General features: G+C 32.6%; 57 protein-coding genes and 1 pseudogene (1 of these 58 only partly in view). 31 read left to right on the top strand and 27 right to left on the bottom strand.

Annotated elements, in window-relative coordinates:
* Positions 1 to 59: 59 nt before the first annotated feature.
* Positions 60 to 197 (bottom strand): hypothetical protein, encoded by a 138-nt coding sequence (locus tag HWV59_RS26935; RefSeq protein WP_019380831.1) that lies wholly within the window; start codon positions 195 to 197, stop codon positions 60 to 62.
* A 492-nt stretch (positions 198 to 689) separates the two neighbouring features.
* Here HWV59_RS26935 and HWV59_RS27200 point away from each other — a divergent pair.
* The 7 genes and pseudogenes from HWV59_RS27200 to HWV59_RS26275 all read left to right on the top strand — a co-directional run.
* A pseudogene (locus HWV59_RS27200) lies at positions 690 to 836 on the top strand (restriction endonuclease); the annotation flags it as partial.
* Between the two features lie 244 nt (positions 837 to 1080).
* On the top strand, positions 1081 to 1353 hold the full coding sequence (locus tag HWV59_RS26250; RefSeq protein WP_102232670.1) for a DUF2187 family protein: 273 nt from the start codon (positions 1081 to 1083) through the stop codon (positions 1351 to 1353).
* Positions 1354 to 1378: 25 nt separating this feature from the next.
* Positions 1379 to 1525, top strand: coding sequence for an aspartyl-phosphate phosphatase Spo0E family protein (locus HWV59_RS26255; RefSeq protein WP_235991915.1), 147 nt, complete (start codon positions 1379 to 1381; stop codon positions 1523 to 1525).
* A gap of 27 nt (positions 1526 to 1552) precedes the next feature.
* The gene (locus HWV59_RS26260) at positions 1553 to 1915 is read left to right on the top strand and encodes a hypothetical protein (protein WP_102232671.1); all 363 of its coding nucleotides are present in this window, start codon (positions 1553 to 1555) and stop codon (positions 1913 to 1915) included.
* Positions 1916 to 1923: 8 nt separating this feature from the next.
* Positions 1924 to 2445 (top strand): hypothetical protein, encoded by a 522-nt coding sequence (locus HWV59_RS26265; RefSeq protein WP_102232672.1) that lies wholly within the window; start codon positions 1924 to 1926, stop codon positions 2443 to 2445.
* 19 nt (positions 2446 to 2464) lie between these two features.
* The gene (locus tag HWV59_RS26270) at positions 2465 to 2602 is read left to right on the top strand and encodes a hypothetical protein (protein ID WP_175640773.1); all 138 of its coding nucleotides are present in this window, start codon (positions 2465 to 2467) and stop codon (positions 2600 to 2602) included.
* A gap of 43 nt (positions 2603 to 2645) precedes the next feature.
* On the top strand, positions 2646 to 2792 hold the full coding sequence (locus HWV59_RS26275) for a hypothetical protein (protein ID WP_175640774.1): 147 nt from the start codon (positions 2646 to 2648) through the stop codon (positions 2790 to 2792).
* 42 nt (positions 2793 to 2834) lie between these two features.
* Here HWV59_RS26275 and HWV59_RS26280 read toward each other — a convergent pair whose 3' ends face one another.
* Entirely contained in the window at positions 2835 to 3002 is a 168-nt protein-coding gene (locus tag HWV59_RS26280; protein ID WP_102232734.1) for a hypothetical protein, read from the bottom strand.
* A gap of 120 nt (positions 3003 to 3122) precedes the next feature.
* Between HWV59_RS26280 and HWV59_RS26285 the strand changes: the two genes are divergently transcribed.
* The 13 genes from HWV59_RS26285 to xerS all read left to right on the top strand — a co-directional run bounded on the left by HWV59_RS26285 (position 3123) and on the right by xerS (position 13970).
* The gene (locus HWV59_RS26285; protein WP_102232673.1) at positions 3123 to 3599 is read left to right on the top strand and encodes a hypothetical protein; all 477 of its coding nucleotides are present in this window, start codon (positions 3123 to 3125) and stop codon (positions 3597 to 3599) included.
* A 104-nt stretch (positions 3600 to 3703) separates the two neighbouring features.
* Positions 3704 to 4678 (top strand): hypothetical protein, encoded by a 975-nt coding sequence (locus HWV59_RS26290; protein ID WP_102232674.1) that lies wholly within the window; start codon positions 3704 to 3706, stop codon positions 4676 to 4678.
* A 6-nt stretch (positions 4679 to 4684) separates the two neighbouring features.
* Positions 4685 to 4816: a DNA-directed RNA polymerase subunit alpha C-terminal domain-containing protein gene (locus HWV59_RS27590; RefSeq protein ID WP_102232735.1), complete on the top strand. Its 132-nt coding sequence runs from the start codon at positions 4685 to 4687 to the stop codon at positions 4814 to 4816.
* A 465-nt stretch (positions 4817 to 5281) separates the two neighbouring features.
* A complete protein-coding gene (locus HWV59_RS26300; RefSeq protein WP_102232675.1) occupies positions 5282 to 6883 on the top strand; it encodes a PDDEXK family nuclease in 1602 nt (533 codons plus the stop codon).
* 54 nt (positions 6884 to 6937) lie between these two features.
* Positions 6938 to 7678: an abortive infection family protein gene (locus tag HWV59_RS26305; RefSeq protein WP_102232676.1), complete on the top strand. Its 741-nt coding sequence runs from the start codon at positions 6938 to 6940 to the stop codon at positions 7676 to 7678.
* 52 nt (positions 7679 to 7730) lie between these two features.
* Positions 7731 to 8255 (top strand): restriction endonuclease, encoded by a 525-nt coding sequence (locus HWV59_RS26310; RefSeq protein WP_235991916.1) that lies wholly within the window; start codon positions 7731 to 7733, stop codon positions 8253 to 8255.
* Between the two features lie 21 nt (positions 8256 to 8276).
* Complete coding sequence (locus HWV59_RS26315; RefSeq protein WP_102232677.1) at positions 8277 to 8738, top strand: site-specific integrase; 462 nt, start codon at positions 8277 to 8279, stop codon at positions 8736 to 8738.
* Between the two features lie 87 nt (positions 8739 to 8825).
* Positions 8826 to 9338: a tyrosine-type recombinase/integrase gene (locus HWV59_RS26320; protein ID WP_235991922.1), complete on the top strand. Its 513-nt coding sequence runs from the start codon at positions 8826 to 8828 to the stop codon at positions 9336 to 9338.
* 95 nt (positions 9339 to 9433) lie between these two features.
* The gene (locus HWV59_RS26325; protein WP_102232679.1) at positions 9434 to 10315 is read left to right on the top strand and encodes a hypothetical protein; all 882 of its coding nucleotides are present in this window, start codon (positions 9434 to 9436) and stop codon (positions 10313 to 10315) included.
* Positions 10316 to 10900: 585 nt separating this feature from the next.
* Positions 10901 to 11785 carry a DUF3800 domain-containing protein gene (locus HWV59_RS26330; protein ID WP_102232680.1) on the top strand — a complete coding sequence of 295 codons (885 nt, stop codon included), beginning with the start codon at positions 10901 to 10903 and terminating at the stop codon, positions 11783 to 11785.
* Positions 11786 to 11806: 21 nt separating this feature from the next.
* On the top strand, positions 11807 to 12109 hold the full coding sequence (locus tag HWV59_RS26335) for a DUF3895 domain-containing protein (protein WP_102232681.1): 303 nt from the start codon (positions 11807 to 11809) through the stop codon (positions 12107 to 12109).
* Between the two features lie 27 nt (positions 12110 to 12136).
* Positions 12137 to 12760 (top strand): hypothetical protein, encoded by a 624-nt coding sequence (locus tag HWV59_RS26340; protein ID WP_102232682.1) that lies wholly within the window; start codon positions 12137 to 12139, stop codon positions 12758 to 12760.
* A gap of 82 nt (positions 12761 to 12842) precedes the next feature.
* The gene (xerS, locus tag HWV59_RS26345) at positions 12843 to 13970 is read left to right on the top strand and encodes a tyrosine recombinase XerS (RefSeq protein WP_175640776.1); all 1128 of its coding nucleotides are present in this window, start codon (positions 12843 to 12845) and stop codon (positions 13968 to 13970) included.
* A gap of 58 nt (positions 13971 to 14028) precedes the next feature.
* Here xerS and HWV59_RS26350 read toward each other — a convergent pair whose 3' ends face one another.
* From HWV59_RS26350 to HWV59_RS26370, 5 genes are all read right to left on the bottom strand, one after another.
* On the bottom strand, positions 14029 to 14562 hold the full coding sequence (locus HWV59_RS26350; protein WP_102232684.1) for a hypothetical protein: 534 nt from the start codon (positions 14560 to 14562) through the stop codon (positions 14029 to 14031).
* 49 nt (positions 14563 to 14611) lie between these two features.
* A complete protein-coding gene (locus tag HWV59_RS26355) occupies positions 14612 to 15010 on the bottom strand; it encodes a hypothetical protein (RefSeq protein WP_102232685.1) in 399 nt (132 codons plus the stop codon).
* Between the two features lie 29 nt (positions 15011 to 15039).
* Entirely contained in the window at positions 15040 to 15768 is a 729-nt protein-coding gene (locus HWV59_RS26360) for a hypothetical protein (RefSeq protein ID WP_102232686.1), read from the bottom strand.
* An 89-nt stretch (positions 15769 to 15857) separates the two neighbouring features.
* Positions 15858 to 16187 (bottom strand): hypothetical protein, encoded by a 330-nt coding sequence (locus tag HWV59_RS26365; protein ID WP_102232687.1) that lies wholly within the window; start codon positions 16185 to 16187, stop codon positions 15858 to 15860.
* Between the two features lie 110 nt (positions 16188 to 16297).
* The gene (locus tag HWV59_RS26370) at positions 16298 to 17641 is read right to left on the bottom strand and encodes a putative bifunctional diguanylate cyclase/phosphodiesterase (protein ID WP_102232688.1); all 1344 of its coding nucleotides are present in this window, start codon (positions 17639 to 17641) and stop codon (positions 16298 to 16300) included.
* Positions 17642 to 17966: 325 nt separating this feature from the next.
* On the opposite strand from HWV59_RS26370, the gene HWV59_RS26375 reads away from it, so the two are divergent.
* Together HWV59_RS26375 and HWV59_RS26380 are read left to right on the top strand one after the other, a co-directional pair.
* A complete protein-coding gene (locus HWV59_RS26375) occupies positions 17967 to 19148 on the top strand; it encodes a hypothetical protein (protein ID WP_102232689.1) in 1182 nt (393 codons plus the stop codon).
* On the top strand, positions 19129 to 19836 hold the full coding sequence (locus HWV59_RS26380; RefSeq protein ID WP_102232690.1) for a hypothetical protein: 708 nt from the start codon (positions 19129 to 19131) through the stop codon (positions 19834 to 19836). The genes HWV59_RS26375 and HWV59_RS26380 overlap by 20 nt, the downstream gene beginning before the upstream one ends.
* 27 nt (positions 19837 to 19863) lie before the next feature.
* On the opposite strand, the gene HWV59_RS26385 is transcribed toward HWV59_RS26380, so the two are convergent.
* From HWV59_RS26385 to HWV59_RS26440, 12 genes are all read right to left on the bottom strand, one after another.
* The gene (locus HWV59_RS26385; protein WP_102232691.1) at positions 19864 to 20511 is read right to left on the bottom strand and encodes a hypothetical protein; all 648 of its coding nucleotides are present in this window, start codon (positions 20509 to 20511) and stop codon (positions 19864 to 19866) included.
* Positions 20512 to 20571: 60 nt separating this feature from the next.
* Positions 20572 to 21228, bottom strand: coding sequence for a M23 family metallopeptidase (locus tag HWV59_RS26390; protein WP_102232692.1), 657 nt, complete (start codon positions 21226 to 21228; stop codon positions 20572 to 20574).
* A 693-nt stretch (positions 21229 to 21921) separates the two neighbouring features.
* Positions 21922 to 23388, bottom strand: a complete 1467-nt coding sequence (locus HWV59_RS26395; RefSeq protein ID WP_102232693.1) for a lysozyme family protein — start codon at positions 23386 to 23388, stop codon at positions 21922 to 21924.
* On the bottom strand, positions 23388 to 27596 hold the full coding sequence (locus HWV59_RS26400) for a type IV secretion system protein (RefSeq protein WP_175640777.1): 4209 nt from the start codon (positions 27594 to 27596) through the stop codon (positions 23388 to 23390). The genes HWV59_RS26395 and HWV59_RS26400 overlap by 1 nt, the downstream gene beginning before the upstream one ends.
* Before the next feature lie 11 nt (positions 27597 to 27607).
* Entirely contained in the window at positions 27608 to 29695 is a 2088-nt protein-coding gene (locus tag HWV59_RS26405; protein WP_372496338.1) for a VirB4 family type IV secretion system protein, read from the bottom strand.
* On the bottom strand, positions 29631 to 30536 hold the full coding sequence (locus tag HWV59_RS26410; RefSeq protein ID WP_102232695.1) for a hypothetical protein: 906 nt from the start codon (positions 30534 to 30536) through the stop codon (positions 29631 to 29633). The genes HWV59_RS26405 and HWV59_RS26410 overlap by 65 nt, the downstream gene beginning before the upstream one ends.
* A 16-nt stretch (positions 30537 to 30552) precedes the next feature.
* Complete coding sequence (locus HWV59_RS26415; RefSeq protein WP_102232696.1) at positions 30553 to 30861, bottom strand: PrgI family protein; 309 nt, start codon at positions 30859 to 30861, stop codon at positions 30553 to 30555.
* A gap of 181 nt (positions 30862 to 31042) precedes the next feature.
* Positions 31043 to 31420 (bottom strand): hypothetical protein, encoded by a 378-nt coding sequence (locus HWV59_RS26420; protein ID WP_102232697.1) that lies wholly within the window; start codon positions 31418 to 31420, stop codon positions 31043 to 31045.
* 381 nt (positions 31421 to 31801) lie between these two features.
* Positions 31802 to 33103, bottom strand: a complete 1302-nt coding sequence (locus HWV59_RS26425; protein ID WP_142385663.1) for a DUF3854 domain-containing protein — start codon at positions 33101 to 33103, stop codon at positions 31802 to 31804.
* Between the two features lie 31 nt (positions 33104 to 33134).
* A complete protein-coding gene (locus tag HWV59_RS26430) occupies positions 33135 to 33473 on the bottom strand; it encodes a DUF4258 domain-containing protein (RefSeq protein WP_102232699.1) in 339 nt (112 codons plus the stop codon).
* Between the two features lie 178 nt (positions 33474 to 33651).
* Positions 33652 to 35202 (bottom strand): hypothetical protein, encoded by a 1551-nt coding sequence (locus HWV59_RS26435; RefSeq protein WP_102232700.1) that lies wholly within the window; start codon positions 35200 to 35202, stop codon positions 33652 to 33654.
* Positions 35168 to 35428, bottom strand: a complete 261-nt coding sequence (locus tag HWV59_RS26440; protein WP_102232701.1) for a helix-turn-helix domain-containing protein — start codon at positions 35426 to 35428, stop codon at positions 35168 to 35170. Before HWV59_RS26440 ends, HWV59_RS26435 begins: the two co-directional genes overlap by 35 nt.
* Positions 35429 to 35911: 483 nt before the next feature.
* Here HWV59_RS26440 and HWV59_RS26445 point away from each other — a divergent pair, with 483 nt between their 5' ends.
* From HWV59_RS26445 to HWV59_RS26475, 7 genes are all read left to right on the top strand, one after another.
* A complete protein-coding gene (locus tag HWV59_RS26445; protein ID WP_217708545.1) occupies positions 35912 to 36946 on the top strand; it encodes a Rad52/Rad22 family DNA repair protein in 1035 nt (344 codons plus the stop codon).
* 83 nt (positions 36947 to 37029) lie between these two features.
* Positions 37030 to 38154 (top strand): DNA polymerase III subunit beta, encoded by a 1125-nt coding sequence (dnaN, locus tag HWV59_RS26450; protein WP_175640778.1) that lies wholly within the window; start codon positions 37030 to 37032, stop codon positions 38152 to 38154.
* 28 nt (positions 38155 to 38182) lie between these two features.
* Positions 38183 to 38527 (top strand): hypothetical protein, encoded by a 345-nt coding sequence (locus HWV59_RS26455; RefSeq protein ID WP_102232703.1) that lies wholly within the window; start codon positions 38183 to 38185, stop codon positions 38525 to 38527.
* 17 nt (positions 38528 to 38544) lie between these two features.
* On the top strand, positions 38545 to 39117 hold the full coding sequence (locus tag HWV59_RS26460) for a hypothetical protein (protein WP_102232704.1): 573 nt from the start codon (positions 38545 to 38547) through the stop codon (positions 39115 to 39117).
* Entirely contained in the window at positions 39080 to 39748 is a 669-nt protein-coding gene (locus HWV59_RS26465) for a hypothetical protein (RefSeq protein ID WP_102232705.1), read from the top strand. The genes HWV59_RS26460 and HWV59_RS26465 overlap by 38 nt, the downstream gene beginning before the upstream one ends.
* A 48-nt stretch (positions 39749 to 39796) precedes the next feature.
* A complete protein-coding gene (locus HWV59_RS26470) occupies positions 39797 to 40771 on the top strand; it encodes a hypothetical protein (RefSeq protein ID WP_102232706.1) in 975 nt (324 codons plus the stop codon).
* Positions 40768 to 41610: a ThiF family adenylyltransferase gene (locus HWV59_RS26475; protein ID WP_102232707.1), complete on the top strand. Its 843-nt coding sequence runs from the start codon at positions 40768 to 40770 to the stop codon at positions 41608 to 41610. The genes HWV59_RS26470 and HWV59_RS26475 overlap by 4 nt, the downstream gene beginning before the upstream one ends.
* A gap of 78 nt (positions 41611 to 41688) precedes the next feature.
* On the opposite strand, the gene HWV59_RS26480 is transcribed toward HWV59_RS26475, so the two are convergent.
* From HWV59_RS26480 to HWV59_RS26515, 8 genes are all read right to left on the bottom strand, one after another.
* Positions 41689 to 42549: a hypothetical protein gene (locus tag HWV59_RS26480; RefSeq protein ID WP_175640779.1), complete on the bottom strand. Its 861-nt coding sequence runs from the start codon at positions 42547 to 42549 to the stop codon at positions 41689 to 41691.
* The gene (locus tag HWV59_RS26485) at positions 42521 to 43216 is read right to left on the bottom strand and encodes a hypothetical protein (protein ID WP_102232709.1); all 696 of its coding nucleotides are present in this window, start codon (positions 43214 to 43216) and stop codon (positions 42521 to 42523) included. The genes HWV59_RS26480 and HWV59_RS26485 overlap by 29 nt, the downstream gene beginning before the upstream one ends.
* Complete coding sequence (locus HWV59_RS26490; RefSeq protein WP_102232710.1) at positions 43200 to 43817, bottom strand: hypothetical protein; 618 nt, start codon at positions 43815 to 43817, stop codon at positions 43200 to 43202. The genes HWV59_RS26485 and HWV59_RS26490 overlap by 17 nt, the downstream gene beginning before the upstream one ends.
* 129 nt (positions 43818 to 43946) lie before the next feature.
* Positions 43947 to 44807 (bottom strand): tyrosine-type recombinase/integrase, encoded by an 861-nt coding sequence (locus tag HWV59_RS26495; protein ID WP_102232711.1) that lies wholly within the window; start codon positions 44805 to 44807, stop codon positions 43947 to 43949.
* A gap of 569 nt (positions 44808 to 45376) precedes the next feature.
* The gene (locus tag HWV59_RS26500; RefSeq protein ID WP_102232712.1) at positions 45377 to 47044 is read right to left on the bottom strand and encodes a hypothetical protein; all 1668 of its coding nucleotides are present in this window, start codon (positions 47042 to 47044) and stop codon (positions 45377 to 45379) included.
* Positions 47045 to 48244: 1200 nt separating this feature from the next.
* The gene (locus tag HWV59_RS26505; RefSeq protein WP_102232713.1) at positions 48245 to 49441 is read right to left on the bottom strand and encodes a hypothetical protein; all 1197 of its coding nucleotides are present in this window, start codon (positions 49439 to 49441) and stop codon (positions 48245 to 48247) included.
* A 1236-nt stretch (positions 49442 to 50677) separates the two neighbouring features.
* Positions 50678 to 52132, bottom strand: a complete 1455-nt coding sequence (locus HWV59_RS26510) for an FtsZ/tubulin family protein (RefSeq protein ID WP_102232714.1) — start codon at positions 52130 to 52132, stop codon at positions 50678 to 50680.
* Positions 52133 to 52185: 53 nt separating this feature from the next.
* Positions 52186 to 52617 carry a hypothetical protein gene (locus HWV59_RS26515; protein WP_102232715.1) on the bottom strand — a complete coding sequence of 144 codons (432 nt, stop codon included), beginning with the start codon at positions 52615 to 52617 and terminating at the stop codon, positions 52186 to 52188.
* A gap of 1227 nt (positions 52618 to 53844) precedes the next feature.
* Here HWV59_RS26515 and HWV59_RS26520 point away from each other — a divergent pair.
* Both HWV59_RS26520 and HWV59_RS26525 read left to right on the top strand, forming a co-directional pair.
* Positions 53845 to 55146, top strand: a complete 1302-nt coding sequence (locus HWV59_RS26520) for a replication-relaxation family protein (RefSeq protein ID WP_102232716.1) — start codon at positions 53845 to 53847, stop codon at positions 55144 to 55146.
* Positions 55130 to 57671: the 5' portion of a type IV secretory system conjugative DNA transfer family protein gene (locus HWV59_RS26525; protein ID WP_175640780.1), read on the top strand. Its footprint extends 272 nt past the window's final position; only the first 2542 of its 2814 coding nucleotides appear in the window; it begins with the start codon at positions 55130 to 55132; the stop codon falls past the right edge of the window. The genes HWV59_RS26520 and HWV59_RS26525 overlap by 17 nt, the downstream gene beginning before the upstream one ends.

A 57671-nucleotide genomic window follows, 5' to 3' on the forward strand; every position in this document is an offset into this window, starting at 1 on the left:
GAATCTCGTTTTTTTAATTAGAAGTTCGTTAAATTATGTTAAGTCCAATTTCTATTTCCTTAATCTCCATAAACATCTACTTTTTCTACACTAGTTTGTAGTAATGGTTCAGCGCCTTGGGGTGGAATTGAATCAATAGTATCCCTAATGTTTTGAATCGACTTCTCAGGTTTTTGCTTCTGTATTAACATCGGCAATAATTTTTTCCATTCAGTCCTTTCCTTTTCTTCGTTAAGGTCTTCTATTTCGATTAATCCAGCAGTATATGCTTCTTTTTATGGGCGAAGTTTTACTCCAAGAGGGGGAGCTTCATAATGGATTGTTTCACGTCATTAAATTCGTAGGGCAAAAAAGAGTATCGGTAAAAAAGAATGTATTATTGATCGAGACAAATGCAGATTAGAGACAAGCAATTTTTTCCCATGATATGGTGAATATAGTATAAAGAGGGAAAGCTCTAAATAAAAAAAGTAAAGAAAGGTCCTTTAATTATACATAGAATTTCTTTACTGCACAGTACAAAAATACTGTTCAACAAGAAAATTATATTCTACAATCAGGCGCTTTAATTGAGAAATGAAAAAAGCCTAGTTTCTTCACAGTTAATTGAGAAATTAGGCTTTTTGATATTGAAATTTCCTTAACGTTGTAAATCCGCATTTTCCTGACGCTACCCCTATTACAAGGCAGATGAAGCTTGGGTTGTTTCTAATAATTACTTTACTTCTCAAGCAATGAAACTAGCACAATCAACCAATACGAGATTAATTGACCGTAATAGACTAGCTGATTTAATCTTAACCGCCAAAGATTCCGCAATTAATAATGTGAATTAATTATTTATTATTATCAGACTATTAGCCTGTCAAACATAATAATTGGTGGATAGGGACTAGTTAAAATGGGTTTACCTCCCAACACAAAAATGGTAAAATAACTCTAGTATCTTTGTGTATAATTCAAAAACTAACTTAATATATTCAAATACAATGGGAAAAACCCACGAATAATGAATAGACTTTTTTCTAGAAAGGTCCGTTCTTAATCGTGGGTTTTTTGTGTTATTAGGAGGACTAGAAGATGAAACAACAGAAAAACTACTCAAAAAAGAACGCATTAATTGGTGACACTGTTCAATTCGAGAGAAAAACAATGACATTTTCATGTAAGGTAATTGCTCTAAGAGAGAACTCAGTTATCGTGGAATTGTCTGAACTAGATGCAAAAAGATTAGAAGTGGAAAGTACAAGAACAGTTGTGAATCATAAGAATTATAAGATTAAGAAGCGAAATTCTATACCTGCAGCTCCAACATTTTCTTATGTAGATTCCTATTGGAGTGTTTCAAAATAAATTAACCGGTGAGGAGTGACTTCTATTGAGAGTTAATAATGACCTACTATCGTTAATTGAATATAAAAGACAACTAATGATTCAAGTAGCGGTTAAAAATGGACTTTCACACCACAGAACCATCAAAATAAGCCAGGAGTTAGACTATTTGATGAACAGGTTAATAATGTAGACAAAAAATAAGGAAGGGACACTTTTTATGTTCTGGAAACTTTACTTCTGGTCAATGGTTTCAATCATTTTCATTACAAATCTTCACACTTTAGGTGATCAATCATTGTACCAATTATTCGAACTTGTTGTTTCACTTTTGGCTTTAATAGGGTTATACGGCAATTCCCATAAAAAGCGTATATTCAATCAAAAAATGAGGTACGGAATATTCTTATTATTCGTCTTAACTACATTAGTAACAGATAAGATTCTTATTAATCAATTACAGCTTAAGATATTTCATATTGTCTCTGCTGTTGCCCTACAAACAATATTAATTGCCCCTTTAGTAATAGGATTATATAGATATTCATTTTCAGATAAAAGATATAGTGAAAAAGCTACTTAGGAGGAAACATGAAACGTATATTTATAATTCTTAGCCTTATATGTGTCGTATCAATAATAGCTGGATGTTCATCAAAAAAAGAAGCGCCTTCATCAAATTCACCTTTTCAAAAAAGTTCGAATCAAGGAGTAGTTATGGATGAAGCTACGATTAAAGAGTTCGAAAAATATTCAGGAAAGTTCGAAGAAACGTTAAAGCAATCCAACGACTTGTTAAGAACATTTAATAGATCGTTAGATGGTTTATATACAGGAGACAACTCGGATAAACAATTCGCAGAAATTATGAAAAAGAATATTGAGAGTTCTAGAGAGTTAATTGCTACTGTAGAAGAATATGAAGTTAGTTCAGCAGTAACAAAATACAATCAAAGTCTTATCACGTACCTTAATCAACAACACCAATTATTCTTAGAAGCTGTTGATATGGCCATTAATGAAGATATTGATAAAGATCAATTGAGAAGTGAATATTTAGAAATAAAAACGATACAAACAGAAATTGAGACTGCATTTTTATCAGGAGAATAGGAAAGGGGAGTTTAATCATATGAAAAGTAGTACATGGTTAACGCCGGAAGAAATAACTCAAAAGAAGTTGAGACAGAAGCGGTTACTTGTAGTTGCAATTCCATTTATTGCTATTGTTCTTGGATTTGTATCTTCTTTTATTGCAAATGAATTATAAGGACTATTATAATAGGTATATATACTTATTTTAAGGAGATCCAATGGTAACTAAGGATGAAATGATCTTATTCATAGAAGAAATCTATATGCTAATAAAAGAGTATAAAAGATGTACCGATGAACAGATGAAAAAGCAGATTTATCGAGATATCTTACAGTTAAGTGAAGTAATTAGTGAAGAAGTATAGAAAAGCCTATTTCCGTTACAAAGGATATAGGCTTTTTTCATTTTAAATGCTCTTCTTCATTCCACACTTTCTACATTCTCTTAGAAAAACAAAGTTCTTCACAGAGCTTTTAAACAATGAGTTATTACAATTATCGCATCTTCCACTTTTCAAATCGGGATATTCTCGGTAATCATAAACTATATTAAGGTCATATTGCTTTTCAATTATCTGTTCCTCGTTTGTATGACTTATAGACAAAACATATCACCCTTTATGAAATAATTAACTCACCTATCATACCATATCGTTTAGAATAGAATTAGATGATTTTTATATAGGGGAGATCAAATGAAAACAGATGTAGGGGAATATATTGTTGGTGCTTACTTAAAGTCTATGAAAAAATGCGATTTTATTGATTACAATGTTCGAATTCCTGGTGGTGGATTAAGAGGGCTTTCCGAACTAGATGTGGTAGGTCTTGATTTCAAAACAAATACTGCATACCTATGTGAGGTAACTACCCATATTAGAGGACTATTATACAGTGATAATAAGACCACTGTACAAAAAATCAGACAAAAACATGAAGTACAAAAAGAATATGCTGATTTAATTTTAAAAGACATTCCTAATAGAGTTTATATGTTTTGGTCTCCATATGTACCTACAGGTTACATAACAGAAAATTTAATGTGCATAGAAACATTGGAATTGGTTATTAATCAAGATTATACCAGTTGCATAGAAGAAATGCGTACTAGCACGAATGATTTAGGAAATCCTTTTCTACGGACATTACAAATTTTAGAGCATCTAAGATAAAATATAAAAAACCACTTATTCTTGACGTAAGTCTTAATTGATAAATTTATTATCAATAATATAAAGTCATCGAAGTCTTAAAAAGAAAGGGGTTAGAGCCATAAATGCCAATTTACAGTAAAGACCTTAAATCATTTAGAAAGAAACATAATATCAAATTAAAAGATATTGAACGAAATGTTTTTTTAAATAGTAAAAGATTATACGAAATTGAAGATTCTGTCGAAATACAAGACCAAGATAAAGCCGATACTCTTATTCGCTATTACTTAAAAAATATAAGGGATAAGGCTATACGTGAAAACGCTAATGTATCCTTACGTACTTCTCTGCTCTTTTTAGAAAAGGAGCAAAAAGTTGTACTTAAAGAAATTAATGAATTAGAAAATAGAATAAATGAATTAAATGCAAGATATAATGAGATTCATAACGAAATTTCACAACTAAATAAAAGTATTGGTGAGGACCGACTATCTTCACCAATAAAGGTACAGGACGATTTAAAGCAAGATGGTTATCCTATTAAAGGTGTCGGGACATCTATTACAACTTCTTACACATTCGAACCTGGATTCTATACTTTTCATATTGATTCAATCAAAGACGGGGCTTCATTTGAGATATATTCAGAACAGGTAGACGATATTAAAGAAAAGGATCATTGGCGCTGTTTTGAACATATAAAAAACTTCCATTTTTATGTGAAAGAAAGATCTGTTTTGTGTTTTTACATTTTTACTGCCGAGGATATGGAATGGGAAGTGAAATTATTAAAACTAAATGGTGATCTTCTATGTCAAGTACAGGAGAATTTAGAAATAGACTTATCTGAACTAGAGGAGTTAGAGGAGGATATTGTTTATCAATTAAAACGTAACTTTATTAAAACAATAGGTGATTTAACTAGTCAGACTCCAAAATCTATAGAATTGTCATTTGGCAATGACTATAAAATACAGATTGAAAATGCTTTAAATACAAGCGGGTTATCCTTAAAACAGATTCAAGATGAAGAATATGATGATTACTCAATTGATATATTGAATCTGTCTAAAAGAGCCAGTAATTTATTAGAGTGAGCTAATATATTCACTATCGGAAGATTAATAAATCTTGATAAAGAGGGTTTAGAACAAATAAGACATCTAGGTGAAGGTTCATTAAGAGAGATTAAATATAGCCTAAATAAACTTGGTTTAACCCCTAAATTTACGTAATAAATGTTTTTTGTTATGAGAGTTGATTGGCTTATATATGGTATAATATAGAAAGTTACAATGCAGGGTATGGGCAACGGTGGTTACTCCGAGGCAGATCGGTGGTGATTGCCGTGTTTGTCACAAGAGATGAATTAGATACCATGATTGCGTTTGCTGCTTTAGTCGTTTCAATTATTGTCGCAACGAGGAATAGCGGAAATAAAAACGACTAGCCCACCCTAGCATTGGCGTGCGGGTAATGGACTAGTCATATGTCTACTTGCCTCAGCCACCGCAACTTTACACTGCGGAGTAACTGAAATGTGAAGGCGGTTGGTGTATCAGCACCAATCGTCTTTTTAGTATATGTTGTTAATTTCATAATATACGAATAATAAACTCTTATCAAGTTATTGATTTTAATTCATATAATAATACATTAATTACTAGAAGGAATTATTATAATCCTGGGGGAAACTTACGATGTTGGAATGGGAATATGTCGATAAAGATATTGTAGCTCAACATGAAGATCATGTTTTTCGTCTTAGAAAAGAGACGAAAATAATAAAAATTACACAACCATACCATGACAAAATAACGTGTGAAATATTTAAAATACAACTTAGAAAAAAACAAAATATAAAATTTGAGGATTTAGGATATGAATTTCTTTTAGAAGAGGGAGATTACATTTATATAAACAAGAGAGATTTTGTCGATTGTGATGTATGGAGTAATCATAATGAAATTGTAGATCGTTTAGAGCAAATATTATTAGCACTCGGGTTTATTCAAACAACCGCTCCTAAAATAAAAAATACAAGTTCACCAGACATTCTAAGAGCAGCTTCATATGGAATAATTAGGGCGTTAAAAGAAAATCAATTCTTAGAAACGATACCTGAATACAATATGTATTTTTTAGAGGATATGTTTTTAAGACTGTTGAGCTATTGGGAAATATCTCACAATCCCAATGAATATATGGCAAAAGACAAATCGGAAAGCGAAATAAAATTAAAAGAATTAGAAATTGAAATTAAATTTCTAATGAGTAAACCTGATCTTTACTTTAATTCTAACTGGAAAGAGGTATGGGACTCACAAAAACATCTGCATGACGAAGACTGGATTATAATGGAAAAGGAGGTAGAGAAAGAAGAAGATCTTTTCTTAGAAATCGAAAAAAATGAGCGAAAGGGCACTTGGACAGAAAGTAAAATTTCTCGAAGAATTGAAGAAGGACATGGACAAGGAGAGAAAGATGGTTATAAATCATGGTTGACTTCAGACGGCCTACCGGAGAACTTCAAAGAATCTTCACTTTTTGGTAGAGGTTGGACCTTAAATCGAGGTATAAGACGCTTGGGTGAATTAGATCAAGGGTATTTTAATGTAATTGATTGGGAATCAAATTATATAGATTTAAGAGAGTATTTTCCTTTAAATAGAGAACGTACCCTGCAAATAGCGAAAGAATTAAAAATTACCCATATCAAAGATAAATCGACCAAAACACCAATTGTCATGACCGTAAATTTTCTAATTACATATCTTGAAAATGGAGTAGAAAAACAGAAAGCTATCATTACTGGATGGAGTGACAAAGTCAACTCCAAAAGGTTTAAAAACCAAATGAAGATACAAGAAATTTATTGGAACGAAAAGGGAGTTGAAGTTCAATTAATTACTGAAAAAGATATCAATTGGACTTTAGCAAAAAATTACTACAGATTATCTCATGACAAGTATGCAAGTCATTACATTATTTCAGAGGAAAGCTGCAAGAATACGATAAATACACTTGAGAAGTATAAACAAACCTATCCAAATGTATCCCTTACGGAATTTGCTAAACTTGCTAGTGTGGAAGAAGCGGAAGAAAATCCTGGTACTATACTTTTTTATCTTCAGTTTCTCATTACTAATAATGTAATTGAATTTCCAATAGAAGATATTCCATTTGAATATCATAACCCTATATCCCTGTTAGATATTAAGACTAAATGCTTTACAATAGAAGTAATCCATGAAGTACCATCAGTTTTTCCTGATAACGTGTTAACAATCACTAACTACTAGTTACTAAAGTAAGATCTTAAAGCTTATAAAAAGTGTGAATTTATAGGAGGTACTATGAATAATAAAGAATTACATAATGATGTACAGCTTTTAAAGACAATCTTAACGTCAAGAGCAACAGGTGGAGTATCCTCTGATTTTGACTATGTAAACCTTAGAGCAAGGTTGATCAAGTCTCCTCTTAAAGATAAACTTCCTGATTTTATTAATTATTGCCGAACTTTAGATGAATTTTGGGGACATATTAAACAAGAATTTGGAACGTATCAAGAAAGAAGAAATTACCTTAGAGATCAATTCCATAATATATTATTCTTTCTAGAGAACCAATCCGATACTGTAATGGACGAAACAAACACCTTCTTTGAGGAAGAGGTAACCTTTGAATATATTCAAAATACATGGAAAAAAGCTTTATCACGGAAAGAAGAAGATCCCGAAGGAGCCATTACTACAGCGCGTTCTTTACTTGAGTCAGTTTGTAAGCATATTCTTGAAGAATCAGGAGTAACAGTTGATGAAAAATGGGAAATGCCTAAACTATATAAGGAAACACAATTAATTCTGAATCTTTCACCTGATGGCTATACGGAACAGATATTTAAACAAATCCTATCTGGCTGCTCTAGTATTGTAAATGGTGTAGCATCACTTAGAAATAAACTAAGTGATGCGCATGGAAGAGGTACAAATGTTATTGTCCCTGATAAGAAACATGCGAAAATGACAGTGAATTTATCAGGAACAATTGCAGAATTTCTTCTTACGACGTGGGAAGAACAAAATAAAAAGTAAGAACCCTTGATGATATTCTATAAGGAAGAAAATTTAAATAAGAGGTAGGAAAATGGACTTTTTAGAAGGATTCAAAATGAGCTGGGAGTTACTATGGGCAATGTTAACTGCTGACCCTAAATTCACTTTAACATTAGGTGGAGTGATAATTGGTTTAACAGCAATTCTAATATTAATTGAATTTTTAAAGAACCTAAAGTTAAAGAGATCTGGAATGTTAGAAGTTGATAAAATGAGAGGGCGAAGATTTGAAGAATACCTTAGACTTTTACTCGTTCATAGAGGTTATAAAGTTAGACTTACACCTGCTACAGGTGATTATGGAGCGGATCTAATATTAACGTTGAACGACAAAACAATCATTGTTCAAGCAAAGCGATATAAAAAGAAAGTAGGGTTAAAGGCTGTACAAGAAATAGCAACGGCCAAAAGTCATTATAAAGCTAATGAATGTTGGGTAATTACTAATAATTATTTTACTAAGCCAGCTGTCGAATTAGCTTCATCGAATAAGGTAAGGTTAATTGATAGAAACCAACTAATGAAATGGATGCTTGAAAGAAATAAGAGCGCATAGATTTCGGGAGTATATATATGGTTGGGCAGAATACGAATTACAAGATTAATCTTGTTAAAAGCACTTTCTGAAAATGAGGGATACAAGAATAGTGTGGAAGAAGGAAGTATTCTTGATCTAATAACCTCTAAAGAATTTTTACTCCAAGTAAGTGATATAGGTATAGAAATGATCATCAATACTCTAAATATTGAAACTCAGAAAGATTCAAAAGAATTTCCAGTAGAAGAAGACACTATTAATTCTGTTTCCTCTATTATACAAAGATTCGAAAATGAATTATATCAAAATGAAAAGTCAGATAACACGATAAAGAGCTATATTAATAGTATAAATAAGTTTAAGGAATATTTAGATGGTACTGATGAAAACTTACTAACCTTCACTCAAGAAGATGCTATAAGGTACCTACAAGAAGAATCTAGGAGGCTAACTCAACCAACCATAACTAAGAAAATGTCAGCTATTAATGCATTTTCTTAATACCTTATGAAGCCTTTAAACATTAAAGCGAAGAATTTAGAATTTGCCAATAACAAGGAAGTGGATATAGAAGATCGCCCATTGATAATGTTAAGTGAAAACGTTCAGCACCAAATTTATGAATATGCTCGTAGAACTTGGAAGAAAAGGAGTATTTCAATAGTTTTATTAACTCTTGAAACAGGGATTAAGATATCTGAATTAACCGCGTTGAATAAATCGAACCTTGAAACTATAAATGGAAATACATATATATACGTATCATCCGGTTTCGGTGTAAAACGAAAGTTGCCAATCTCAGATGAACTTTACCAAATGAATAGGGCGAGCATAAAACAGAACCCTGAACATCCAGATGCTTTATTCGTATCAAATCATGGTGTAAGAATTGGTATAAGGGCCGTTCATTCAAGTTTGAGAAACTTTGGAATTAGTTCACAAGTATTAAGAGATACCTATATATTTAATTTAATTGAAGAAGATGTTGACACGTATGAAATTGCGCAATTAGCAGGACTTCATATAACAGATGGCTTAATTAAAAAGTTTTATTCAGAATCACTTATACTTCAAGATGAGTTTATCGAAATAGCAAATTAAAGGTTAATGGTGACAGTAGTTTTCGTAGTTATCACTTCTTATCATTAATTGTATGATTCTAGATTGTCATTTTTTGAAAATTGGGGGCAAGATAAATGGAATTAATTTTAGATAGCAGAGAAGATAAGAGTTTAGCTCAATTATGCAAGTATTTGAATAGTCCTATTCGAAGAGTAATTTATAGAAACGGTAATGGTTGGTTGGAGCAGGTTCTAAGTTGTATAGGACTTTCTTCTCTTGCAGAAGAATATGGAAATTATTTCGACCCAAAAACTTATTTTAGAGGCTTTACAAATGATAATGATTTTTTCAATCCCGAATTGGGAATGATGAAACTCTGCAATAAAATTAAATCTGAGAAAGAGCTTTTAAATGAGTTACTCAATGAAATTTTTAAGAGATTGGATGAAATTGAGGATTCTTCTCATTTAAACCAAATTCAGAATTGTCTTGAGTTATTGGGGTATGCTTTGCAGATTAAAAATACGGATATGGGGGACAGCTACTCGCTACAATATTTCTCTTCGGGTGAGGTTGAAAGACAAAGTGATATGTCTGTTATGAGGCTGGAACTTAATTTAGGCTATGCAGAAGTCCTTAGACATTATAATGAGGGGTTAGAAACGTATAGTAATGGCAATTTCAAAAGCTGTATAGATAATTGTAGAACAGCATTTGAAAAAATATTCTCGAAAATTGATACTGATAATGGTGATTATTTAAGAGGTATTCTGTATGCTACGGATGAAAAAATCATTCATGAGGGTGCGGAGCTTAAAAGTAAAAATAAGATTTTTAAATATTGGTTAGATAAGAACAAAGGTGCTAATAGATACCGAATGATGGCAACTTTATATAGTGCTATGTCTGGATTGGGGGCACATGGAGAAGATAATCCTTCACAGGAAGATGCGTTAATGATCTTGAGAATGACTGAGGATGTATTCTTATGGTTGATACAAAAGAATCGTATCTAGTTTACTAGAAGTGTTATGAACATAAAGTTTTGTTTGTTGAAAACTAAGTTATATCCTGAAATCACTCTTGAACCCTATACCCAAAAATAGATATACGCCGAATTTTAAAAGTAAGTTGTATTCCGATTCATAAGAACATCGATTACGCTATTTAAAAGTTAGTTGTACTCTAGGAATAACGGACCGATTAATGGAGTGCCACGAATGCTTTAGATTATAAATTACTTTCAAAGGGAACACCTTACTTTTAATAGAGTGCAACTTAGTTTCAATAATACAGAGGGAGGAAACTCCCTAATATTTTTGAAGTTTAACTTTGCGTTAAATAATAATTTAACGAACAATTGAATAGACATTCAGAATATATGTTTGCTATAATGGTAATATAGACCAAAATAAAACAGGTTAAGTAAAAATACTCAACCTGTTAATAATTTATGTATTTAGACGGATTGATTTTCACCGTACCTCGGTACGGGTAATCTTTCAACCCTACGTAGTACTAACCGTATCTCGATACGGGGCTACAACGTAATATTACTATATAATATTTAATAGTTAGCTGTCAATATTGGAGGAACAAAAGTGTCTAGTAATCAATTGCAAACAGAAGTAATGAATATATTTTTTGATGAAAGTGGTCAAGATTCTGATAAGCCTACTACTATGGGGGGGCTTTTGATCCCCCATTCAGTTTACTATACCCAAGAAATGAATGATCTTACTAAGAAATTAGAAGAAAAGAAATTAAAGCTACACTGGACTGATTATACAGGAGATGCTGTACTAAGAGAAAACATAAAAGCAGCTATTAGTATATTTTCAAAGATTGCTAGATACACTCGTATGAATGTCATAAGTTATAATCGTTCCTCTCTTGATTTAAGGTATAAATTATCAGATGATCCAGGTAGTAAAAAACTTAGAAGTCGGGAAAGAAAAGAAACTATGAACTACGCAACCTTAATGGTATATACTAAAATTCCCGAAAGAATATTCTATGGCTTGCTTCGCAATTATGGCAAGGATGTATACATAAAAGCTGATATTTATATAGAAAAGGAAGGTAAATATCAAAAATACGACTTAGAGACTCGTCTTAAAGATAATTTAAATACTCAATCTCTTTATCGTGGTGAGCAGTATTGGGTTAAAGATTGCACAATGCTAATGAAAGGTGAAATGATAGGTATAGAGTTAGTGGATTTAATATTAGGTATTATACGCTTAATTATAAAAAATGCCCCTATCCCAAATGGATTAACAGATAAAGAATATCAAGAACAAAATATTAAAGGAAAAGCAAAGAAACATCAACTTGTCATTGAACTCTTAAAGATTAAATCATTCTATCAATTCCTACAAAATATTAAATATTACGAGTGGGATAGTCATAAGGAACTGTCCGAAATACACTTTAATGACTATTTAGACTTGTTTATGGCAAAGAACTTTAGAGAATTTGAGTAATCAATATAAGGAAGTGATTTTTTGAATCAGATATCTTTTGATGAATTATTTATCCAAGAAAAAACATCTTCACCAAAACCTTCTGCCCCTTCTCAATTAGAACGTGATATTCAGGTCATATTGGAGCATGGAGAAACAAGTGCATTAAATATATGTGAAAAACTTATTGCAATAAATTCAATTTCCTCTGATCGTTATTTAACTGAGAAGCCAAAAGATTATTACAAAGTCTGTTGTATATTAGATAGTTTACACAACGAGGGCAAACTAAGATTTATCGAGGATAAGGATAAAACAGATAGAATATATGAACTAATCCTATAACCTACTAAATAAGGAGGAACTTTATTTATGAACTGTTTTGGCAAAGAAAGAAGAAAAGAAATAGTTAGTAAATATAATATAGAACCTATTGCCTATTTAAAATTACTTAATGATGAATTAGAGAGTTGCACAGGTAAAAAAATAACAGAAGCTTATTATACATTCTATTACCAGCATAAAGTAAATAATAATGATAAAGGTACTTTTATCAGTGGTAAAACTTCGGGAAAACACTTTTTAGAATTAATTAATCATACAGGACTTTCTTTATTTAATCCGTTACAAGAAATAGCTACTACAAATGGTCCAGAATCTGCAGGTACGTCTTCCGGTGAGACAAGTAAAGTTAAATGGGATCCTATGGCTCTAGAGTTGTTTAATGCAATAAATATCTTAATTTTTTATTGGGGTAATAGACCATTAACCAATTTTCTTGCTGAATTTTTAATAGATATAAGGAAATATCCATATGCACAGCCTTACGATAAAAGAATTAAGGCAGTAAATACAGTAATTAGTCGGCAAAACCATAATACTATCCAAGGGATGCTCTCTGAATTAAGAAACACTAATCCCTCAATTAAAGAATTTTCTTTTGACACACTACACAAATACCTATTAAGCAAAGATCTTGACTCTTATTTTAAGTAATTTCACAAAATGAATAAGAACAAATGTTCGTTAAAATTTTCTTTAACGCGATTTTCGACAAAATTCTACAGAGGTGAATATTTTGGCTTCTCAATCTTTAGAACATCAAAAACATGAAAAACGGTTAAATACTCACCTAAAAGAATTTCCCGATTATGTTAGAGAATATATCCAGGCACAGAAGAGAAAAAATCGTTCCCCCTCTACCCTACTTGGATATATTCATGACTTCAAAAAGTTTTTCATATACCTTCAAGAAGAAGGTATTACTGATAAAAAAAATATAAAAGACATTCCGTATACAGTGTTAGAACACCTTCGTAAAGATGAGGTAGAATTTTATGTTGATTTTCTTCATGAAGAACAAATTGAGGTTCGTAAAGGTGTATTTAAGAAGAGATCAAGGGCTTCAATCAACCGCAATATATCGGCTCTTACCTCCCTTTTCACATTCCTAACAACTCAAACAGAAAATCAAGAAGGTGAATGCTACTTTTATCGTAATGTCATGAGCAAAATTCCGCTTTTAGGAAGATCAGAAACTGCAAATAGACGGTCAGCTGCAATTAGCTCTAAGATTTTACATAATCATTCTATTACTGACTTTCTGGACTATGTAAAATTTGAATACTTAACTGAAATAGATGGAAAGCAAAAAGAACGGTTCAAGAAAAATAGAGAAAGAGACATTGCTATCCTCTCCCTATTTTTAGGAACTGGATTACGAGTCAGTGAATTAGCAAGCTTAACACTAGATTCGATTAATTATAATGAATTTCAGCTTGATGTTGTTAGAAAAGGCGGTAAAGAAGATACAATCGAAATTCTACCTGAATCGTTGGAGGATTTAAAAGATTACCTCAGCATTAGAAACAGTCGTTACAAAGCAACAGATAGAGATTTCTATATATTTGTTACCAATTATCAAGGTGCTGTAAAGCCAATGTCAGTAAGAACTATCCAAAACCTAGTAGAACGATATACCAAAGCTTTCAACAAAGGACAACGCTCTCTGAGCCCTCATAAGTTGCGTCACTCTTTCGCTGGTGAACATTTAAAGAATAGTGGAGGTAACATCGTTTTACTTCGTGATCAATTAGGGCATAATTCCATTGAAACAACTTCCCTATACACCAACTTAGACCGTAAAGAACATAAAAAAGTGATGAAGAATATAAGTGATTCTAGAATACAAAAAGAAAATAAATAAAATAAGAGCGTACACCGTCAAAGAAGGATGTACGCTTTTATATTTCTTTATATTTACTTCATTTTAGCTCCATTGGCCATATTGTTTGTTCAACTTTATTTTTAAGATTATTCTGTTCTTCCTTACTTAATTTAGAATATAATTCTTTCAAAGCAGTACGCTGAGTTAGGATCACCTCAATTAGATCCCCTTTAGAAAATTTTCTTAACCCTGCCTCAGTTGTTAACCACTCTTTATCGTATCCAATAATCTCTAATAACAGATTATAAACCTTATTATATTCTTTCTCTTTATATTGGACCTGTTTTAATGCTTCATTGTATCCTCTTTTAAATTCACTAGTATGAATCACATTATTAACTGTCTTTGCTGAAGGTGGAATTGTTTCCTCATATTGTGAAATAAGTGTATTAATTTCACTCAATAGAATCATTAAATGTACTTTTGATCTTGATCTAGTACTCCCATTTCTTTCAACATCACTTTCAATATGGCTCTTAATCGTTAAATTAATATCTGCTAGAATTGACATAAAATCTAACTTTTGAGAATCAGCACTAGCATCACTTCCGTAATCAATTGCTTTTTGCACAATCCTATTTTCGCTAATGTCATTTCTAATTTTAATCACCTCTTAACTATTAATTCTTTTTTATTCGATCAATGGGAATATCGGATGTAAATAAATAGATATTTAACAATTTATTTTTATAATTATTTAAAGCAGCTTCCCAAAAATAAAATTCACTTTTATAACCTCTAACAAAATATTCAAAATACCAGAAAATATCATTTTCCTTTTCTGTTGGAAAAACTACTTTTATGTTAAGTTCCTTCATTATTTGTTTGACCATTTTAATATCTCTTAGAACTTTCTTTATAGTTGCGTCTAATAATGATATGTAGGGTTCATTGATTTTTACAGGTATACGTTTAAATGTAAGTGAGTCAAATTCAAGATCATCTAAAATTAACGTTAGATATATATATACGGAAGCTATGTTCTTATCATAAGTTGTAATAGGTTCTTTAATATCCATCCACCAACACCCCACAATATTAAGCGTAATTATGATTGATTTTTTTCTACAAGCTTAATTACATCTTGAATAAACACCTCTTTAGTTATTCCAAGCGGTATAACAGTGAACAGATTCAGTTGAAATTCTTTTAATTGATAACGCACCAGGTTATTTATTTTAATTTTTGGAATACCGTACTTAAAACAAAATCTATGTATATCAATGTCATACCTAAATACAATAGGAGCAGCTGCACCGTTAAACAAGTCTTTACTAGAAACTAAATCATTGTGAAATTCATTTATTAAGGTCATATCTTCTTCTACATTAGAATAATTTAACCCTTGTTTGTTATCCAATACTTTACTCACTATTAAAGATATTTCTTTGTTGTCTAAGTTGATTAATTTTTCTCTAATAAAACTAGGAAAGTCCTCGAAAAGTACACGTTGATTTTTTTTAATACAAAATGAATTTTCTACTATATATCGATTATAATCTTCCTTGGATATAAGTAACCTCTTTTTAAAATAATCTAAGAACTCTTCGCGATCACCGAAAAATTTAAAACAAGCTTGTTTCGCGTATGTCGTAAGGACCACATGTGATACTTCTGGAACTATCTTAGTTCGTGCGTAATCATAAGTAACAGCTAGATGGTTTGCTATATCTTGTATGGTTAATGTATATCCTTCCTCTATGTATTCCACGACCTGTTGAGCGAGAGCCACAGTAGGAACCCCTTTATGCACAAGCATGATCCTATAGCCTGACACACAAACACCCCCTCATCTATATTAGTAATATTACTAACATATAATTGTTTAAAAAAGAAAAAGAGAATATCCCCTCTTTCTCTTCATTCTTATAGAATTGATAATTTTTTTAACAAAACTTCATACTCTTCACAAGCATCTTCTAGCACTTCCCAATACCTTTGTTCATCAAGACTTGTTAAAAAGTTATACTTGTTAATGGACTGATTTATTAGGTCTCTATGATCATCTGTAGTATTCTGTTTAACGTAATGCGGAGTCAAACTAGCACAGAAAGCTGCAAATGCACACCTATTTGTTAGACCATCAGCTTCTATTAACCCACTCAAATGATTTGTATTTGAATCCTTGCTTTCAGGTAGATTCAAGCTTATTTTAACCAAGCGTTCTATTCTTAAGCATAAATCCATATGATTCATTAATAACCCCACTTATTTAAGATATTATTTATAGATTAATGCTATATAAACACATATATTTTCTCAAGTCAAAGGTTCATGTTTAATTTCACCCTTCCTTTTACTTAAAGTCAACCTACATGAAATTTGTCCATATCCTCTATATCTATCAGCATTTTCTTATTATTAAGTAGATTAATAAATTCCCTAGAATTTAATGGTTTCTTTAAATAATACCCTTGTACTTCTTGACACTTATTTTCCTTTAAATAAGCCAACTGATGTTTTTTTTCCACACCTTCTGCAACAACGTTCAACCCTAACTTATCCGCTAATTTTAAGATCACACTTGTAATTTCTGCATTACTTCCATCTACTTTAATATTATTTATAAAAGATTTATCGATTTTTAAAGTCTGAATAGGTAAACCTTTTATATAACTCAATGATGAATAACCTGTACCGAAGTCATCTACGGATATATGAATTCCTAATTGTTTTAGATTTGTTAATTCAACAACTGCATCGTTTGATAAAAGCAAACTTTCAGTAACTTCTATTTCTAACCATGAAGGAGGAATGTTATGAATCTGTAAAGTTGTTAGAATATGTTGTGTAATACCTGGCTTCTGAAATTGCCTCGCAGAGAAATTAATAGCTACACGTAACGGGTATGGACTTAAATCATTCCACTTCTTTACTTCTTTACAAGCTTTATTTAGTACAATATCCCCTAGTTGATGAATTAACCCTGTTTTTTCTGCAATTGGTATAAAAATAGCTGGTGAGGTATTTGAGTTTTTTATACGTGCTAATCCCTCAACTCCTGAAATATATCCGGTCAAAAGGCTATACTTAGGTTGGAAATTTAGTATGATATTATCATTTTCGATAGCATGTCTTAATTCTGATTCTATCAAAAACTCCTCTTCCGTATAAATTCTCATTTGTTCTTGAAAAAATTCAAAACCAGTACCTGACTTTTTTGACTCATACATTGCTAACTCTGCATAGCTTATAAGTTTTTCTATGTTATCACTATGCTCATTATAAACGCTTATCCCTATGCTCATTGTAAGATAATATAATTCTCCTTTTAGTTTAAAAGGTTTTAAAAATGAATCTATTATATATGTAATTCGTTCTTTTACGTATTCTGTATTTATCCAATCTTCAAGTACAACAAAAAACTCATCTCCTCCAGGTCGAACAATTAGAACGTCCTTACCTAGTACCCGAACTAGCCTTTCGGCAACTTCCTTAATAAGATCGTCACCCACTGAATGTCCTCTCACATCATTTATTGCTTTGAATTGATTAATGTCCATTGAAACGACTGCAATATTCATATTACTTTCTATAGCTGTCTCCATATAAAGCTCTAAATACCGTCTATTTGGTAATCCAGTTAAATAGTCACTATATTCTTGATACCTCATTACTGAATAAAGCAAAGTATTCAATTGATTATCCATACTCCCCCCCCTTTTCACTTTGACACGAAAAAAAGCACCCCAATACAGATACACGTAGTGTATATTCTGTATTGGGGTGCTCCCATTGTTTAAATAGTTTGTATAAATAATTATACAACCAAAAAACCATTTTTATCAATATATTACTCTATTTTCTAATTAAATCTTTATAGTTAATCAATAGAAAAAAATCACAATAGGTAAATCCTTTAAAGTCAACATAAATCATTGACAATAATCTAATATAGGTATATAATACCATTATAGTATCAAAAAGTGTAATTATTATTTGTTTTTGTTTTTGTGAAATTTGGGGGTGACTAAAATGTTAACTGAATTACTATGGGCTGCCGAATCAAAATTGAGTTATGATAGAGGAAAGAGTACTGGACTTGCTGGATTGTTTGGTATAGGTTTTGTTATATTCTGTGTTTGGAAATGGAATGATTTAATTTATCCGACTTTATCTAAGTTAGGTATTGTAAACTTTGCCGACAAGATCGGACTTATCTATGAAGGGGCAGCGGAATTGTCACTCCTTCGAATAGTCGGTTTTTTAATTGCTTTATTTTTAACTCTTTTAATCATTTGGATAGCTTTAATGGCTTTATTTATTGCAGTTTGTGGAATTGTATATGCTGTTCAAAAATATACCTTCCTTAAATTTTTATTTAAATATACACTTGTACTTCCGTTAAAGGGAATCTTAATTGTGGTTATCACTCCACTAGTAATAATCGAGAAAGTATTTAGTTCTATTTATCGTCTCTTAAATCCTAAAGGATATGCAAGAAGAAAGCAGCAAGCTGAGCAAAAAAGAATAGATAATATAAGAAAATCAGACAGAGAACTTATTTCTAAAATTCGAGTCTTGTTCCCAGAAGATGTTTCTATTGAGGAGGCATTCTTACGTTTGAATCGTTTACCGACTCAAGGTGATGATAACTTCCTAATAGGGATAACAAAAGATGAAAAAGTTTATATCCTTTTACCTTCACCATATTACTGGAAAGAGAAGTCTATATCTATAAACGATAGTCTTGAAGATTATAATTATGACGGAAATTTTAAAGAGTTTAAGCAAACGAACGAAAAATATTATGATGGATTACGTTTAGAGTATTTAGACACTAAGAAATATGAATATAGCAAAGAGATGAAAGTGACTAATACTACTCAAAATGCAGAATATGACAAGGTACCATTTAGTTCAATTGAAAAAATTTATGATATAAATGCCGAAAAACGAGTGCATTTCAATAATCAATTCCTAGTGTATAGCAGAACTAGAGCATATGTTGAGTATATTAATTACATACAAAAGCGATATCTCTATAATCTTAAGCAACTAATAAACTTATCAGAGACAGTTGATTGCGAACAATATCCTCATGTAATGAAAGAATTAGTAAAATACACTGCAAGTAACAGTGACATGGTATCTCTAATAACAACAGGAAATACAATTCAATGGGAAGGAGATCAAGGTGAAAAAAGAAGAAGTTAAATCAAGGTTACTTTACCACAAGCAACATCTTACAACTGTTAGACAATGGGATCTTTATGCTAAAGATCACTCATTACCTTCTTCTCAATCACTAATATCTATTTACGGTAGTTGGAAGGAAGTTAAAGATGAACTTGGAATAAAAGGTATTGATAGGAAGGAAGAACTTATTGAAATTGCTAAGGAACATATACATGCTCTTACTACCGTAGAAAATTGGAATAAGTATGCAAAAGAAAAAAAGCTTCCTAATGGTTATACGTATATATCACATTTTGGCTCTTGGAATGCCTTTAAGGAGAAATTAAACCTCTCTCCTTCAACGCCTTATCCATCTAAACTAGAAAAGAAAAAAGAAATTATATCAATTCTAAAAGAACATGGTGCCAAATATGAAGATCGTACTTCTTGGGATAAATACGCAAATGAAGAGGATTTACCTACTTATAAAACAATAAGAAATTATCTTACTTTTGAAGAAATTAAAGAAATTGTTCCTAAAGAAATAAAGTACAATTATAGTAAGACAGAGTTAATAAAAATTGCAAAAAAACATTCTGATTACTTTACAAGTATGGGGAAGTGGAATGAATACGCTAAAGAAAATCAGCTTCCAAATTCAGCTACGTATCATCGAAAATTTGGTTCATGGAAAAAAGCCAAAGTAGAGGTATACAATCAACCATAAAAAATACCCTCTCACACTGTGAGGGGGTTATTTTTTATTATTCTCTGCTTTATTTATAGCATCGATAATGTCCCATGCAGATGTGGTTATTGAATATATATCACCGCTGTGACCATCTTCATGCTGTGTACCGCTCATTTTAAAGTCAAGAGACAGCGTAACTTCTAATTCATCAGTATAAATTAGTTTCACCTTAGCTGTTTGTGTATCAGTACCAAATACGCCTTTTTCAGATTCATATCCAATCTCTTTTAAAGTACCATTCCTAGAGATTTTATTTATTATATCTAAAGTAACCTCAATTTTATCACCGTTGTCTACTTTAAATAGATCATCTGAAATCACCTGTGGTAGATATGCTTGGATGAATAACTCCGCATCCTTCATTAGTACAGAAGCAAATAAAAATTCTACTACTCCCTTTTTTTCTCTATAATGATCCACCACATCTTGATCGTGTCCATCAAGGTGACCTGTATCTAAATCTGTTGAACTTAGCCATTTGTATACTTTATTTTCTTCATCTGTAACAGTCTGAATATCACTTTTTACCCGCTTCTCAGCTTTTACAAGGTCTATCAATTCCATTTCTTGATGACCATATACGTTCCATGCGAGATAACCGACAATACCAAGTAATATAGTTAAACAAAAAATAATAACCCCTCTATTCATTTCTACCTCCTAACTACACCTTAATAATAGTGTAAGAGCAATTTCTCGCTCTTACACTTCCTAAAACTGAACATACAATACAGGATTAACCCTATTAGACTTTGAGCCATTCCAACTACCTTTATGTACTTCAAAGTGTAAATGTTGACCTGTACTTTTTCCTGTGTTACCCATGTTACCGATAAATTGCCCTTTCTGTACCTGGGCTCCATTTTGTACAGCTCGACTACTTAAATGAGCATATAGAGTTTCATACTGTTGACCATTTATATTGTGGCGAATAATAATGCAATTACCATAAGTTGTAGAAACGTATGATTTTACGACTACACCATCTGCAGTTGATACAACTGGTACAGTACCAGCTTTGGCGATATCCACTCCACCATGGAATTTCCCCCATCTTGGGCCATATCCTGATGTTACTTCCCCTTCTGCAGGTCTCATAAAATCTCCGTCAGTAATTTCAGGCATATCTCCCTCTGAAGGTTTATAAACAGCTTCTGCTCTAAATTTTTCAGCATTCTGTAATACTTTATCAACGTACCAATCAGCATGGTTATAATGCCAAATTGCCTTTCGTTTGTCTGTCGCATAGCCATTCTTTGATAGATAATAAGCAGCGGTATGAATGGCATCAACCACGTTCCATGGATCAGCCTTACCGTCTCCATCTCCATCACGACCATAACCAGAACCACTTGCTATAACAGACATACTAGAGACGTCTAATCGTGAACTAACTAATCCACCACCGACGTTATATTTCCAACCGACCCAATGACGATAGGTAAACCTTTGAAGTCATCTCCAGCTTTTCCCCCGCCCCAAACCGAGCAAGCGACTTTCACCGCACTCGGCTTTCCATCGAATTAATTTATCCGACTAGACCCCTTCGCTCCACAAGCATTACTTTGCTTCATCACTACTACGAGTCCTCTGTCACTCTCTGAACTTCACAAAAAGCTCTATTTTTCCATTCAGACAGCTTCCCATGTTCCGTTTCTTTTATCCCTTTTTTTATATCCCTTAGATGCTCATTTTACGTTGTGCCTACTCACCATTCGAGTACTGACTCTAACTGAATGGTTCTATTATGAACTAGCTACCACAACTCATAATAGAGAATATAAATACTCATTCGGCTCTTCTTTTAAATTAACTAAATAGCGATTTATAACAACGCTTCAAACATGAGTTTCTTTCGTCATCATAGGATATTTTTAAAGATACCCGCACTATATTTCAAGTTACGACTTCACCTAGCTTCATACCAAAACTTTAGAGCAAATTAAAGCATGTAGGAGATTAGTATAGAGTATTTGAGTCTTTTACTCTAGAAAGGAATTTCACCTTTCAAATCAAAGAAACAGTTAGACTTTTTGAGTCCTCCCACTTCATCAAGAAGATTTATAGGGAAACATGGCGCGCGGTAGCAGGCATAAATTGGAGCGGACCGATAGCTCCAACCGAACTAACCATAGTTTCATGTGTTGAAAATCCAGTTTCCACGAAGTGTATGGCTGAAAGTACAAACCAATCAACACCATATTTCGCTTGTGCATCAAGGTAATATTGCATGAACTGAGTTGGTACACCCTCACCTGGTATTACAGTTCCATTGAAGCCGGTACTTCCACTGAATCCTCCAATGGATCCTAACCATTCTGTGTAAGTAACTTGTCCACCTGCTGATGCATAGAGTGCCTCAATTAATTTCTTATCAGTGGCACCCATATTCTGTTCATTCATTATTTCATCAAATCTAGAATAGTCAGTAATTGCGTTCTCATTTGTATTAAATTTTTGGTACCTCGTTCTTATTATTGTTTTGATTTCTATTTGTCTTTCTTTAATTACTTCTCTTTGTTTTTCAACATTTTTATATTTTGTTACTAATTTTGTTTTTTGAACTTCCTTTGTTTTAGTAATAGGGACTTGTCTGGATTTTTCAGTTCTTACTGTTTCTTGTCCTATGACACCATATACCTGTGTAATTCTACATCCACTAAAATCGCAATATTTAACAGAGGTATATCCATATACATCGACAAAATTCACTTCCGTATATTTGTAAGTTTCATATTCTGTATATGTCTCAGTCTCATAATAGGTTTCTTTAACTGTATAAGGAACTGATTCGGTATAAGTTTCAATTGCTTTATATTTTTCAGTTTCGTAAGTTATCTTTTCCGTTTTAACCCAATTGGTTAAATAGGGAGTGTACGTATAGTCTGTATTACCATCCCAATACTCTGCAAAGGAAATCTTAGAGACCCAATTATCTTTTTTTACGGTTTTTGGATCACCACACTTCCCATCTCTACAAACCGTAGTTTCAGTTTCTTTATATTCATTGTAATCCCCATAATCGATATTAGGCTTTAATACGGTAGCCATTTTCTGTATGAGTTTCTTAGGATCTTCGTTTCCCTTAATCATTGAATCTATCTGAATTACAGATGCAATTAGTTTTTCAGGTACACGAAACTTCCTTTGTTCAGGTCTAGACATATCGACAGTACCATGTGACTGTTCAAGTACATATTCCTGTATTTCCTTATCTACTCCCGATAACCCCTCACCATCTCCACCATAAAAATAAGAAGAGGCCATCATAAAGACTATAACCACAAGCACAATTCCAAGAATAATAAGTGTAGCTGGTAAACCAATGGTACTAAAAAAGCTCAATAACATTTTAGCTAACATCGCTATTGCCTGTTTTACAGCTTTTAATGCTAACTTGGCCGCTTTCTTACCAATTTTTTTCAGTACCTTTTTCGCTTGATTCCTTACGACTTTCTTAGCTTGATCTTTAGCAATCTGGACGACGGCGGGCTCTTTTTCTTCATGCTGCTCTTGAGGTAACCCCATTAGCCATTCCACCCTGCAAGGCTTTGTCTTTTACGCAGAACCTCTTGTTGCTTCCTAGTATCAAACCGTTTATTTGGTCGAGGTTGAATGTACTCTTCTGGATCAATGGATGTTGTAAAGTCTTGATATTCTTCTTCGACTATTGAATCAGCTGTAATTTTTTGCCCTTTGATCACGCAATTTTTTGTAACTGTTTTTCCTTCTGGAATTCTTGCATCACCTTTTTGATATGCAGAAACCCGTACTTTTTCACCAGTTGGAGTACTAGCTTGCATGTAACTTCGATCTCGTTCAATGATTAATTGAACATTCTCCATTCCTGACTGCTTCAAGTCATTCATATAGAATTGACCTGAATCCACTTGTTGATTATAAGCTTGCACATTCTTTGGAACATAAGTATTTTTCGTTGTGTTTCTGTTTGCTAATAGTTTATTTGGATTGACATTAACATTAGATACTACAGGAATTTTCCCTCCGGCTGAATCAACTTTGTAGGTGCTAGTATCAACGCCTTTTGGTTTTTGAATAACAAATGCCCCATTTTCAACTTGTAAGTCTTGATATACAACTTCCCCATTTTTCATTGAACTATCTCCTCGTCCTGTACGTGAGACAGTTCTAGTTTGACCAGTCTTAGTTCTAACTTCAATAAATGACTGATCAGCGGTTGTGACCATTCTTACAGCGCCTTGAGCTAATCTTTCAGCACCATTTTCTCCAACTACCGTTTGTGCCATTTGCATTACTTCCGTTGGTTCGGAGATTGTATTATTAACAGCGTTATTGTATGGGTTAAATCTTGAAGATAATTTTGAACCTACTTGATAACCTGTTACCCCTGCTACTACACCACCTGTATATCCCATAGCATTATTTAAGCTAGATTGCTTTAATACGGGATTTTCAGTGACCATACTTTTAATTGCTTTGAATCCACCAACTGTTGCTCCTCCGACTCCTTCTAATTGTTTAAATACAGGATTCATACTAGATTCATTAGAAGTTACAACTTGTTGGTAACCAGCTCCTATACCTTGACCTACTTCTTTCGAAAAATTCAGGAGTGTTTGAGCACCAGATGCTCCCATTGCAAAACCAGAAATTGCTTTAAAAGGGACCTTAGCGTGTGTCCCCAAAGAAGCTGTTGGGCTGATCGTCTTTGGTACTGCTTCGTTTGCAATAGACAAGTTCTCTTGATACTGATTTCCTCTTTCTTGTTTCCATTGGATATGAATCTGATCATCTGACATTCCTTCAGCCTTCTTACTAGAGAAGAATGCATTTTTGGAATCAGTATCCGTCCTCATGCCAGCCAGTTGACTAGTCACAAAATCTCGGTTAACTTTCTTTCCATTCATTAATTGAAGGCTTTCAGCTTCGTTTCCAGCATTTTTAGCTGTGTCAACGTAGACTGATTTGTTATTTCCATGTGTTTTAGTAAATTGTATCTCTACCATTTCATCACTTATATCTGGTGCTCCAATATTAATAGCAGATGTCTTAGCAACATCCATATATAGTGATTTATTATTTCCGTTAGAATTCGCAAATTGTATCTCTACTTCCTCATCACTCATTTGAGGATTTTGAGATTTAATCTGTCCTTTTACCATTTGCGTAGCTTTTTCTCCTACTTGTTGGGCAAAAGTATTGGTTTCAGCTATCGGATTAACTCCTGATGCTAGCATAGAATCGGCAGTGGACTTTGTGAGTTCACCAAATTGCTTCCTTTTAGTAGCAACAGTATTATTCCAGGCCTGATCTTTATCATTCTCGTATTCTGAGCGCTCATTATCAGACATATTATCTCTTAATGGATTTTTCTCACTATAAGCATTCATGAAAGCCGCTTTGTTATTATTTGCCCAAGCCTGTGTCAAATCTTCTGCTGTTTTACCAGCAAGTTGTGTTGCTGCTTCATTTCCAGCATTTTTAGCTGTGTCAACGTAGAGTGATTTATTATTGCCATTAGTTTTCGCAAATTGTATCTCTACTTCTTCATCACTCATTTGAGGATTTTGAGATTTAATCTGTCCTTTTACCATTTGCGTAGCTTTTTCTCCTACTTGTTGGGCAAAAGTATTGGTTTCAGCTATCGGATTAACTCCTGATGCTAGCATAGAATCGGCAGTGGACTTTGTGAGTTCACCAAATTGCTTCCTTTTAGTAGCAACAGTATTATTCCAGGCCTGATCTTTATCATTCTCGTATTCTGAGCGCTCATTATCAGACATATTATCTCTTAATGGATTTTTCTCACTATAAGCATTCATGAAAGCCACTTTGTTATTATTTGCCCAAGCCTGTGTCAAATCTTCTGCTGTTTTACCAGCAAGTTGTGTTGCTTGTGATTTACCAATTTGACCTTTTATATCACCTTTAATAATTTCAGTAGCCTGTTCTCCAACTTTTTCAGCAAAAGCATCTTTATCAATAAACGGATTTAAACGACCTTCCATCATTGATGAAGCAGTTGATCTTGTTAGATCTCCGAATGTTTTACTTTGATCAGATAATTTGTCATTCCATGCCTCTGCTTTTTTATTGTTATAATCAAGTCTTTCATTATCTGTCATATTTTCTTTTGGTGGATGTTGTTTCTCATAATTACTCATAAAATCAGCTTGATTATGCTTAGCCCATTCTTGGGTTAAATCGTCTGCCGTTTGTGAAGCTAATTGATTAGCATTAGCGAACTTTCCACTTGCGTCTTTTAGTTTTTCTAATTTTCCACCTGCTGCTTCTCTAAACCCTTGTCTCATCTCATCTTTCTTGTTATGCCACATATCTTTAATATCTTGGTCTGTTGCATCTGGGAATCGAGACTTTAGATCTTCAATAACACTCTTTTCATTTCCTTTCGCCCATGCAGTAGTGTCGTCTTCTGCAATAGCATTTTTCAAACTTTCATCAGTATCTGCATCTAAACCTAATTTATCTACTGAAGCACTTGCACCTTTATAACCTTTCTTCAAACGATCTCCTACAGCTTGTAAACCTGCTACACCTAAGCGTCCCGTAGCTCCACCTAACTTGTCACCAATTTCACCACCGATTGTAGCTAAACCTATTGCACCCATTGGGCCCATTGTAGAACCGGCAATACTACCAGCCATTCCTGTAAATGCTTTACCCATTTTGGAAGTGATTTGTCCAGCTTTTAACATTTTTTCCGCAACCGAGGTAGAAGCAGTATCAGTTCCAGCATTCGCTCCTAATGTATTCTTGTTATCTTCTACCTCACCATTTCCACGACCTAATTTACCTTTGGTTCCTTCATATGCATTTTTTAAGGCTCCAGAAATAGATTGATCCTTAAGAGCACCTTTTGCAGCACCGTAAACTCCCGCAAGACCCGCCATTCCGAACATAGCGCCAGCTTTCGCAAATCTACCATTCATATCTCCACCTAATCCGATTAATGATCGGAGACCTTCAGAAACGGGTATGAAGATTATGTATAGAATGACACTTTCAATTAATCCTTCTTGAGAGATTGCCATACTTGCTACTAGCCAAAACACAAAGGCATGTACCGCTTGGACAAATACTGTTCCTGTAAGCTCTTTAAGCCAAGCCCCTGTCAATGCTTTTGTTTTGGGATTAAGAAACAAAGCTAGAGCTAATGGCCCAAGAATCATCAACATGAGTAAAGTCAATTTTCTCATCATATAGTAAAAGTTTGCCCATATTGCCAGACCTAATAAAGCTAGGTTAATAATAATTCTCCCTACAATCTCACTAAAGTCATCATCTAGATCTTTTTGAAAACTATCTAAATTTGCATCATAAGAAGAACTAAATATATCCACTACAATTCCATTGAATTGAAAAATGATACTGTAAAGCGTACCTAAATTCGCAAGAACTAAACCAACAATCGCAGCATCTTTTATGAATTCTATAAAGTAAGTTCTATTAGCGGGATTAAATGAAGTTCCCGATATTCTCATACCCGCTAGAACGATTGAAATTAACACAATAAATGCTGCAAGGAACATGGTTACTTGCATACCTGGAATATAAATATTATTAGCGTCTGAAGCAGTGAAAGTATGAAAAAGAAGGTCTCCACCTTCTCCATCTTTTCCGAAAACTAAATCTTTTAATGATTTTAGTGATGTAAATGGGGCAACCAGTGTTTCATATATCCAACTAAAAATGCCTCCAAAAATGTCTAATATCTTATCTGCTATAAATGTCATTTTTTTATCACCTACTCACTTCTTTTCATTCGTTTACGTTTTAACATTTCTTCTAAAACTGCTGTATTACTCTCAACAAATGTTAATTCTTCTTCACTCGGATCAGTTCGTAGCCATACGCTTGATTTACCCGATCTAAGTATCGCTTCCCCTTTTTCTGGATTTCCGAATAAACAAGATATTTCACCTTCTGAAAGGTCAAAATTCTCTCTTATTTTCTTTAAATCAATTTTGTTCTGTTTTAAAAACATAAATGTAAATGTATTCTGAAGGATACCCCTAGCTTTTCGACTTTCAAGGATACGTACAAAATCTTGTGAAGCGATTCTTAAACCAGCATTCCTTTTACGTGATCGTCTAGCCATTGTTTCTAGGAAACTCACAGTCTGTTCAGAATCTACTAGGGTCCAAGCTTCATCCGCCACAACTACTTTTTGCTTAGAGGAATTTTCAACGCTTTTAACGAAATATTCCCATATATAGTTTAAAATTACGTGATAGGCAATTGGTCTTAAAAAGTTTTCCTCCATACTGCTAATATCAAAGTTGACTAGTCTAGCAGAGTGGAGTGCCTGAGTTACATTTTTACCTAGATAGGTTTGCCCATCAAAGATAGGTTTACTACCTGTATTAAGGAATGGCCGAATGGCTGCAACTAACCTTTCAGCCTTCTGTTCTTCACCATAATTTTCAATTAAATACTTATACACATCAGAGATAGTCGGTTCTAGTTTTCTAACTTCAGATTGAATGATTTGTCCATCAATTTCTTTTACTGTATTGTCATATAAAGAACTTGGATGTGTTGTATATCCAAACTTTCCAAATAAATACTGAATTGATTCTTCTAAGTAGTTTCGTTCAAAAACAGTTAACCCTTCATCTTCACTGTTCTTCCCGCGACAGATGATATCAAAAAAACCTAAGATTTCATTTAATTTTTCACGAAGAGGAACAAATGATATATATTTCTTTCCATTCTTTTCAATAATCTCTTTTTCATCACTATCTTCTAGTAACTCTAATTCTTCATCATCTTGTTCTAAAGGAATACTTGTTACATTCATAGCAAGTGGGTTAATCCTAATATCTGATTCCTCTGAAATTTGAAGGTTAATACCACCTAATCGTTTAACAATTCGAACGAATTCACCTTCAACATCAATTAAACGTGTATGGATTCCCATTCCAGTTGTTTCCCTTGCTAGTAGAAGTTTAAGTGCTAAAGATTTACCACTCCCACTTGTGCCAAATATGGCCATATTGAAATTATCTGGTTTTACTTCTTCTGTACCAAAAGCATTATAAAATTCTTTTTGACCAGTGATACGATTAATACCTAATGGGATACCACCATTAAATCGTCCACTACCTGAAATAAATGGAGAAAAGGTACTTAGCGCCCTTCTGTCTATATTTCTGAGTGACTCATTTATTTCATTTGTCCCTAATGGAAGAACCGAGCGGAATCCACTTTTTACACGACTCCATGTGGAGGCTACCTTGAAAAACATTCCTGATAGTTCATCTTCTATATACTCACTATATTTATCTAATTCTTTTTTACTGTTGCCATATAAAACTCCCAACACACCGACATGATAGGAATCATTTTCACTAAATTGCGTTTCTGCCATAAGTTGCTCAGTATCAATAATCTTCGTTTCTAAATCTTGTATCTGATCAATGTTTCCTCTTTTGGTCTGAAAGCCTAAATTTGATTTCAACATTGTAATCTGACGTTGAAGCATTCTTACAGCTTCACTCTTTTGAATCTTATGAACATCGATTAAGACATCGCATTCTCCACTAGAAGTGAGATTGTAGAGCCAATTCGTTTGCATTTTTCTAGGATATCCATCTCTTGTTATATAAAATGGTCTAAAATATGTTCTTGTTCCCAATGATTGTTTTATGACACCATAATCTTCATTTTTTATCTTCATACCTTCAGGAGATATTACGTCCCAAAATGTCGGACGCATATCATATTGAGTTTCGACTTCTTGCTCAACTGCTTTTTTCTTATTCCGTTTAACTTGCTTGTTCTTCTTTTCTCTCTTCTCTTCCTTTGCTGTTTTTGTTGCTTTCACGTTCAATCATCTCCTTAACCGTTTCGATTCTAGCTAAATCTTGATCCGCTGTAATATATAAAGCTAACTGCTCTTGTAAGTTAGTATCTTTAAATCTATTTTTTACTGCTTTTCTTCTGTTCATAGCATAATAAAACACTTCTCCAAGTCCTTCATTAGTGAGCATATGAACATCTATTTCAGCTTTCCTCAATGAGTTTTTAGCAGTATTAAGACGTCGATACAATTCTTGAAATGCTTTATCGATAATTTTCTCTTCTAGTTCTTCTTTGTCATCTGCCTTAATTTCATGGGCATTTATTGTTTCGTGAAAGACGATATATCTCTTTGTTTCATATCTAGGAGAGATAGCTTGCCATTTTGATAAATCTTCAATTAATGTTCGACCATACTCTAGGGAATTTTGGTTCATATCTTCTTGATTCAGCATATTTTGCCTCATTGCTTCAATCGGCTCTGATAAATCTATATATCTATTTTGTAGGTACCATTGGACCGGGTAATTGATCTGAGCTATCCAAGTTTCAAATGTCATATCGATACCTTCTTGTTCCTCTTGAGATAACAAAAAGTAGTTTACAGGCTCTACCTCAGCTAACATGACAAATTTATTATTAGAAAAACGCATCATATGTGAATTAATTTCTTTTAGGTCATTAAACATTTCCCTAAATGGATCTGGTTCTTCTTCGGATTCCCCGCCTTGATTTTCCCCCTTTTTCTTCTTTGAAGAAGGTTTAATTTGAGCAGCGTTTTTTTCTCGACCTGGAATAATCGGTTCTTTCATCATTACTTTTGCAAAAATGTAAAGACCGATACCCATTACGGCCATTATGATTATTTCCATCTCTTTAACTTCCTCCTTATTTTCTCCAATTACCTTGTTGCGAACGATATTGTAGTTTTATATAGAGATATCTATCAAAATTCAAATGGTATTTTTCTTTTCTAGTAAAACCTAAAACAAACACTATTACCGCAAGTGGTAATGCACTAATTAAACTTGCAATACTTCCCATAAATACATTCGGAAAAAGATTGAACACAATTGGAACGTACCAATATGCAATTCCTCCTCCAACTGCGATATAGATCATTTGTCTCTTAGATAGAATACCGAGTATTACTTTTTGTTCACTTGCCATATCAACTGGTACCTTTACTTTCCTCATACGTTCTCCTTTCTATATCAAAAGCTGTAGGCATTAGAGCCTTCAAAGTATAATTTCATAAGTTATTAAATTAGTATTCTCTTAACATGGTGCGCAACCATAGCCTAAAAATTTACCCCTCTTTTATTTAGAGGGGTAAATTTTCAATGTATAAGTATAATCTAATTTGGTTATGGTAATACTAAGCCCCAAACCCTGCAATCCATCCAGCTATATCGTAGGCTTTCATAATTATCCAACCACCAACAAATACTAGAGCTAGTTTAATAAATCCTTCAGTTCGTTTTTGTGGATTTCCACCAGATCCAGCTAATGTCATTCCTCCCCATACTAAACAAGCAACAATCCAAATAGCTCCTACCGCCATTAAAAAGTAAACAAGCATACTCATGTCATCATATACACCTGAGTCTTCAAAATCTCCATCAGGTGAGATACCCGCCTTTTTCCACGCATCCGTTGCGTCCGTTGCTGCCGAAGCAAATTCAGGGAATAGAGCGATACTTGATACATAGACAATCGAAATAATAGCCATGATTGTCATTAATTTCTTTGCCATAAAAGTGCACCTCCATGTTATTTGGCTTAAAGATATAAGGGAAATAAAAAAAAACCCCACTATAAGTACGACTGAATAAGATACCTTAAGGTATCTAGTTCATACTCATAGTGGGGTTCTCCCATTTCTTTATATTCTTTTTTAGGTATTTTCTAGATATGTATTTCTAAAAACTTACTATATTTATATTATAAGATACTGGCAAGAAAATCAATAAAATATATTAGTAGTTTTAGAAACTGTTTTGTTACATAAAACAAAAATGAAGAGAGGAATCCTCTCTTCACATTGGAAATATTACTTTCTATTCAGTATTCCGGAGAATTATGAATAATCATTCCGGTTAATTATGGACACATTCCGAAAGATTATGAAAACTTTTTAAAATAACCTTTTTAAATTTGGAATTTTATTATTTATAAGGAGATCATCAATCCCCTTACCATCATCCTCTTTCCAAATAGCAAGGTTACCAACATACCCCAAATTCTTTAATTCTTTTGCACACTCAAATAAATGCTTTTTGACATAAATGTTATTTGCTGCGTCTGCATCAAAACAAATGTTTACTTGCTCTACACCCATTTCTTTAAGAATAGGTAAAGCTAATCTCCACGCACCTACACCAGGTAATGCTATTAATGTTGTACCTATATCCTCTAATTCAAGCGGATCATATAATTCAACAATTTTATCAGCTGCTATGTCACATTTTAGAGGACCTTCACTAAGCCAGACAGTTTTAGCTTTTCTCTTTTGTCCAACTTCCCAATTAAGTAAATCGCGAGAAGGAACTGCAACATGGACAGGAGCTGGACTACCTGAACCAGTACCTTTATTTTTATTAGCAGAACTTAACCAATAATACCGTTGTCCTTTAATTAATTTTATCCACCCTAAAAGTTGATCCTCGTGAGAAATCGATTTATAGGAACCGAATTCTAATTCAGTTTCCATGATAATTTCACCATTGAATGCAACTTGGACGATATTTGGCTGTTTAATTACTCTTGCTTGTAAACCTTCTTTTTGTTTCTTTACTTCAACATCGTTAGGAGGATTGTCAATTCGGAACTGAAAACCTTCTATTTCATTTTGGTAATTCCTAAATGGTAATAAAATTCCCTTTGTTCCTGCAATTGACCAGAAATTCCCGTATTTTCCTTTCGCTTCATAGAAACCCGGAATTCCACTTAAATCTTCAATCCCTAACAATTGTTGAATCTCCTTTACAGCTTCCCATGGTTTTTCAGGGAAAGATCTGTATTGACGTGCAAACACTTGATTATCTGTTAATTGTCTTGAGGGAGATGTTAAATGATCATAATGATACTCATTCAACTCCGTACAATCTAACAAAGCACGATAAACTTCATTCAAAATATTGGAATTTTTTTTCTCTTCGCCTACTTCTTGTGCGACCTTCGTTACGTCAATCTTCCTTTTTTTATCACCTTTCAACCAGTGTAGCCATGATGGTACAGCGGAATTTTTACTGAAAGGGTATTTAGACTCACTACGAATACACGCAATTGCTTCTCCTTCTTCGTTAATAATACAACCCCCTCGATGTCCACAAATATCGCAAGGCTCACGATAGAATTCAAACCATCCAGGTATTTTTGTTCTTCTTAATGTTGATCTCATTTGAATTTTTTTAGTTTGATTATTTATCGTAAACACCCTTTCTAAAAGCTTCTTTTCTAAAAGTTTATTAGACACAATCCGTAAAACGTTTATTGTCAATTGGAGGCATAACGGTAATAACCTTAAAATGGTTTTTCCCTTCCTCTGACAGAACAATAACAATCGGATTGTTGTCTTGATCTCGTCCAACTATCACATAGTTAAAAGTCAGTTTGTCTAGATCATGATTCAAACCTGTCTGAACTTCTACAATTGTTCCATTCATGATACAAGAGACAATATCACCTTTAGTGTAACCTCGTTTTTTCAATCTTTCGTACGTATGAGTACTGATTCGAATAAACCCTTCCTTACTCATAAGTATTTTTTTTATTCCTCTTAATTTTCTTGTATGTGCTGCATTCATCAATCCCACCACCTTTTAATTAAAATAAAAAAAGCGCTCAATGGAATGATAGATTTTGTTTAAAGGCAAAGAAAACCTCTAACCTCTTAATCTATTAGTCCAAAGACCGCTTGTAGTTTGTTAGTTAACCGCTAACTCTAGAAGAGTTGCAAAAAAAGATAAAGCAAAGGATATATAATTAAATCATACCACGCTTCTTTTTCCCCCGCAACGGTCTTGGAATGATAGCTCGTATCTTATTGAATAGACTCTTTTCGGCCACTTCAAAGGATTCTCCTAGTAGATGTTTGCTAATGTCTATAAAAGGTTGTTTAAGTTGCTCATATACCTCTGATTGCTCAATGATAGGTGACTTCTCATAATAATTCTTTTGAACTTGGTAATGCATACAAGGTAAAGAGGCTAATAGAGGTATATCTAACTCCTTGGCTAAACGTGTATCTTGACTGAATGATAGTTTCTTATTAAAAATGAGATAACACTTAACATTATATTTGCTCACTAGTTTCTGAATGTAATTTTTCCAAGCTCGATTCTGCTGGTAAGCATCATCCACCAATATCCATAGTTCATCTAATTGCTCTAACGTTTGTTCAGTGTAATCTTCCATTCTACCAGTTGGAAGGTCAACAAGTACCACATCGAAGTATTTAACATTGTTTATATAATGGTACAGTGCATTAGCATTCCATTCATGTGAGGTATCTTCATCATCAAGAGGAAGCCACTGGACACCATTGTAGCTCCAAATAACACTATCAGTAGAAATGTCTTTATTATGTAACGTGGTAGCATAGGAGTTCCAGTCGGCAGGTACCTGATTATATCTTTTTAATGTTGTCTTAATGATATGGTTTGGATTTAAGGCTTCGAGTACCACTGTTGGAATTCGTTCTTTCCCTAAAAACACTGCATAATTCATAATAAACGTTGTGACTCCTGTTCTATTTAAAGGGGACCAAATTCCGATTGTTTTATTTCTATCCCACTTTGCCTTAAAAAAAGAATTTTTTCGGATTTCAATTGCCCTTTCCGTTATATCTCCTTCCTCTTCGTTTTGTTCTACAAACTCTTGATCTATTTCCATGTTACTAGTTAATGGTTCTTGTTCTTGTTTTTGTTGTTTTTTTTCATGATCTTCTTTTACTTCATTTTGCTCTACCGAGTGGTCTTTCTGAGTATTTTCTGTTTCCTCATTACTCGATTCGATTTTATTAGTAGTATTGACGGTAGATTCCTTAGATGGTGATGTACTATTACTGTTTTCCTCCTCTAAAGTTACTTCATCATTCTTATCTTGATCTCTATCTTTCTCTTTACTTCTATCATTAATGAGGTTAACTTTTTTTTCTTCGTCAGATATATCAGGATCATTAAGTTTTATTGAATAGCGGTGCACTAGTAACCATGCATTTGCATGACCTATATCACTAAATGAGTGTAGATATTTTAACTTTTCTTCGTATGGAATAGCTGCTTTTTTATCTCCAATAAAGATAATGTTAGTTTCTTTGTTTTGAATTTTTTGTAATGACTCAATTTGATCTGTAACGATAAAAAAGAGGACATTATTATGAGAGATTTCCTCAAAGTCTTGGATCGAACTAACCTTCTCTATCTCTAGTTTACGGTTAAGCTTCTCCATCTCCTTTGTAAATATATTTGTTAAAGAGTTTATTCCATTATTATTGTTCTTATTTAGAAGGAATAATAGAATCTTCATTACCATGTAGCCTATTCTCCATTTCTAATCGTTTTAAGAAGGTATTTATTTTTTTTCTTAATTTATCCGTAACAGGCATACGATAATTTTCAATTGCTACTAAATAATTTGTACTAATATTTAGTTCCTTTGCTAACTCATATTGCTTCATATTCCCTAAACGTTTTCTTAAAACGATAATTCTCTCGACATCATCACTCACTTGTATATGTTCTAAAGTTACTAATTCCAAGAATCTGATCCCCCTTTTTACACCACATTTTGTTTAATAAAACAAAAAATGCCCATACTACACCTAGAGTAGGTGTAGTATGAGCAGTGCTTGCTTTTATAATTATAATTTAGTTTTTAGGTTTAACTTCATAAAATTATAACATAAACTCAATTATTCGTGAATAAAAGCTTTTGCATTCACTTATTTTAAAAAATTATTGTCACAATCCAATAGACTTATATATAATAAAAGAATAAATACTTTACTTTTATTTTCTTTTTGCGACCATTTATGAGGTCAGCTGTTAACGATTAAACATTTGTAGCCTTTGGGCTGTTTGTTAAAAGATATACTATCGGTATGTCTCTTACTAGCAAACACCCAAAGGCTTTTTGTGTTTTAATCAGAAAATTGGGTGAGTATTTTTGAGTAGTTTTAAGGTGATTCCACCTTTTTTCTACTCTTTTTTATTTCTATTAAACTTTTAGGAGAGTGTTAGACATGACAGAAAATTGTAGTGAGTTAAGCGCACAAGAGATTATGGAAAAACTTCAGGAACCTTTTGGTCCCGAAGATATTGAGTGGCGTGTACAACGTAGTTTTTACACTGGTGATGTTGTAAAAGCGATTGTTTGTCCCTATGTGACAAATAGAGCTATTCAAAACAGACTTGATTCTGTTATTGGCCCATTCAATTGGAAAAATGAGTATTCTGAATGGAGAACAAAAGGTGTGTTATGTGGGATTAGTATTAAGTTTGATAATGAGTGGGTTACAAAGTTTGATGCTGCTGATGAGACAAGTTATGAAAGCACAAAAGGCGGTATATCAGCTAGTTCAAAAAGAACTGCATCTGCTTGGGGGATTGGAAGATACCTATATAAGTTAGAAGAAGTATGGGTTACAGTTAACCAATCCAAAACAAATAACTCAGATCAATATTTTAATGCTGAGGTCAAAAAAGGTAACCAGAAACAATGGGTTAAAGGCTACTGGACACCACCAACTTTACCGAATTGGGCATTACCAAAGGGATATACTAACATAAACTCAACTGGTAATGATTCACAGGGTCAAAGTAATAACAAAGGTAACAATGAGAATTCAAAGCAAAAATCAAAACAGGGTGGTAATAATCGTAACCAAGGCAATTCAGGTCAAGGTGAACCTAAGCCTATGTCTAAAGATGAAATGCTAAGAACGATTAGAAATCACGAAGGAAATATCGGTCTACCTACTGATTTAAGAATGCGTTTGTTCATTAAGTCAAATCAAGGTACGAATACATCTGATATTTCAAAGGCAACAGAAGCTGAACTTCAAAAATACTTCTGGACCCTTCAACCTGTAAGTGTAGTAGTTTCAGCTGCGAAAAACTATGGCTTAAGTGTAGAAGAACTTCTGAGTTATTGCCAAATTGTAAAACCAGAAGCCGAAATCCCTTCATTACAGCACTTGTTCTTTAAACTAAATGAACAAGATGTACAGTCCATTATTAATATGATTCGTAGTGAAAAATCTCAACAAACAGCGTAAGCAAGAGAGGCATGAAAGCGGGTATTACCCACTTTTATGCCTTTTTTATTTCAATAATAAACAAACATTGGGAGGATAAAATAATGAAATTTATAGTTAAACGCGAACTAATGGTAGATGGTTTTACAAAGGTTGGAAAAGCAGTATCTGGTAAGTCTTCAATACCTGTTTTACAAGGTTTTTTATTGGAAGTAACACAAGAGGAAATCAATATTACTGGATCAGATAGTTCAGAAACGATTAAACATTGTATTCCAGTTGATGGTGAAAATGTCATCGTTCATGATTCCGGCAGTATTATACTTCCGAAACAGATTGAAAACATTGTAAAAAAATCCAATAAACAAATTGAATTTTCTTTAGATGGTTTTACTACAAAAGTAAAAAGCGGAAAAAGTGAATTCGATATTATTTGTTTAGATGCTACTGACTACCCTAAGTTTCCAGAGTATGATCTCTCAACTCCTTCACTTCAACTAGAGGGTGAACAGTTCAGAGATTTAATAAAAAAGACTGCATTCGCAGCGAGTACATCTGAAACTCGTCCTGTTTTACAGGGTATTTGTATTGAGGTATCAGCAGGAAATGTAAACCTAGTTTGTACAGATTCTCATCGCCTATCTAGAATTATTCATAAGGCACAAGCTGTACAAGATGCTAGAATTGTTGTTCCTGCGAAGACCTTAGATAATATGTCAAAAGTGTTTGATCTTGATAAAGAAGTACATGTATTTATTCAAAATGAACAACATATTTTACTTCGAAATGGTCAAACCTATTATATTTCTAGGCTTCTAAATGATAATTATCCTGATACTAGTAGGTTAATCCCTAACGATTCAGATGGAAAGTTAAAAATAAACCGCCAAGAGATAGTCCAGGGACTTGAATTAATAAAAGAAATTGCGAATGCATCAGATGGAGATAAGCAAGGTGTGGTTAAACTTCATGTTAATGGTGTTGCTTCTTTATCTAGTCAACAAGCTCAAAAAGGAAAAGGTAAGATTGATCTTCCCTATGATTCCTTTGAGGGTGAAGAATTAACAATATCCTTTGATTGTAAGTATGCATTAGATGCCCTGAAATCAATGGATTGTGAAACTGTTAATATGAGTTTCAACGGAGCTATGCGTCCCTTCTTAATTGAGCCAGATGGAGAAGTAGCATTAGCTGAATTGCAACTAATACTGCCTGTCCGGACAATGTAACTAATTTGAAGGAAAGGAAATTTTAATTATGGATTTCGATATAAATAAATTTGCTACTAATCTCAAGAAAAGAGATAAGCCAGCAAATGAGTCAAAGGATTTAAACGGTTATGTAAATGCAATTAGGTATATTTGGAATCACTACTCTATCGAAGAGATAGATTTTAATTGCTTTAGTTACAAAGATGTAATAAAGGCTCTAGATTCGATGGAAGATTTACCTCTTATATCAGCTGATGATTCAGAAGAGGTTTTCTATGTTGATCCAAACAACGAAATAATAGAATATGCCCGAATTGAAAATACATTGGCCCGTTTATTTCACCATAAAAATAAGCATTTTCGATCTGATGAAGAAATACTTTTCATCTAATTGAAGGAGGAGTAAACATGTCTCAGATGGATATCTACGAACACCAGTCGTATATCACCTCTATTTCTAACTTAGCTATGTTAAAGCTATTTCATGATGCTGGTGTTAATGTGAAGGAAAAGATTCATGTAAAAAAATTCATGGTGCATGTTGAACAAGCAGATGGTAGTGAATTAGATATATTTCACGATGGACTTAAAGAATTATTTGAAGTTGTTGAGAGATATGATTACGGAGATGAACTACCTAGCCAATATTCGGATATTTATATATCTGAGTATGCAATCATTATCAAAGATGCTGTGATAGCAACAGTGTTACAAAGCCAAAGCTCTTTCTCAAAAGAACTTGAACACGCTGTTAAGAGTGTACCTCAACATGTAGGCAACTACTTACATGTTGAAGCAGATACCGTAATTCTTCCAGATCAAACAGGTTTTGTTATCAACATTCATTGCCCTGGAATGCTTCATTCCCTTACGGAGAATATATTGCATTTACGGAAACTTGCAGAGGATTACGCTAATAAACTAATTTCGGAGAGTGCTCATAATGGAATTTCTAATAAAACTAACGGACAGACTGCGTAATTTTAGTGATTATGTTTCTGTCTCAAATCAAACAGAACAAGGTGTTGTTTTAGGAGAATATAGAATGACTTTGAGTGATGTGATCAAGTGTTTAACTGATTCTGGAGTGGAGGGTACTCGTACTGAATCCCCTTTTCTACCTAAGAATTGTATAAAGTTAGTAACGAAGCTTAATGCTTACGAGGTTTTTATTGAAATACCTAAAAGACAATGGCTCGTTACCTATAATCAAGAACAACATCACATCGGATTTCCGAGAATGGTATTAAGGTATGACATCTTTGAAGATCAAGTTCGCTCAATGCAACTTGTTGCTGTTCGAGAAGAAAAGGGCCGAATTAACGGAGAGACGCCTCTTTATTTCTTCCCCTTCTCTAACGTCGATAAAGAAAATTCAAAGGTCTGTATGGGGAATAATCAGGTCCCTGCAGTTAAATGTCTTAGTCAACTTGATACCATGCACAACCTATTCTTTTCTGCTCCTTTTGGAGACGATTACGGTTGTATTACGTCGGAAGGTCAAAGTATGACAAAACTTTTCAGCTTATTAAAAGATACTTCATTTAATGATGAGTGGCTTGTCCCTATTGGCACCACTTTTAATGAGTATTTTTCTTTAGATAGCAATTGAATAAAAGCGTAAACTACTAAACTATTAGAGATATCGGAGGAATTTATAATGACTACAAAATCAATCGAACAAACAGATATGTTTTCACTTTTTGGAATCGAGGATGAGTATGCAGAACAAAAAAGACGTGAAGAAGAGGAAATGAAGAAGAAAGTTGCAGAAGCTCAGAAGAAAGCTGCCGGAACTCAAAAGACTTCTTCATCAACCAGCAATTCCGCATCGTCAGGTGATAAGTTTGAAGTCAATGACCTTACAACAATTAAGTATTTTGGTCAAGAACTCCCTATTACTGATTATTTTACAGTTGAAGAACTTACAGAAGGTGTTCCAACTAAAAAGAAAGAGGGAGAGGTAGAAATCAAAAAAGTTGACGATGAAATGTTAAGAAATCGCATGGAGAATGACTTTGCAGAGTTAGTAAAAGGAATGACTACAATGGTTTATATTAAAAAGAAAAACATTGTATTACCTATTCTACAAGCAAAAAAGAAAGGTGCAAACCAAGGTGATTGTATTAAAAAAGAAGAGTCGAAAGACTCTTCTTTTTCTATAAATCGAAAGATCCCCTTTTCTTTGCTTACAGAGTTCATTTCTATCTCAAAACACTTTTCAGAAGTATATGGTACTGAAGTTCATGCTGATATTTATTTCGATCTTGATATAGGTGAATTTTTCATGTTGATTCCAGAGCAAGTTGTACATAAATATTGGGCTGAACGCATTGAGGATGGATTCACAACTGCCATGAAGATAGAAGAAAGAAATTGCGGTAAGGTTATGGAGATTCATTCACATCACGTTATGTCTCCTACTCCTAGTGTACAAGATGACGAAAGCGAGAGATCCCCTATTTTATATGCAATAGTTGGGAATATCGATCACTTTTTTCCTAGCATATCTTGTAGAACCTTTAATAAGGAATTGGAAACGCACATAACAATAAATCCGTTTAGCGTGTTTGAAAACCCCTTTATGAATGAACCATCTTCCTATGACTTAAATGTAGTGGAGGTGGTAAGATGATTAACTTATTAGAAAACCAAAAAAAGCTATTTCCTTTTATTGTTCAGATTGGTACAGGTGCAACAGGTTCTAATGTAGTTTCACATGTAGCACAACTGTTTTCTATTTTTAATATTAGCGGTCAATATGTGATTGTCGATCCAGATATCATAGAATCTCGGAACCTACTAAACCAATTATTTTTAGAAAATGAGGTAGGAAAGAAAAAGGCTGATGTACTTGCTAGAAGATATCGTGCTGCTTACCAAGTGGATATAGCATCCTATTCAAAAGATTATATTGAAGACGTTGATTCATTGAAGAATTTATTTAATACAGATTATCTTCAAATTGGGTACAGCTATGACACTTTGTATCTTCCTATAATTATAGGATGTGTAGATAATAATTATACTAGACAGGTAATGCATCGTTTTTTTGAAAGTTCTTCTAGATGCCTTTTACTTGATGTTGGTAACGAGAGTGTACAAGCTCCTAGTCACTATCCATCACGTCCTAAAGATCAATGGACAGAAGAGGAACTAAATACTTTTAATAATACTGGTTGGAGTGGTCAGGTTGTATGTGGCTTAAAAATGAATGGCCAAACTATACTAAAACCGGTTGCAGAAATGTTCCCTGATATTTTAGAGGATAAAGATGAGATAGCACCATCCCAGGTAGCTTGTAGTAACATTATTGCAAGTGAACCACAACGCTTAATTGTTAATAAGATGGCAGCATTAGCCGTAACAAATTATATTAACGAGCTTTTTGAATCTGGTGTAATTAGTAATCATATGACTTTCTTCCATGCAAAAAAAGGATATATGCGGAGTAATGCAATACAGAAAAATTAAATGAAATACTAAAAACCCCTTGATTAAAGTAATAAGGGGTTTTTTATTTAGTACCGTAGTAGATAGATATAACCTTTATTAAAAAAAGTAATAATCTTCTATCACAGCAATATTAGGTGAAATAAGTTCAAGCGGTATATTATTTCTATTTGAGAATGCTCCAATAATGTATTCAGATATCTTCTGCCTTTCAGCCTCATATATTGATTGATGAAGAAAAATATTAAGTATATAAGAATCCTTTTCTGCACTTTGAACCTTTAGGATTGTAATATCTCCAGCTTTAATATTGTTATTAAGAGAAGACCACCAATGCAGCTCCCACGACTCTGCTAATTCATTTTTTATTACAGGGGTAATAAATAGTTGAGGTGTATAAAATTCAATATCATTTACATTAGATAACCATGTGTCTATAGGTTCTACAGTGGTTTTAAGATCTTTATCTTCTTTTATATCTAAAAATGCTTGTCGTGCCCCTAAACAAGTAACATCAAAGATCGTTTGTTTAATAAGATCATAAACATTCTCAAACCTTTGCAATAACCTCATGATAAACTTTTGAGTTAATTCTGTTCTGATAACACTATCTAAATTTTCTTTTAAAGCATTTCTTAAAATCTTAGGAACTTCATCTGTTAAAAAACCTACAGGTTGAGTAAAAAACTCGTCAGGAAATGAGGAATTTTCATCAACCATTATCTCTCTAGCTAACAAATAACCATTAAAAAACTGACTTTTTAAAGCCTCAAAAAATAATTCATCAAATTGTTTTTTCTCTTCATCTTTTTTTATGATTCTATAGAATTTCTGACTATAAAAATTAAATACCCCTAAAAACTCTGATTTAAAATCATGATCTTGTTCAAATAATTGAGTTAGTTTAGTATTTGTGATTTTTACTTGTTCCTCATTCTTCTCTATTTGTTGCTGCATCATCATTTCCTCCTACTTCTTCGAATGGTGGAGAAGGGCTATCATCTTGATACATCCAACTCCCATTTTCTTTTATAATCGTAGTAATGTAATAGGCTTCATCTTCAGTATTTAATGTTTCTTTCCGATAAAAGTACCCTTCACTTTTAGCGGAATTCAACTCAACATCGGTAACTTGATAACTAATTGAATATATATCTTGCCCTTTAAGAACTTCTTGTATATTTTGTAGAAATAATACTCCCTCTTCTTCAGTGGGAATCCATTCTTTTTTAAATGATTCTGACCCGAATTTATTTAAAAATTGATAGTATACCTCTGGATCAGATTTACCTGTGTTAAATTCAAATATTTCTTTACTTAACCTTAAAGCAAATTCATTAGCATCTGAATATCTATCTTTAATCACAACTTGATCTGTTTTTTGTTCATTTTTCTTATCTAACTCATTATCATTAATAACTTCATTAAGGGGCTTTTCCATTTCTACATATATCTCAGCAGCTTTTTCCTTTTCTTTTTTCTCAGTTTCTTTTTGTTCATTTGCTATTTTTTCATTTTCTTTTATCTGCTCTTTAGCTGAATTGGCAAATCCATCATTACTACAACCTGCTAACAGTAAGGTAGTACCGAATGAAATTCCAATTACATTCTTAATAGCTTTGCGCATAGTTGTTCACCCCACTTGTTATCACACGTTTATCATGGTCATTTAAGTAATTGGCTAGCTCTGTACATTCCAGCATACCTAAATTTTTTAATCCATTCATAAACAATTTAACTATGTCATGAATTTTAAGCTTCATCTTTCCTGCTATTACAGATTGTTTTAGAGTTTTTTCTAGGACATAAGCAAATGACCGGAGAGAATCTTTATCTAAGCTTGTATCTACCGTTACAGACTCTAAAGCTCTTTTTCCAAAGATAACTATAAATAACATAATTTCATCATAAGAGACGGAATGATTCGAAGGAGTGAATACCTTCTTATCTCCCTTGTGCCATGATGACACTTCTTGATAAATATCACTGTCTTTCAATAAAATAGAGGCTTGCTGTTTTAAATAATCTATTTTCACAAACTCTTGCAGACCATATGAAAGGATATAATTATTCAAAAATGTGTATTTACTCCTGTCGAATTGAAAAAATAAATATCTATCTTGATCCTTTAGATACAAATCTCCTGTGCCAAGTAATGAAGCTCTAACCAACAGTCTTAAAGCATTATTCGTTGTTGTAGTAGACTTAATAAAATAGCTCGATCTCATATAATCCCCCCTAACATAAAAAATACCCAAAAATAAGTAAATAGATAGACATACTTCACCTGTCTATTATTACTATTTTTGGGTATTTCCCATTTATAATTTTATTCAATTCAATTAATGACAATTATACTATTGAGCTTGGTATCTTTCAATTACTTCTTTTACGAGTTCCCCAGCCCAAGTTTTTTCAATTCCTAATTCATCGGCGAGTGCATCTACTGAATAACCTTTGTTTGTTCGCAAGTAATTAGTATAAAGCATTCTAAACTCACTAAGTGGAAGTGGTTTAGGTAAATCATAGTCATCTCTTATTATACATAAATTATTAGATAACATTTCAGAAGTAATGGGACCGAATTTGCCCGTATCATGGCTTTTGGTAGTAAATATATATTCTGATGGTACAAACTGTGAGTCTATATAGTGAGCAGCAAAAAGCTCTGCTTCTATTCCCTCTAATTCGATCTTTCTTATCAAATCCGAAGATTTTCGCTTTGTTTCAATTATAAACTTATTACCTAGATCGCTTACATCTGTTTTCTTAAAATGGTACTCGGATACTCTAAAACCTTTTAAAGCTAATATAAAAATGACTTTAGTTAAAATTTTATAAGAAGGGTTATTAATCACTTTAGGTTTTATATCTAATAACATTTCATAGCCATATTCTCTCGGTAAAGTTTTTTCTAATTTTACTCTTTTGATTTTAACAGCTGGATCTATTTTAACAATATCCTTTTGCCACAAATAATCAAAGTATTTTTTTAGTATTCCAAGATGCTTGTTAATAGTATGGATACTATTCCCTTTTTCTTGTTTTGACCGTAGAAAACCTTTTATATCACTAGGGCTAATTTCATATGCTTCTATATTTCTTTTGTACTTTTCCTTTAGATATGAATCAAACATATATAGTGTTTTAATGTATGATTCAATCGTCTCTTCTGTGTAATTATTTTCTTTAAGGTATTTATCAAAATGGATAGGCATTTATATCACCTTATTTTTTAAAATTTAATTTATTTATATGTAAGGTACAACTACTAAAGATAAAAACTATTAGAAAAGTATATGTCTTATAGAAAATCTCTAAGCCTTTATTATCAAGGGATATTTACCCTCTTCTCATAAAATTATAGCATATAATTTACGGCTTTCTTTCAAATATAGAACTACATTTGAAAGAAAAATGTAAATCCAATATAAATTTAATCCAAATATATCCAACAAATACAATACTCGAATAAGCGGTGAAAGAGTAGATTTATACACAAATTACTCACATTTAGTTCTAATATACCCACATTAAATAAACAATTCTCACATAACACACAGTCTTAACAATTATAATTCTATATTTTTATGAATAAGGATTGCTTTATTTTTTCTTAAAATATTAACAAGTAAACAATATATTGCCTAATAACAGTAAATTTCTATATTTTTATGAGTTCAGACAAAATAAGAATTCCTTTTATAGGTGAAATTTCCAAAAGAAATCCATTGCATTTCATTAACCTATAAAAGGGTATGAGAAATAAGCCTAATTCCATAGGTTTTTAAAAAATATCCAATCTAGGAGACTCGGATTTGATTAGTGTATGGTTCGTTGGATTCCATGCATTTCTAATTCGAAATTTCAGGTTCTTATACTGGTTAACCAGAAAATCCTCTAATCTAAATCCGTAATGTGTTGCTGGTTTTATTTGCTTTGCTTTCGGTAGGTCTTCCAGTTTACTATGCATCATTCTGCTAACAGCTGAATACTCCAATGGGTTTTCAATTTTCTCAACAATTCCATGTATTTTCTCTTCAAATTCTTCATATGCGTCAATATCTACTTTTAACCTAGATGCTTCCTCACGAACTAGTTGAATACCTGGTATATAGTTAATATCTTCACAATACCTGTATCCGGAGCCTAGACCCTTTTCTGTAAAGAAACGATCAAGAACCTCAGCCCCTTCTTTACACATAATTCTAAATTCACGTACGCTATATTTACTCATTTTATTAAGAAAATCATAGATCCTCTGATCTCTTTGAGCACCCTTTTTGTACCCATAAATTAAATAATCATATAGACCTTCCTGTCGCATGATTTTTGTATATAGCGCTTCTCTTGTATATCGAATAGACTTTTGAACAAATGATTCAAGATCATAGGGTAATTTCCCTGTTTCTTCCCATTCTCTTTTCAACTGGAAAACGGCATGATTAATCATTTTTCTAGACTGATCTTTTAGAATGTAAACAAGGTTACGGAATAAGCTGCCATTGTATTTACCTTTTAACTCAGTACTTGCCAGTTCTCCAATACCCTCTTTAATCATTTCTTCCTCTATTGCTCTAGCTTGACGAGGGTAAGTTTCTTTTACTTCAAGAGGATGACGAACCTTTTCTTTCGCGAGCTTATGTAAATGGTATTTAGGATTCAACATGTAATTAGCTTTATGGAATCGATTAAATTTAGATTGAATTAAAGGAGCATTCCCAGTATGTTTTAACAACGGTCCATGCGCACCAATACTTATTGTTGTTAAATCTTGAATTACTCTCCGGACATCTGAATTTTGTTGTTTTAAAAGAAACTGCTTAAGTCCAGCCATATGTAAACTTTTCTCAAGGTCTACATTTCTATCGAAATATACAGAATGCTTATAATTTTTATTACTACCAGCTCTCCAAATCAGGCCAAAATACACCTTCCAATGAGAGATAGAAAGCTTTTGAAATTCATCTGAGAAAATAATTGTAGGATTAACCGTAATATATCTATGAGGAATCGGTTTTTCGTCAGATTTTCTCGTATTAATAAAATAGTTAATTGCAATATTAATCCTTTTTGTATAAGGATTTTCAGTAATAGTAATTAAATCATTAAGCTTTAATTTTTCAATAGAATATAAGAATTCTTGAAAAGATAATGAGGATATTTTTGATACTCTTTCCACATATAAACGATGTAATGTTATTTCACGAATAATACCAACAGTATTACATGTTAAATGTAAAGAGAGCGTAGTAATTAAATCACTCTTTAAGACGTGATGAAGTTTGCGAGGGTGAGTTTCATTTTTTAGTAATGAAAATCTCATATCTTTGTGGTAGTTTTTTTCAATATCAAATAAAGCAGATATAAAATCCGATGAAACTACAAATCCAGTGATTTTCAATGGATCAAATTGATTTTCTTCTTGACTGAACGAACTTAAATTCTGTACCATTCGCCTTACTAACCTCTTTTCTATTAGAGAATTTATTTGGGTACACAGTAACCCAAATTTTCCCCCGAATAAAAAGACAGTCTGTAAGAGGTATTTTCAAACAAACTCTACATTTTTGCAATTAATTTGCAGAAAAAAGGCAACAAAAAAAACGGTTAAAGAGTTGCGAAAATTCAACAAAGAAATGCTTCCGATACACACTGGAAAGACACCCCTAGAACTTTTCACACAGCTTACCGTTTATCTCTTATTTTTATCTCTCTTTTTTTCTCTAAGTTTCCTATTTCAAGCTTGTTTTTTTATTTATATATGCTAGAATAGGAGTTGAATATAAAACGTTTTGTTTTTGGGGTGTTCCTTCCAGATCTTTGATCGGGGGAACTTTTTTTTGTGTTTTTTTATAAAATTATTGTATTCTTTTATTATTATTGTTTACCAATTTACGGAAGATGTTTCTTTACTTCCCTCACTTGGATATTATTAGGACTTAAAAAAGTGTATAAAAAATACGCTATCTAAAAGTCACGTATAACTACATTTTAAAAGTATGCTCCGATCTTTCCTTAAGGTATAACAAAAAAACACCTTAAAGATAGACTCATAGCTACAAATATAGCGATATGTCACCTTTAGATATCCCTGACCCACTTACAATGTTATCACAGTAAATTTAAAATTAGCAATACTAATTTTGATAAATTTCGCCAAAATAGTTTAGGTGCGAGTATGCAAATGTCTCTGATATCTTCTAACTCTTCTTAAATTCACTTAATGATCAAGGATTTTATATATAAATATCTATTAATAATTGTTGAATTCAACAGTTTCATGTGATATATTTAAATTACAAATTAAATAAGAATATTTTAACGCTATAAAATATCCTAAAACCCAAGAGAAACCCCTGCGTCATTGACGTGGGGGTTTCTTATTTTTCGTTTATAGAAATAAATAAAAAATAAAAAAACGCTAGTCTACTAGCGTCAAAGTAATTTATTGATGATGATAAATCTTGATTGGTAAATTAAAGATATGAGAGAACAGTGATAGCAACGGCATTTATTAAACCTATAACTGCTAAAACAACAGCTGCATTATCAATTTTTTTCATTGTATGCTCTTTCAATAAATTAAACATTACAATCACCTCTCTTGTATTTATTTCATTATACAATAAACTTTACACTTTTTGCAATCGTTTTATTCATCATCTTTAATATTAAATTCTCGTGTTAAACTGTCCTGCTCTAAAAGCAGTCTAATTGATTGATTTTGAGTTTCGTTAATCAATCTAGTTTTTTCTTGGTCCATTTTGTGTTTGAATTCCTCAAGATCAGCCTTCGATTTTCCTTTTTGCTTATGAACTATCTCTTTTTGTTTTTCAAGTTTTTCTCTTTCTTCCTTAAGTTTATCTAATTCTTCTCTTTTTATTGCTAATTCATTTTTTGGTTCTATAGCATTAACACTAATAGCTTTATACTTGATATTCAGTTCTTCTGTAGATGGTTTTTTCTTTCCAAATATTTTTGCTAAGAATCCAATATTTTCTCGGCCTTCTTCTTGAACACGTTTGTATAGATCTAATTGTGATTTAGCTACTTCATCAAATGTCTGATTAACGTTACCAACAACATCGCTAACATTCTGCAATAAATCTTGAATTTCTTTTTTCTCTTCTTTAGAAATTTGTAATAATGATTCATTTAACTCGATTAAGTGGTTAATATTATTCATTTCCTTTTCCCAGGAGTCCACTTTACTTACTGCATTCTCATATACTTTTCTTCGGTAGTCATATTCTCTTGTCATTTGCATGTATAAAAACATGCTCAACATTTGATTTTCCATACCTTCAATATGCTTTTCAATGCCATTAAGTTGCTCCGATACTTTCGGAGTGGTTTGTGAGTTTGTAGCAATACCTTTTCTATTATTAGGTCTATCCTTAGAAAGATCTTCTCGTCCTGTTTCAGGCATAACCCCCACTAAACTTGCAATATCCACTGGCCTTTTATTGAGCTGATCTTGCAATAGGAATATTAAGTACAATCTATATATTCCTCTATAATCTAAACGATATAGTTTACCAGCTTGAGTAATCTGAACATATTCCTCTAGACCATTCCTTTGAATTATATTCCTAATTTGGTAATCCTTCTTATTTAATCTTTCAGCAGCCTCTGAAATAGTGTATTGGTTTTTTCTGTTCATTTCAGAGAGTAAGGTTATAGGAATTAATTTATCTTCTAATCCCTCTTCCTCAATAACTTGATATAACGGATCATTTCTGAAAATGTGTTTAATTTCTTCCTCTAGTGATAGTTCTTCTACGTTAAAATCACTATCAATCACGTTAAAATCACTAGCTACTATCACATTATCATCTTGATTATTCATATTAGACCTCACCTCTTTCCCGAAAGTGCATATCCATCTTTATATTATTAGCTAGAAAACTTGCGAATTCAAGAGTTTTCACTTATTTATAATGATTGGAAAAGATTTATCTTTACAGATATCAAATTGATTCATAATGATTGACGTTTATAACTATCACTATTGATCTATTATGATATAAAGTGATTTATAAAAGTGATATTTATAATGATTTGGATTTATACATAGTTATATTGATTTATAATTTATAAATAATGATTGTTAAGTATAATAAATATTTATAGATATTTAAACTGATTGGAAATTGAGTGATCAATCAGTTCAAATCATTCTTTTGATTGGAAAAACTTTATAAAAGGAGAAAAAGTGATAATCATTGATTCTTCATATACTGGAAATATTGGTTATTATAACGATAAACATTTTGATTAAACTCTATTATATTGAATGTTTTATAAAACATAGTTAATGCTATCCTAAAAAGTACAAAACCAATGAGTGTTATAGTATGGTTTATCAGAAGTTTAGGTAAGGTTTATTAAAGAGAGTTATTTTAGAAATTCATACTAATTGGATGTTAGGATCGCTTATGCTGTATAGATAAAGTAAATGTCAGGCGCAACTAAAAAAGTTATAATTGAAATTTTGTCTTAGTAAATGATATAAGACAGACCAGATTGACACGAATTATTATTGCATAGATTCTCATAAAACTTGTAAAGTTAATCATCTAGAAATATCATGTATTTATTGAATTAGGTACTAGAGAAATTTAATACTAGTCACCATTTCGGTGCTAGGTTTTGGAGAATGGGTGATCCCAACATAGGATTGCTAATTTCAATTGTGCAAATGATGCTGCAGGTTATCCGGTTATCCAATAGATTTTCCTTGATTAGATAATAGGTCCTTTTATAGATACAGAAAAGATTATGAAGGTTATTTTTAGATTGAAACGTTTTTTAACAGCTTGATTATAAAACCAGTTATGAACAAAAAAAGTTATAAGTAGGTGGATTTTTAGATATAAATGATGAGCTTTTTCTTTTCTTAATATCGGAGATAAAGGTTATAGGTTATATAAAGTGGTATCTAATCAATAGGAGCACAGCCTATAGAAAAAGCCTTGGATTAATCCAAAGGCTTTTTCTGAGTTTATAGTTATTGCTATCACTTATTCTGTTATATGTTAACTTTCATTATTAAGGTAACAACTTATAGTCTAGGTATGTTTGATTATTCATCTTCTAATCCATCAAAGTTTAATGAATCGATATCAACATCAAAATTCTCATCTTTAGGTTTATTTTCTTCTTTGATTTCATCCCCTAGATCTATACCGAATTCACTTAGGTCGAGATCCATGTCGAAATCATCGTCCTCTGAAGTAGCTGCAATCGAAGCTATAGAGGAATTTTTATAAACGAACTTTCTTTGTTTCTCCAAAAATTCGTTATATTCCTCAACTAAGCCCTTTGCTAATCTGTTTGGTAGAGCTTCAGTTTTAAAAACAGTATAAACAATGCCTTTTCTATTATTATTCTCTACAAGATAACCATTGAACACCGTTCCGTTTATAGGTAATTCTTCTGTAATTGTCTTTTTAGAAATATCCATAAATGAACTTGGGATTTTCTTGTCAGGTGCTATAACAGCAAGTAATCCAACATGGTGTACTTTTGATGCAACATATGTTCCATCATCTTGTTTTTCCGTTAGTTCTACAGGTTGGTGAAGAATGCTACCTTTTATTGATTCCTTAAACATGGATTCCATATCGTATTCGTTATTAATCTCTTTAATATCCCTAGTAATTTTATTCATAACAAGACATCCGGTATGCTCTAAAACTAATCTTTTAAAGTCCTGGCTATCGAATGTTATGGAGGTACCACCACCATTAGTTGCAGTGTTCATCTCATGTATAACATCTCTAATTTGTCTATTTGCATAATCTCTATAGTTATCAACACGAAGACCTTCACGTTCATTACTTGGTAATGTTTCGAAGTCATCAGAAAATTGTTGGTTATCAGCGAATATGACAAATGCAATTCCTTTTGACTTATCTTTTGAAACTTTCCAGATTCTTTGTGTGAACTGATTTACTTGTCGCAATACATCTGGACCATCGTCTCGTACAGGTAGAGTTACAACTATACCTATTTTCACTGTGTTTTCACTAGCATTTTTAACTGCTTGTGCCATGTATTTCTTGATGTTTGCTTTGAAATCAGCTGGTGATGTATCTTTTTGGATCTTAACTAATTCTTGTTTGATAATAGGTTTGTTATGGAAATCATTAAACTCTTCAATTGCTTTAATAATGGTAGAAGTACCTGTACCACCACCAAGCCCCGCGAAGAATAATACAAGATCGTCACTTGGTCTAACTCTATCGGTAATAAATTGTTTTAATTTTTCCTTAGCTTCTTCATTTTCTTCAATTACTCTAAGTGCTTTTTCAGGGTTTTTTCCTAAGCCTCCTAAATTCAGTGATACTCTATTACTTTTTGAGATATAGCGTAATCCTTCTAAATCTCCATCATTGCTGTTAAGAGCAAGGCAATTATAAACTGGTGTTCCATCAGCTTTTTTAAGTGCTGCAAATGAGTCTGCCATTCTTGTTCCAGCTTGACCGAAACCAACCATTGTCATATTTATTGCAGGGGGGTTATTTGTAAATAACATTCAATATCGCTCCTTATTTATTATGATTTATTGTTATTGATTATTATTGTTAATTATCTATGTTGATGTTTCTCTTCGTTTTGTCTTCGATTCAATAGTTCTTGTACTACTTGCCAACCTCTAATTGTCAAAAAAAGAAATTTATAAGGTTTTATAGGCTTATAGAATAATAAAGACATATCTAGAAGTTTATCAACATGTCTTTCTGCTGTTTTTCTATGTATATTTGTCTTATTTTCTTCATAAGTGAAAGTACGTCCTTTGCCGACTTTAGTCTTTCTATCAACCATAACATTATCAACGATATCTGTAATTGTTATGCCTCTTATATTCGATTCTTCTGTTCTTTGATTTCTTTCAGTTTTACCTATGTGGAAGCATATTTTTTTTGTAACCTCATCAGCTTCAATAATATCAGCGAACATCTTAACGAGCTCAGGAGGAAGTTTTACATCCTTGTACTTAATATGCAATTCATTGATCAAATAGTATTACCTCCCTTTTCTTCATTTACTATATATTACCTCATATCAGAATCTAATACAAGACTCTTTATCTATCGATGATTATAAAAAATTATATAAACGTTTCTATTAAAGCCCTTTATTTACTGGTTTTATATAACGAGTCTTTATATAGTTTCTATATATAGAGTCTATATAAATTAATGATCTATACTATGACGAAAAAAATAAAAAATCCAGTAGAATTTAATTTTTATTACCAAAATTGTATTAATTATATAAGTAGACAATAGATTTTTATAGTAAGTTTTTATCAAATGATTAGAGGTATTCTATATATAGAGTCTATATATAAAGCTATATCAGTATTGATCTTTACCTAAATTTATTAACGTCTAAGTTATTCCGACTCTATATATAGACTCTGTATATTTGGTTTATTAATTATCTATAGTTCAATAAGTGATATCAGTTCAATGATTATAAATGGTGATTGATCAGGTAAAGAGGGGATTTATGGACTGTAAAAAGAGGGGTCTTTTCTCATATGTGCTAGATTAATTGCATTAATCATTCTCAATTCGCCTACTTGCCTTTAATGTTTTTCAAATGATATGAATTATCTATGTGACAGATTTCCAGAGTGATAGAATTCCATTCTAATTTAAGGAAGGGAGGAGGTGATTTGAAGTCTGACAGCATGGTTGAGGTGAATGAAAATTATTAATTTTATTCATAATGCTTGAGACTAATTAAGCATAACGTTAGGGTTCAGATAGATGAAATAAACATAGTCAAGTAAACACCCCCAAGTAAACATACTTAGATATGTTAATTTGGGGGTGTTTAAGGATAAACATACATAATCATCTTAAAACCCTTATTATAACTGACATTTCGAACTGCATAGAATCCAGACTATTTTCTGTTTTGGATACTCTTTTTCGACTGTTTTTTAACTACAAATATGTTTTTGAAAACCTGTTCTATTTGCACCCAATATTTTTCTCGAATATTAACTTTTGAATCTTGTAAAATCAACTTTATAACTTGTATTTTTATTCAGCTTAATGTAAAAAAATCTTTTCCTTAATTCCTTCATTTTTCTTATTTACATGCTATAATATTGAATACAAATCAATATTAATAAATGGGCGTACCCCACATTTTGAAAAAGGATTTTTATATCCTTTCTCTTGATGTGGGGTTTTTTGTTGATTTTGTAACTTTACAGATAGGAGGTTGTTTATGAAAGGTATTGCAACAGGTGTAAACAGGCAGGGGATTATCTTCAAGGAATATGAACTGGATTTATTGTATCAAGTTTATAAACATCGGCTGTTAACTACTGTTCAAATGTACAGGCTGATTGGTGGAGATAAAGTAATTCACTACAACAGTTTTAGCAGAAGACTTAGGAAATTTGCAAAGTATGACTTATTAGTCTCTCATGAATATAGTCTAGGTCAGAATGGGTTTTATTATTACTACTTTCGAATTGGCAGCAAAGCAATAGAAATACTCAAAGATACTGGATTTATCAAATCTGGCGAAAAGGTGTATGAGCCTTATAAAATTTCTGGTGTTAAAAATATAGATCATTATTTAGCTACCCAAGAAGTAGTAATCAATACATTGGTTTCTCTAAAGGAGAGAGGAAAGGAGAGGGTAGATTCGCTAGCTCCATATGAGTATTTATATGTAGATGCAGATGATGATAATGAGGATACTAAAGTAGTAGTGCCTGATTGGATTCTAAAAAAGGACGATATGTTACTAAACATTGAATTGGATACCGGTTCTGAAAATCTAGATGTTATACAAGACAAGGTAAAAAGGTATATTCATCTAGCTGAATTACGTCCGACAGAAAGAATAATTGTATTGTTCGTTGTGTTAGACGATTCCTTTCCTTCCCGCTTTTCTTATACAGATCGATTAAGGAGGGTAGGTAATATGAAGCAAAACTTAGTTAATACAAAAGGTATTCAATCTGTTAATTTAGATGTCTTTGTTGTTCCGTTATCTAGAGCTTATGAAACTGCTCAAAAGTTAGTAATAAACGAAGCGCCATTGTTATTAGATAGACGCTCCTTGGAAGTCGAAGCATGTGTATCACTTTTAAGTGAGTACAACGAAAAATTTGAATATAATTTATCTGAAGTCAATCAAGCTGATTTTTATAATCAATCTATACCTTTTCAATATTATGCAGATGGGATATATAAATTAAGTAATCAAAAGGGGACATTTACTGATTACGTTATGTTCGTTGTGTTAGAAGAGGGGAATGTTCAATCATTAGACAGATTAGACTTTCTACATAAGTCAGCCTTTCACTTTAATTCTTTTAACGAGAAAGTGAATCGTATTATTGTCTTGTATGACAGTCTGACATCTTTTGAGTCTGACATTTTAGGTGCAGAGTTTGCAGAAACTTTGTTTATCGATAGTCAGACTTTAGGATCTTCTTTAGAAGATGAGCCACAATTTCATAAAACAATATCACCTTATCGAATGGAGGGAACTACTTATGATAAAGGACGTTAATTGGAAGGCAAAACTCCCTGTTATTGTAGCAACTTTCCTTTTCATCCATTCGTTGTATCAAATGATACGGGCGTTGTTTAATGAAATTTTACTATTTAAAGCTCAAAGTTCCGGGGAGATAGTTAGCTATATAATTTTTGGTGACCCGCTCCATCCTTCATTGATTGGGTTTGCTTTTCTAGTCATCACTTTTATTGCTACCTGGTTACTTTCTACAAGAATTAAATTGTATAAAACAATGAAGTGGAGAGTAATTCAGTTCTTGATTATGCTCTGTGGTATCATTTTTCACTATGCATGGATAATAACAGCAGTTACTTACAATAAGTTAGTCCCATATTTCTCAATCAGGGCAGATATGATTAACTTGGAGAACAAGGCCTTCCAAGATGTATTAATTCATAATACAGATCAGTTTTTCTTATTGTTGATGGCGTTACCGCTATTAGCAATGTTTATGTTGTTTCTTTATTTAGGAGGTCTTTTTACTAAAAACCAAGAGGACTTGGTTGAAGCCTTTAGGAACTTTGAAGTTAAAGGAAAATGGATACAGAGATTCTCGAAATTTGAAAAGACTGATATATGGCCAGACGTTGAGTTAGGTCCAAGTTCAGAATCAGGGGAAATGGTGACTATTCCAGGACGAGACAGAACCTTGAATTCTATTATTATCGGAAGTATTGGTACTGGTAAAACTGCTGCGCTTGGATTACCTATGATCAATCAAGACTTACATTGGATGACTAAATTTATAAATGATTATCCTTCTATCTCACAAAAGGAAAATTATAATACGGAAGATGTAAAAGGGATGTACTTGAATGGAATAAGTATTATTGAACCCTCTAATGATTTATGTCAAAAGGCTTTGAAACTAGTAAAAGCACATGGGATTCCGGAAAGAAGTATCACTTATATAAACCCGCTCGATCCTAACACACCTTCCATTAATCCAATGAAGGGACCTGTAGACAAAGTTGCAGAAACCTTCACCTTAGTCATTGAAGGTTTAAATGAGAGCGGAGAAACAAATGAATTCTTCCAGCAATCGCAAAGAACGCATTTAAAGCATTATATCTATCTGTTGAAATTGCATGATCCAGAAAAAGAAGTAACTTTTGATATGTTGTTAGATATGTACAACAATTCACAGCTGGTTCGTAAAATGCATGAGAAGTTAAAAAAAACTTTCCCTGCAGATTATGACCTTATAGCGGATAGGGATGAAAGAAATCATTGGCAAATTGTAAAACAAATTGATGAGTGGTTTGATCTAAACCTTGTTCCTAAAACGATGCGTACACCACAGGGAGAGATACCTATAAAGGTTGTTACAGGCCCGTATCGAGGAGAGACTGAATACTATGATGCTAAAGCTGAGTTTGTCCAAGGTCTTCGTAACGTTTTAAATGACATTGGTGCCAATAAGTTAATACGTCGTGTTTTGTTCGGTAAGAGTGATTTTGATTTTGATCAGCATTTAGAATCCGGTGGAATCCTTCTTTGTAATTCAAGTAAGGGGGAGTTATCTGGTTTAGCGAATGTACTAGGGAAAATTGTTTTGCTAAGTTTACAAAACGCAGTATTCCGGAGACCACCTAACGTTTCAACTTTTCATCATATTATGGTCGATGAAGCTCCAGACTACTTATATCAACCATTTCGTGAGTTTCCGGCACAATCTCGTAAATATAAGGTTATCGTTACAATTATCTTACAAACGATTACTCAACTTGCTGATCGTTATGGTGAATATTACATGGATACATTGATTGGTACGCTAAGAAATCGTATGGTATATGGTGATTTACCTGCATTTGATAGTGAGTATTTTAGTAAAGTATTTGGTGAGAAGTTTGTATATGAAGAAAGCACCACAGAACAATCTGTTTCACCGCTTCAAGATAATCCTATGACGCGGAGTGGGTCATCGTATAGCAAGAAAAAAGATGTAATGATGACTACAAGTGATGTTATTTATCAAGATGCATTCCAATGTAGTGTTAAGATTGTAGTAAATAACAAGCCGATGCCAGTTCAACAAATAAAAGCTAATTTCGTACCTGATGAAGAATTTAAGAATGCAAATGTGAAAGTTGATGCTGAAGCAGCTGAGATATGGCTAGAAGATCGTCGATTGTTCTTAGAAGGAAAACCAATAGAGGAAATGGTTAGTGAAGGAATAGAAATAGATGAGGATGAAATTCTTATTTCTGAAAATGATGATAAGCTTTCATCCGCTAGTAAGGCAAGGGAGGAAACAATTGATGAGAAGCAAGTTGAAGAAGTAGTTTCACAACGTCATGTAGATTTGCCTAAAGATGATATCATTTTTTCACCACCTAAACCTTCCAGATTAAGAACCGCTAAGTCTAATGCAAACGTTGCAGAAGAAGTTGCTGTTTCAGTAGAAGAAGCGGTAGCCGTAGAGGCAGAAATAGAGGTGGTAAAAGAAACACCTATGATATCTGAATCTAAAAAAAATCCAGAAGAAAATCAAACTGAATTGAAAGAGTCATTTGAGG

It is taken from the genome of Metabacillus schmidteae (assembly GCF_903166545.1).
Lineage (GTDB): Bacteria > Bacillota > Bacilli > Bacillales > Bacillaceae > Metabacillus > Metabacillus schmidteae.

What these genes read in the sequence shown, in the direction of transcription:
- HWV59_RS26480 (WP_175640779.1), bottom strand. Translation starts at nt 42,549, where the DNA reads ATGATGCAGCAACAAATAGAGAAGAATGAGGAACAAGTAAAAATCACA.
- HWV59_RS26340 (WP_102232682.1), top strand. Translation starts at nt 12,137, where the DNA reads ATGAACTGTTTTGGCAAAGAAAGAAGAAAAGAAATAGTTAGTAAATAT.
- HWV59_RS26415 (WP_102232696.1), bottom strand. Translation starts at nt 30,861, where the DNA reads ATGAGGAAAGTAAAGGTACCAGTTGATATGGCAAGTGAACAAAAAGTA.
- HWV59_RS26310 (WP_235991916.1), top strand. Translation starts at nt 7,731, where the DNA reads ATGGACTTTTTAGAAGGATTCAAAATGAGCTGGGAGTTACTATGGGCA.
- HWV59_RS26285 (WP_102232673.1), top strand. Translation starts at nt 3,123, where the DNA reads ATGAAAACAGATGTAGGGGAATATATTGTTGGTGCTTACTTAAAGTCT.
- HWV59_RS26375 (WP_102232689.1), top strand. Translation starts at nt 17,967, where the DNA reads ATGTTAACTGAATTACTATGGGCTGCCGAATCAAAATTGAGTTATGAT.
- HWV59_RS26420 (WP_102232697.1), bottom strand. Translation starts at nt 31,420, where the DNA reads ATGGCAAAGAAATTAATGACAATCATGGCTATTATTTCGATTGTCTAT.
- HWV59_RS26410 (WP_102232695.1), bottom strand. Translation starts at nt 30,536, where the DNA reads ATGGAAATAATCATAATGGCCGTAATGGGTATCGGTCTTTACATTTTT.
- HWV59_RS26465 (WP_102232705.1), top strand. Translation starts at nt 39,080, where the DNA reads ATGGAATTTCTAATAAAACTAACGGACAGACTGCGTAATTTTAGTGAT.
- HWV59_RS26265 (WP_102232672.1), top strand. Translation starts at nt 1,924, where the DNA reads ATGAAACGTATATTTATAATTCTTAGCCTTATATGTGTCGTATCAATA.
- HWV59_RS26490 (WP_102232710.1), bottom strand. Translation starts at nt 43,817, where the DNA reads ATGAGATCGAGCTATTTTATTAAGTCTACTACAACAACGAATAATGCT.
- HWV59_RS26290 (WP_102232674.1), top strand. Translation starts at nt 3,704, where the DNA reads ATGCCAATTTACAGTAAAGACCTTAAATCATTTAGAAAGAAACATAAT.
- HWV59_RS26495 (WP_102232711.1), bottom strand. Translation starts at nt 44,807, where the DNA reads ATGCCTATCCATTTTGATAAATACCTTAAAGAAAATAATTACACAGAA.
- HWV59_RS26435 (WP_102232700.1), bottom strand. Translation starts at nt 35,202, where the DNA reads ATGGTAATGAAGATTCTATTATTCCTTCTAAATAAGAACAATAATAAT.
- HWV59_RS26325 (WP_102232679.1), top strand. Translation starts at nt 9,434, where the DNA reads ATGGAATTAATTTTAGATAGCAGAGAAGATAAGAGTTTAGCTCAATTA.
- HWV59_RS26260 (WP_102232671.1), top strand. Translation starts at nt 1,553, where the DNA reads ATGTTCTGGAAACTTTACTTCTGGTCAATGGTTTCAATCATTTTCATT.
- HWV59_RS26460 (WP_102232704.1), top strand. Translation starts at nt 38,545, where the DNA reads ATGTCTCAGATGGATATCTACGAACACCAGTCGTATATCACCTCTATT.
- HWV59_RS26275 (WP_175640774.1), top strand. Translation starts at nt 2,646, where the DNA reads ATGGTAACTAAGGATGAAATGATCTTATTCATAGAAGAAATCTATATG.
- HWV59_RS26520 (WP_102232716.1), top strand. Translation starts at nt 53,845, where the DNA reads ATGAAAGGTATTGCAACAGGTGTAAACAGGCAGGGGATTATCTTCAAG.
- HWV59_RS26395 (WP_102232693.1), bottom strand. Translation starts at nt 23,388, where the DNA reads ATGGGGTTACCTCAAGAGCAGCATGAAGAAAAAGAGCCCGCCGTCGTC.
- HWV59_RS26390 (WP_102232692.1), bottom strand. Translation starts at nt 21,228, where the DNA reads ATGTCTGTTATAGCAAGTGGTTCTGGTTATGGTCGTGATGGAGATGGA.
- HWV59_RS26510 (WP_102232714.1), bottom strand. Translation starts at nt 52,132, where the DNA reads ATGTTATTTACAAATAACCCCCCTGCAATAAATATGACAATGGTTGGT.
- dnaN (WP_175640778.1), top strand. Translation starts at nt 37,030, where the DNA reads ATGAAATTTATAGTTAAACGCGAACTAATGGTAGATGGTTTTACAAAG.
- HWV59_RS26370 (WP_102232688.1), bottom strand. Translation starts at nt 17,641, where the DNA reads ATGGATAATCAATTGAATACTTTGCTTTATTCAGTAATGAGGTATCAA.
- HWV59_RS26455 (WP_102232703.1), top strand. Translation starts at nt 38,183, where the DNA reads ATGGATTTCGATATAAATAAATTTGCTACTAATCTCAAGAAAAGAGAT.
- HWV59_RS26500 (WP_102232712.1), bottom strand. Translation starts at nt 47,044, where the DNA reads ATGGTACAGAATTTAAGTTCGTTCAGTCAAGAAGAAAATCAATTTGAT.
- HWV59_RS26400 (WP_175640777.1), bottom strand. Translation starts at nt 27,596, where the DNA reads ATGACATTTATAGCAGATAAGATATTAGACATTTTTGGAGGCATTTTT.
- HWV59_RS26320 (WP_235991922.1), top strand. Translation starts at nt 8,826, where the DNA reads ATGTTAAGTGAAAACGTTCAGCACCAAATTTATGAATATGCTCGTAGA.
- HWV59_RS26485 (WP_102232709.1), bottom strand. Translation starts at nt 43,216, where the DNA reads ATGCGCAAAGCTATTAAGAATGTAATTGGAATTTCATTCGGTACTACC.
- HWV59_RS26365 (WP_102232687.1), bottom strand. Translation starts at nt 16,187, where the DNA reads ATGAATCATATGGATTTATGCTTAAGAATAGAACGCTTGGTTAAAATA.
- HWV59_RS26300 (WP_102232675.1), top strand. Translation starts at nt 5,282, where the DNA reads ATGTTGGAATGGGAATATGTCGATAAAGATATTGTAGCTCAACATGAA.
- HWV59_RS26270 (WP_175640773.1), top strand. Translation starts at nt 2,465, where the DNA reads ATGAAAAGTAGTACATGGTTAACGCCGGAAGAAATAACTCAAAAGAAG.
- HWV59_RS26470 (WP_102232706.1), top strand. Translation starts at nt 39,797, where the DNA reads ATGACTACAAAATCAATCGAACAAACAGATATGTTTTCACTTTTTGGA.
- HWV59_RS26305 (WP_102232676.1), top strand. Translation starts at nt 6,938, where the DNA reads ATGAATAATAAAGAATTACATAATGATGTACAGCTTTTAAAGACAATC.
- HWV59_RS26505 (WP_102232713.1), bottom strand. Translation starts at nt 49,441, where the DNA reads ATGAATAATCAAGATGATAATGTGATAGTAGCTAGTGATTTTAACGTG.
- HWV59_RS26250 (WP_102232670.1), top strand. Translation starts at nt 1,081, where the DNA reads ATGAAACAACAGAAAAACTACTCAAAAAAGAACGCATTAATTGGTGAC.
- HWV59_RS26445 (WP_217708545.1), top strand. Translation starts at nt 35,912, where the DNA reads ATGACAGAAAATTGTAGTGAGTTAAGCGCACAAGAGATTATGGAAAAA.
- HWV59_RS26355 (WP_102232685.1), bottom strand. Translation starts at nt 15,010, where the DNA reads ATGGATATTAAAGAACCTATTACAACTTATGATAAGAACATAGCTTCC.
- HWV59_RS26475 (WP_102232707.1), top strand. Translation starts at nt 40,768, where the DNA reads ATGATTAACTTATTAGAAAACCAAAAAAAGCTATTTCCTTTTATTGTT.
- HWV59_RS26430 (WP_102232699.1), bottom strand. Translation starts at nt 33,473, where the DNA reads ATGAATGCAGCACATACAAGAAAATTAAGAGGAATAAAAAAAATACTT.
- HWV59_RS26385 (WP_102232691.1), bottom strand. Translation starts at nt 20,511, where the DNA reads ATGAATAGAGGGGTTATTATTTTTTGTTTAACTATATTACTTGGTATT.